This is a genomic window from Allobosea rubneri, assembly GCF_032464875.1.
GTDB classification, from domain to species: Bacteria; Pseudomonadota; Alphaproteobacteria; order Rhizobiales; family Beijerinckiaceae; genus Allobosea; species Allobosea rubneri.
The window spans coordinates 1-54637 of record NZ_JAWDID010000013.1 but is presented as its reverse complement, the minus strand read 5'-3'; the positions used below and the strand labels follow the sequence as shown (position 1 = coordinate 54637).

At 68.1% G+C, this 54637-nt stretch carries 58 protein-coding genes (1 of these 58 cut by a window edge); 34 read left to right on the top strand and 24 right to left on the bottom strand.

The annotated features are described in order from the left end of the window. Together RKE40_RS11070 and RKE40_RS11065 are read right to left on the bottom strand one after the other, a co-directional pair. Positions 1–1549, bottom strand: partial view of an efflux RND transporter permease subunit gene (locus tag RKE40_RS11070; protein ID WP_316018299.1) — the 5' portion only. The gene continues 1535 nt to the left of window position 1, outside the view; 1549 of the gene's 3084 nt are visible here — the first part of the coding sequence; the start codon lies at positions 1547–1549; its stop codon lies off the left edge, out of view. Further along, positions 1546–2658 (bottom strand): efflux RND transporter periplasmic adaptor subunit, encoded by a 1113-nt coding sequence (locus RKE40_RS11065; protein ID WP_316018298.1) that lies wholly within the window; start codon positions 2656–2658, stop codon positions 1546–1548. Before RKE40_RS11065 ends, RKE40_RS11070 begins: the two co-directional genes overlap by 4 nt. Positions 2659–2793: 135 nt before the next feature. Here RKE40_RS11065 and RKE40_RS11060 point away from each other — a divergent pair, with 135 nt between their 5' ends. The 5 genes from RKE40_RS11060 to phnE (RKE40_RS11040) all read left to right on the top strand — a co-directional run bounded on the left by RKE40_RS11060 (position 2794) and on the right by phnE (RKE40_RS11040) (position 7180). Then, positions 2794–3408 carry a TetR/AcrR family transcriptional regulator gene (locus RKE40_RS11060; protein ID WP_316018297.1) on the top strand — a complete coding sequence of 205 codons (615 nt, stop codon included), beginning with the start codon at positions 2794–2796 and terminating at the stop codon, positions 3406–3408. Between the two features lie 79 nt (positions 3409–3487). Continuing rightward, positions 3488–4306: a phosphonate ABC transporter ATP-binding protein gene (phnC, locus tag RKE40_RS11055; RefSeq protein ID WP_316018296.1), complete on the top strand. Its 819-nt coding sequence runs from the start codon at positions 3488–3490 to the stop codon at positions 4304–4306. Positions 4307–4368: 62 nt separating this feature from the next. Beyond that, entirely contained in the window at positions 4369–5283 is a 915-nt protein-coding gene (gene phnD / locus RKE40_RS11050; RefSeq protein ID WP_316018295.1) for a phosphonate ABC transporter substrate-binding protein, read from the top strand. 164 nt (positions 5284–5447) lie between these two features. After that, positions 5448–6329, top strand: a complete 882-nt coding sequence (gene phnE, locus RKE40_RS11045; RefSeq protein WP_316018294.1) for a phosphonate ABC transporter, permease protein PhnE — start codon at positions 5448–5450, stop codon at positions 6327–6329. Further along, positions 6326–7180: a phosphonate ABC transporter, permease protein PhnE gene (gene phnE, locus RKE40_RS11040; RefSeq protein ID WP_316018293.1), complete on the top strand. Its 855-nt coding sequence runs from the start codon at positions 6326–6328 to the stop codon at positions 7178–7180. The genes phnE (RKE40_RS11045) and phnE (RKE40_RS11040) overlap by 4 nt, the downstream gene beginning before the upstream one ends. A 127-nt stretch (positions 7181–7307) precedes the next feature. On the opposite strand, the gene phnF is transcribed toward phnE (RKE40_RS11040), so the two are convergent. After that, complete coding sequence (gene phnF, locus RKE40_RS11035) at positions 7308–8057, bottom strand: phosphonate metabolism transcriptional regulator PhnF (protein WP_316018292.1); 750 nt, start codon at positions 8055–8057, stop codon at positions 7308–7310. Positions 8058–8174: 117 nt separating this feature from the next. Here phnF and phnG point away from each other — a divergent pair, with 117 nt between their 5' ends. From phnG to RKE40_RS10995, 8 genes are read left to right on the top strand one after another with little or no spacing between them, the layout of a single operon-like run. Continuing rightward, the gene (gene phnG / locus RKE40_RS11030; RefSeq protein WP_390893316.1) at positions 8175–8585 is read left to right on the top strand and encodes a phosphonate C-P lyase system protein PhnG; all 411 of its coding nucleotides are present in this window, start codon (positions 8175–8177) and stop codon (positions 8583–8585) included. Next, positions 8585–9190 (top strand): phosphonate C-P lyase system protein PhnH, encoded by a 606-nt coding sequence (gene phnH, locus RKE40_RS11025; protein ID WP_316018290.1) that lies wholly within the window; start codon positions 8585–8587, stop codon positions 9188–9190. Before phnG ends, phnH begins: the two co-directional genes overlap by 1 nt. A gap of 22 nt (positions 9191–9212) precedes the next feature. Then, positions 9213–10343 carry a carbon-phosphorus lyase complex subunit gene (locus tag RKE40_RS11020; protein WP_316018289.1) on the top strand — a complete coding sequence of 377 codons (1131 nt, stop codon included), beginning with the start codon at positions 9213–9215 and terminating at the stop codon, positions 10341–10343. Beyond that, positions 10340–11266 (top strand): alpha-D-ribose 1-methylphosphonate 5-phosphate C-P-lyase PhnJ, encoded by a 927-nt coding sequence (locus tag RKE40_RS11015; protein WP_316018288.1) that lies wholly within the window; start codon positions 10340–10342, stop codon positions 11264–11266. The genes RKE40_RS11020 and RKE40_RS11015 overlap by 4 nt, the downstream gene beginning before the upstream one ends. Further along, entirely contained in the window at positions 11263–12069 is an 807-nt protein-coding gene (gene phnK, locus RKE40_RS11010; protein WP_316018287.1) for a phosphonate C-P lyase system protein PhnK, read from the top strand. Before RKE40_RS11015 ends, phnK begins: the two co-directional genes overlap by 4 nt. 46 nt (positions 12070–12115) lie before the next feature. After that, positions 12116–12814 carry a phosphonate C-P lyase system protein PhnL gene (phnL, locus tag RKE40_RS11005; RefSeq protein ID WP_316018286.1) on the top strand — a complete coding sequence of 233 codons (699 nt, stop codon included), beginning with the start codon at positions 12116–12118 and terminating at the stop codon, positions 12812–12814. Continuing rightward, positions 12814–13953: an alpha-D-ribose 1-methylphosphonate 5-triphosphate diphosphatase gene (locus RKE40_RS11000; protein ID WP_316018285.1), complete on the top strand. Its 1140-nt coding sequence runs from the start codon at positions 12814–12816 to the stop codon at positions 13951–13953. The genes phnL and RKE40_RS11000 overlap by 1 nt, the downstream gene beginning before the upstream one ends. Further along, positions 13950–14651 carry a DUF1045 domain-containing protein gene (locus tag RKE40_RS10995; protein WP_316018284.1) on the top strand — a complete coding sequence of 234 codons (702 nt, stop codon included), beginning with the start codon at positions 13950–13952 and terminating at the stop codon, positions 14649–14651. Before RKE40_RS11000 ends, RKE40_RS10995 begins: the two co-directional genes overlap by 4 nt. An 18-nt stretch (positions 14652–14669) precedes the next feature. Here RKE40_RS10995 and phnN read toward each other — a convergent pair whose 3' ends face one another. Next, positions 14670–15269: a phosphonate metabolism protein/1,5-bisphosphokinase (PRPP-forming) PhnN gene (phnN, locus tag RKE40_RS10990; protein WP_316018283.1), complete on the bottom strand. Its 600-nt coding sequence runs from the start codon at positions 15267–15269 to the stop codon at positions 14670–14672. Between phnN and RKE40_RS10985 the strand changes: the two genes are divergently transcribed. After that, positions 15268–15888, top strand: a complete 621-nt coding sequence (locus RKE40_RS10985; RefSeq protein ID WP_316018282.1) for an LbetaH domain-containing protein — start codon at positions 15268–15270, stop codon at positions 15886–15888. The two genes, phnN and RKE40_RS10985, sit on opposite strands and share 2 nt — an antisense overlap. A gap of 59 nt (positions 15889–15947) precedes the next feature. On the opposite strand, the gene ppa is transcribed toward RKE40_RS10985, so the two are convergent. Then, positions 15948–16490, bottom strand: coding sequence for an inorganic diphosphatase (ppa, locus tag RKE40_RS10980; protein ID WP_316018281.1), 543 nt, complete (start codon positions 16488–16490; stop codon positions 15948–15950). A 177-nt stretch (positions 16491–16667) separates the two neighbouring features. Between ppa and RKE40_RS10975 the strand changes: the two genes are divergently transcribed. Continuing rightward, positions 16668–17390, top strand: coding sequence for a fused DSP-PTPase phosphatase/NAD kinase-like protein (locus RKE40_RS10975; RefSeq protein WP_316018280.1), 723 nt, complete (start codon positions 16668–16670; stop codon positions 17388–17390). A gap of 28 nt (positions 17391–17418) precedes the next feature. Here RKE40_RS10975 and RKE40_RS10970 read toward each other — a convergent pair whose 3' ends face one another. The 3 genes from RKE40_RS10970 to hmuQ form a co-directional block, all read right to left on the bottom strand. Beyond that, positions 17419–18765 carry a hypothetical protein gene (locus RKE40_RS10970; protein ID WP_316018279.1) on the bottom strand — a complete coding sequence of 449 codons (1347 nt, stop codon included), beginning with the start codon at positions 18763–18765 and terminating at the stop codon, positions 17419–17421. Between the two features lie 422 nt (positions 18766–19187). Further along, positions 19188–19673 (bottom strand): heme utilization cystosolic carrier protein HutX, encoded by a 486-nt coding sequence (gene hutX / locus RKE40_RS10965; protein ID WP_316018351.1) that lies wholly within the window; start codon positions 19671–19673, stop codon positions 19188–19190. Positions 19674–19743: 70 nt separating this feature from the next. Then, positions 19744–20091: a heme-degrading protein HmuQ gene (gene hmuQ, locus RKE40_RS10960; protein WP_316018278.1), complete on the bottom strand. Its 348-nt coding sequence runs from the start codon at positions 20089–20091 to the stop codon at positions 19744–19746. A gap of 241 nt (positions 20092–20332) precedes the next feature. Here hmuQ and RKE40_RS10955 point away from each other — a divergent pair, with 241 nt between their 5' ends. From RKE40_RS10955 to serA, 4 genes are all read left to right on the top strand, one after another. Next, positions 20333–21328, top strand: coding sequence for a heme/hemin ABC transporter substrate-binding protein (locus RKE40_RS10955; protein ID WP_316018277.1), 996 nt, complete (start codon positions 20333–20335; stop codon positions 21326–21328). 8 nt (positions 21329–21336) lie between these two features. Further along, positions 21337–22443 carry a FecCD family ABC transporter permease gene (locus RKE40_RS10950; protein ID WP_316018276.1) on the top strand — a complete coding sequence of 369 codons (1107 nt, stop codon included), beginning with the start codon at positions 21337–21339 and terminating at the stop codon, positions 22441–22443. A gap of 17 nt (positions 22444–22460) precedes the next feature. Beyond that, positions 22461–23300, top strand: coding sequence for a heme ABC transporter ATP-binding protein (locus RKE40_RS10945; protein ID WP_316018275.1), 840 nt, complete (start codon positions 22461–22463; stop codon positions 23298–23300). A 75-nt stretch (positions 23301–23375) separates the two neighbouring features. Next, a complete protein-coding gene (gene serA / locus RKE40_RS10940) occupies positions 23376–24632 on the top strand; it encodes a phosphoglycerate dehydrogenase (protein ID WP_316018274.1) in 1257 nt (418 codons plus the stop codon). An 11-nt stretch (positions 24633–24643) separates the two neighbouring features. Here serA and RKE40_RS10935 read toward each other — a convergent pair whose 3' ends face one another. Further along, positions 24644–24973 (bottom strand): DMT family transporter, encoded by a 330-nt coding sequence (locus RKE40_RS10935; protein ID WP_316018273.1) that lies wholly within the window; start codon positions 24971–24973, stop codon positions 24644–24646. Then, positions 24970–25644 carry an FMN-dependent NADH-azoreductase gene (locus tag RKE40_RS10930; RefSeq protein WP_316018272.1) on the bottom strand — a complete coding sequence of 225 codons (675 nt, stop codon included), beginning with the start codon at positions 25642–25644 and terminating at the stop codon, positions 24970–24972. Before RKE40_RS10930 ends, RKE40_RS10935 begins: the two co-directional genes overlap by 4 nt. A gap of 111 nt (positions 25645–25755) precedes the next feature. On the opposite strand from RKE40_RS10930, the gene RKE40_RS10925 reads away from it, so the two are divergent. Continuing rightward, the gene (locus tag RKE40_RS10925; protein WP_316018271.1) at positions 25756–26646 is read left to right on the top strand and encodes a LysR family transcriptional regulator; all 891 of its coding nucleotides are present in this window, start codon (positions 25756–25758) and stop codon (positions 26644–26646) included. On the opposite strand, the gene RKE40_RS10920 is transcribed toward RKE40_RS10925, so the two are convergent. Further along, positions 26643–27614, bottom strand: coding sequence for a KpsF/GutQ family sugar-phosphate isomerase (locus tag RKE40_RS10920; protein ID WP_316018270.1), 972 nt, complete (start codon positions 27612–27614; stop codon positions 26643–26645). The genes RKE40_RS10925 and RKE40_RS10920 overlap by 4 nt on opposite strands. A 146-nt stretch (positions 27615–27760) precedes the next feature. On the opposite strand from RKE40_RS10920, the gene RKE40_RS10915 reads away from it, so the two are divergent. Then, complete coding sequence (locus RKE40_RS10915) at positions 27761–29317, top strand: outer membrane beta-barrel protein (RefSeq protein WP_316018269.1); 1557 nt, start codon at positions 27761–27763, stop codon at positions 29315–29317. 127 nt (positions 29318–29444) lie between these two features. On the opposite strand, the gene RKE40_RS10910 is transcribed toward RKE40_RS10915, so the two are convergent. Then, the gene (locus tag RKE40_RS10910; RefSeq protein ID WP_316018268.1) at positions 29445–30323 is read right to left on the bottom strand and encodes a UTP--glucose-1-phosphate uridylyltransferase; all 879 of its coding nucleotides are present in this window, start codon (positions 30321–30323) and stop codon (positions 29445–29447) included. A gap of 328 nt (positions 30324–30651) precedes the next feature. Here RKE40_RS10910 and galE point away from each other — a divergent pair, with 328 nt between their 5' ends. From galE to RKE40_RS10895, 3 genes are all read left to right on the top strand, one after another. After that, complete coding sequence (gene galE, locus RKE40_RS10905) at positions 30652–31641, top strand: UDP-glucose 4-epimerase GalE (RefSeq protein WP_316018267.1); 990 nt, start codon at positions 30652–30654, stop codon at positions 31639–31641. 93 nt (positions 31642–31734) lie between these two features. Beyond that, positions 31735–32973 carry a lytic murein transglycosylase gene (locus tag RKE40_RS10900; RefSeq protein WP_316018266.1) on the top strand — a complete coding sequence of 413 codons (1239 nt, stop codon included), beginning with the start codon at positions 31735–31737 and terminating at the stop codon, positions 32971–32973. A 65-nt stretch (positions 32974–33038) separates the two neighbouring features. Beyond that, on the top strand, positions 33039–34250 hold the full coding sequence (locus RKE40_RS10895; RefSeq protein ID WP_316018265.1) for an SGNH/GDSL hydrolase family protein: 1212 nt from the start codon (positions 33039–33041) through the stop codon (positions 34248–34250). An 18-nt stretch (positions 34251–34268) separates the two neighbouring features. On the opposite strand, the gene RKE40_RS10890 is transcribed toward RKE40_RS10895, so the two are convergent. From RKE40_RS10890 to RKE40_RS10850, 9 genes are all read right to left on the bottom strand, one after another. Then, entirely contained in the window at positions 34269–35423 is a 1155-nt protein-coding gene (locus RKE40_RS10890; protein ID WP_316018264.1) for a winged helix-turn-helix domain-containing protein, read from the bottom strand. Positions 35424–35507: 84 nt separating this feature from the next. Further along, positions 35508–35777: a hypothetical protein gene (locus RKE40_RS10885; RefSeq protein ID WP_316018263.1), complete on the bottom strand. Its 270-nt coding sequence runs from the start codon at positions 35775–35777 to the stop codon at positions 35508–35510. 5 nt (positions 35778–35782) lie between these two features. Then, positions 35783–36790, bottom strand: coding sequence for a WD40 repeat domain-containing protein (locus tag RKE40_RS10880; RefSeq protein WP_316018262.1), 1008 nt, complete (start codon positions 36788–36790; stop codon positions 35783–35785). Between the two features lie 141 nt (positions 36791–36931). After that, complete coding sequence (locus RKE40_RS10875) at positions 36932–37894, bottom strand: CobW family GTP-binding protein (RefSeq protein WP_316018261.1); 963 nt, start codon at positions 37892–37894, stop codon at positions 36932–36934. 182 nt (positions 37895–38076) lie between these two features. After that, a complete protein-coding gene (locus RKE40_RS10870; protein WP_316018260.1) occupies positions 38077–39027 on the bottom strand; it encodes a metal ABC transporter substrate-binding protein in 951 nt (316 codons plus the stop codon). 36 nt (positions 39028–39063) lie between these two features. Next, positions 39064–39939: a metal ABC transporter permease gene (locus RKE40_RS10865; protein WP_316018259.1), complete on the bottom strand. Its 876-nt coding sequence runs from the start codon at positions 39937–39939 to the stop codon at positions 39064–39066. 154 nt (positions 39940–40093) lie between these two features. Further along, positions 40094–40819 (bottom strand): zinc ABC transporter ATP-binding protein AztA, encoded by a 726-nt coding sequence (gene aztA / locus RKE40_RS10860; protein ID WP_316018258.1) that lies wholly within the window; start codon positions 40817–40819, stop codon positions 40094–40096. Positions 40820–40833: 14 nt separating this feature from the next. Then, entirely contained in the window at positions 40834–40977 is a 144-nt protein-coding gene (locus tag RKE40_RS10855; RefSeq protein WP_316018257.1) for a hypothetical protein, read from the bottom strand. A 74-nt stretch (positions 40978–41051) separates the two neighbouring features. Next, positions 41052–41753 carry a DUF2161 domain-containing phosphodiesterase gene (locus RKE40_RS10850; protein WP_316018256.1) on the bottom strand — a complete coding sequence of 234 codons (702 nt, stop codon included), beginning with the start codon at positions 41751–41753 and terminating at the stop codon, positions 41052–41054. A 112-nt stretch (positions 41754–41865) separates the two neighbouring features. Between RKE40_RS10850 and RKE40_RS10845 the strand changes: the two genes are divergently transcribed. Then, positions 41866–42129, top strand: coding sequence for a hypothetical protein (locus tag RKE40_RS10845; protein WP_316018255.1), 264 nt, complete (start codon positions 41866–41868; stop codon positions 42127–42129). 11 nt (positions 42130–42140) lie between these two features. Here the strand turns inward: RKE40_RS10845 and RKE40_RS10840 are convergent, their stop codons facing one another. Then, positions 42141–43763, bottom strand: a complete 1623-nt coding sequence (locus RKE40_RS10840; RefSeq protein WP_316018254.1) for an OpgD/OpgG family glucan biosynthesis protein — start codon at positions 43761–43763, stop codon at positions 42141–42143. A 236-nt stretch (positions 43764–43999) separates the two neighbouring features. Between RKE40_RS10840 and RKE40_RS10835 the strand changes: the two genes are divergently transcribed. The 3 genes from RKE40_RS10835 (at position 44000) to RKE40_RS10825 (ending at position 47748) form a co-directional block, all read left to right on the top strand. Next, positions 44000–44968, top strand: a complete 969-nt coding sequence (locus tag RKE40_RS10835) for a TAXI family TRAP transporter solute-binding subunit (RefSeq protein WP_316018253.1) — start codon at positions 44000–44002, stop codon at positions 44966–44968. Positions 44969–45079: 111 nt separating this feature from the next. Continuing rightward, positions 45080–47389 (top strand): TRAP transporter permease, encoded by a 2310-nt coding sequence (locus RKE40_RS10830; RefSeq protein WP_316018252.1) that lies wholly within the window; start codon positions 45080–45082, stop codon positions 47387–47389. Further along, positions 47386–47748: a DUF1850 domain-containing protein gene (locus tag RKE40_RS10825; protein WP_316018251.1), complete on the top strand. Its 363-nt coding sequence runs from the start codon at positions 47386–47388 to the stop codon at positions 47746–47748. The genes RKE40_RS10830 and RKE40_RS10825 overlap by 4 nt, the downstream gene beginning before the upstream one ends. A 4-nt stretch (positions 47749–47752) precedes the next feature. On the opposite strand, the gene RKE40_RS10820 is transcribed toward RKE40_RS10825, so the two are convergent. Further along, a complete protein-coding gene (locus RKE40_RS10820; RefSeq protein WP_316018250.1) occupies positions 47753–47992 on the bottom strand; it encodes a hypothetical protein in 240 nt (79 codons plus the stop codon). 113 nt (positions 47993–48105) lie between these two features. On the opposite strand from RKE40_RS10820, the gene RKE40_RS10815 reads away from it, so the two are divergent. The 6 genes from RKE40_RS10815 to RKE40_RS10790 all read left to right on the top strand — a co-directional run bounded on the left by RKE40_RS10815 (position 48106) and on the right by RKE40_RS10790 (position 53661). After that, positions 48106–49695, top strand: a complete 1590-nt coding sequence (locus RKE40_RS10815) for a gamma-glutamyltransferase family protein (RefSeq protein WP_316018249.1) — start codon at positions 48106–48108, stop codon at positions 49693–49695. A gap of 6 nt (positions 49696–49701) precedes the next feature. After that, positions 49702–50898, top strand: a complete 1197-nt coding sequence (locus tag RKE40_RS10810; protein WP_316018248.1) for an amidase — start codon at positions 49702–49704, stop codon at positions 50896–50898. 30 nt (positions 50899–50928) lie between these two features. After that, complete coding sequence (nthA, locus tag RKE40_RS10805; protein WP_316018247.1) at positions 50929–51567, top strand: nitrile hydratase subunit alpha; 639 nt, start codon at positions 50929–50931, stop codon at positions 51565–51567. Continuing rightward, entirely contained in the window at positions 51564–52223 is a 660-nt protein-coding gene (gene nthB / locus RKE40_RS10800; RefSeq protein WP_316018246.1) for a nitrile hydratase subunit beta, read from the top strand. Before nthA ends, nthB begins: the two co-directional genes overlap by 4 nt. Continuing rightward, positions 52210–52593: a nitrile hydratase accessory protein gene (locus tag RKE40_RS10795; protein WP_316018245.1), complete on the top strand. Its 384-nt coding sequence runs from the start codon at positions 52210–52212 to the stop codon at positions 52591–52593. Before nthB ends, RKE40_RS10795 begins: the two co-directional genes overlap by 14 nt. A 108-nt stretch (positions 52594–52701) precedes the next feature. Then, complete coding sequence (locus RKE40_RS10790) at positions 52702–53661, top strand: DUF6454 family protein (protein WP_316018244.1); 960 nt, start codon at positions 52702–52704, stop codon at positions 53659–53661. Positions 53662–53783: 122 nt separating this feature from the next. On the opposite strand, the gene RKE40_RS10785 is transcribed toward RKE40_RS10790, so the two are convergent. After that, positions 53784–54637, bottom strand: an 854-nt coding sequence (locus tag RKE40_RS10785; RefSeq protein WP_316018243.1) for a nickel/cobalt transporter, incomplete at its 5' end; no start/stop codon positions are given.

Here is a 54637-nt window from a genome sequence, read left to right as displayed (position 1 = left end):
GCGAGCGGCGATAACCGCTGGAGAGTGCCTCGAAGAAGCGTTCGAGCGCGTTGTAGAGGAAATTGTGCTTGTGCTCGTGGCGCAGGAGCTTGGCGCACATCATCGGCGTCAGCGTCAGCGCGACGAAGCCGGAGACGAGCACGGCGCCGGCGAGCGTCAGCGCGAACTCGATGAAGAGCTTGCCGGTGCGGCCGGTGGAGAAGGCCATCGGCGCATAGACCGCGACCAGCGTCAGCGTCATCGCGACAACCGCGAAAGCGATCTCGTTGATGCCCTTGATCGCCGCCTTGGTCGGCTCCATGCCCTCCTCGATATGGCGGTGGATGTTCTCCAGCACCACGATCGCGTCGTCGACCACCAGGCCGATGGCGAGCACCATCGACAGCAAGGTCAGCGTGTTCACCGTGAAGCCGAGCGCGTACATCAGCGCGAAGGCGCCGATCAGCGAGACCGGGATCGTGACGAGCGGGATCAGCGTCGCGCGCAGCGAGCGCAGGAACAGGAAGATGATCAGCACGACGAGCACGACCGCCTCGGCGATCGTGGTGTAGACCGCCTTGATCGAGCGATCGATGAAGATCGAGGTGTCGTAGGAGGTCGCGATCGACATCCCGTCCGGCAGGTCCTCGATGATGCCGGGCAGCGCCTGCTGGACGCCGGATGAGACGTCGAGCGGATTGGCGACCGCCTGCTTGACGATGCCGATCGTCACCGAGGGGCTGCCCTTGAACCAGGCCGCGTTGCGTTCTTCACGGGCGCCGAGCTCGACGCGCGCGACGTCGCGCAGGCGGACCGGGAAACCGTTCGCATCCTTGACGGTGATCTGCTGGAACTGCTCGGGCGTGTTCAGGCTGGTCTGCGAGAGCACCGTGAATTCGCGGTCGTTGCTCTCGATCCGGCCCGACGGGATCTCGACGTTCTGCGCCCGCAGCGCCGCCTCGACCTCCTGCACGGTGATGGCATAGGCCGCCATGCGGGCGCGATCGAGCCAGATCCGCATGGCGTATTGGCGCTGGCCGAGAATGCGGACCTCGGCGACGCCGGTGATGTTCTGGACGCGGTCGGCGATGAAGCGGTCGGCGAAATCGGTCAGCTCCAGCGGCGAATGGCGCGTGCTGGTCAGCGACAGGTACATCACCGGCTGGGCATCGGCCTCGACCTTGGCGATGATCGGCTCGTCGATCTCGTCGGGCAGGCGCCCGCGCACGCGGCTGACGCGGTCGCGGACATCGGAGGCGGCGACGTCCGGGTCGACATCCGGGCGGAAACGCACCGAGATCTGGCTGCGCTCCTGGCGGCTGGTCGAGGTAATGGTCTCGATGCCCTCGATGCCGGCGATCGAGTTCTCGAGGATCTGCGTGACCTGCGTCTCGATGATCTCGGCGCTGGCGCCGCGATAGGTCGTCTGCACAGAGACGATCGGCTCGTCGATGTTCGGATATTCGCGCACCGTCAGGCGCGTATAGGAGACGAAGCCGATCAGGACGACGAGCAGGCTGAGGACGGTCGAGAGAACCGGCCTGCGGACAAAGAGCTCGAACAGGCTCATTGCACGCTGCCCGGAGCGGTGCCGGGCAGCGCGCTCGTCTGAACGCTCGCCTTCTGCTTGATCGAGACCGTCGAGCCCTCGCGCAGGCGCATCTGCCCGGCGGTGACGATCTGCATGCCGGGCTTGAGCCCGCTGACGATCTCGACCTTGCCCGGCAGGCGCTTGCCGAGCTCGACCGGGACGCGCTTGGCCTTCCCGTTCTCGATGATGAAGACGATCTTGCCGATGCCGTCCGGCACCACCGCAGTCTCCGGCACCACCAGGGCGTTCTCGCGCCGGTTGACGACGATGGTCAGGCGCGCGAACAGGCCGGGCCGCAGCACGAGATCGGCATTGGGAACCTTGGCGCGCAGCTTGACCGCGCGGCCATTGATGTCGACCACCGGATCGATCGCGAAGATCTGGCCGGAAAACGGCCGGTCGGGCACGGCGTCGACCTTGAGCTGCACCGGCTGGCCGACCTTGAGCTGGGTCAGGAAGATCTCCGGCACGCGGAAATCGACCTTGATCGGGTCGATATTGGTGAGGGCGACCAGCGGCTTGCCGACCGAGATGTAGTCGCCGACGCCGACCGAGCGCAGCCCGACCACGCCGGTGAACGGCGCCTTGATCGTCGCCTGGGCGAGCTTCGACTGGACCAACTGGACGCGCGCCTCCTGCGAGGCGAGCTGCGCCGTCGCCTGCTCCAGCGCCACTTGCGTGCCCGCGCCGCGCGAGACCAGCGAGCGGTTGCGGTCATGGGTGTCGCGGGCGAGCGAGAGATCGGCCTGGGCCTGCTTCAGCTCGGCATCGAGGATGGCGGTATCGAGCTTGACCAGCTCCTGTCCTTCCTGGACGCGCTCGCCCTCCCGGAAGCCGAGCGAAATGACGCGGCCGGCGATCTCCGAGGCGATGATGATGGATTCGTCGGCGGCAAGCGTGCCGAGCGCCTCGACCTCTTCGTTCACGGTCATGCTCTCGACCGCGCCGACCTCGACGGGAACGCCCGGATTCGGCGAGGTCGCGGCGGCCTGTGCCGGCTGGCCTACGGCCCGGAAGTGTTTCTGGTAGCCGTAATAGCCGCCGCCAGCCAGCCCGGCGATCAGGACGAGAAGGAAGAAACGCTTCATGAGGCTGGACGCTCCGGTGCCGCGTGCTTAACTTAGACTGGACGGTCTAGTTTGATAAGGTCTCAAATAGGCGGAAGAATGTCGGATATGTCGATTGAGGGCCCTATACTCCCCGCAACGACGGAAGCAAGGTCGATGCCGGCTGAGAAATCACGGCCGGATAAACACGACGCGATCACCCGGGCCGCCTCGGAGATGTTCCTGGCCGAGGGCTTCGACCGCACCAGCCTCGACCAGATCGCCCAGCGCGCCGGCGTCTCCAAGCAGACCATCTACAGCCACTTCGCCGACAAGGAAGCGCTGTTCAAGGCGATCTGCGCCGAACTGACTGAAAAACTGACGATTCCGCTGCGCCAGCAGCCGAAACAGAAGGCCGATCTGCGCAGTATCCTGATCCGCTTCGGCGAGGACGCGCTGGCGATGATGCTGCATCCGGCCTCGCTCGACCTGCACCGCCTGATCGTCAGCGCCTCCGCGCGCTTCCCGGAGCTCGGCCGGGCGGCCTATGAAGCCGGCGCCAGCCGGATGATCGAGGAGCTCGGCACCCTCATCGCCGAGCGTTCACGATCCGGTGATGGCGTCGCAAAGCCCGTAGATGAAGAGCGCGCCCGCATCCTGGCCGAGCAGTTTCTCGGCATGATCCGCGGCCTTCATCAGGCGCGCGGCCTGCTCGGCATCGATCCGGCCCCGGCGGCGGCGCTGAAGGCCTATGTCGCCGATTGCGCCGATCTCCTGCTGCGCGGCGCCTGATCCGGTCCACAGCCAGCGTCACGGCACTGTCATCTGGCATCGATACCGGTCCCCTCGCTGAATGCGAGGAGAAGCGACGATGCTGCGCATCGAAGGCCTGACGAAGCGTTTCGGTGGCAAGGCCGCCGTCGATAACGTCGACCTTTCGATTCCGAAGGGCGAGATGGTCGGTGTCATCGGCCGCTCCGGCGCCGGCAAGTCGACCCTGCTGCGCATGCTCAACCGGCTCTCGGACCCGAGCGACGGACGCATCCTCAGCGGCGAGCGCGACGTCACCTCCCTGCGCGGCGCGGCGCTGCGCGCCTGGCGGCGCGACACTGCGATGATCTTCCAGCAGTTCAATCTGGTCGGCCGCCTCGACGTGCTCACCAACGTGCTGCTCGGCCGCCTCAACCATCGCTCGGCGGCGCTGACCCTGGTCAAGAGCTTCTCGCAGGACGACAAGATCCGCGCCATCGCCGCGCTCGAGCGGCTCGACATGGGCCATCTGCTCGCCCAGCGCGCCGAGACCCTCTCCGGCGGCCAGCAGCAGCGCGTCGCGATCGCCCGTGCTCTGGTCCAGGAGCCGCAGATCATCCTCGCCGACGAGCCGATCGCCTCGCTCGACCCGCGCAACTGCCAGATCGTCATGGATGCGCTGTTCCGCATCAACCGCGAGGACGGCATCACCGTCATCTCCAACCTGCACCATCTCGATATCGCGGCGAAGTACTGCGACCGGCTGATCGGCATGGCCGCCGGCAAGGTCGTGTTCGACGGCCCGCCCCACGCTTTGACCAGCGAGATCGCGGCCGAACTCTACGGAATCGAAGCCAAGGACGCCGGCGCCGAGGCGCTCGATGCGCTCGACGCCATCGCCACCTCCGAGGCGAAGCGCGCCCGACAGAACGTCGCCTGAGCGGATCGTCCGCGGGCAACGCCTACCCCGACCACCAGATAGTCCCTCTAAGGAGCACTCCCATGCTGACCCGTCGTCATACCCTGACGCTTGCCGCCGGCCTCGCCGCGACGCTGGCGACCCCGGCCTTCGCCCAGGACTGGAAGGCGAAGTATCCCGAGCTCGTCTTCGCGATCATCCCGGCCGAGAACGCTTCGGGCGTGACCGAGCGCTACACCCCCTTCGTCAATTATCTCTCGAAGGAACTCGGCACCAAGGTGACGCTGCGCATCGCCAACGACTACGCCGCGATCATCGAGGGCCAGCGCGCCGGCAACATCCACATCGCCTCCTACGGCCCGTCTTCCTTCGCCCGCGCCCGTATGACCGGCGCCAAGGTCGACGCTTTCGCCATCGAGACCAATCTCGACGGCACCAAGGGCTATCATTCGGTCTTCTACGTGAAGAAGGACTCGCCCTATCAGAAGGTCGAGGACCTCAAGGGCAAGAATCTCGGCCTCGTCGATCCGAACTCGACCTCCGGCAACAACGTTCCGCGCTTCGCGCTGAACGGCATGAAGATCGAGCCCGAGACCTTCTTCGGCAAGGTCGTCTATACCGGCAGCCACGAGAACGCGATCATCGCCCTGCAGCAGGGCACGGTCGACATCGTCGCCAACTGGTGGAACGACGAGCAGGAGTCGAACCTGCAGCGCATGGTCCGCAAGAACATGGCCAAGGCCGACGATTTCCGGATCATCTTCAAGTCCGAGCAGATCGTGAACTCGCCGCTGGCTTATCTCAGCGACCTGCCGGAAGAGCTCAAGGCCAAGATCCGCGACGCCGTGCTGAACATCACCACCAAGGACAAGGCCGCCTTCGACAAGATCTATGAAGGCAAGCAGGGCCCGCTCGTCGCCGTCGACAACAAGGCCTACGACCCGATCATCGAGCTGAACAAGTTCGTCGACGAGCTGCGCAAGAAGAAGTCTTCGTAAGCGTTCTCATCCGCTACCCGTCATGGTCGGGCTTGTCCCGACCATCCACGTCTTCGCTTCACTGATCGCGTGCGGTGTCCAAGACGTGGATGCTCGCCACAAGGGCGAGCATGACGGCCGCGGCGCGCACTCGCCGCACCTCCTTCGGCGACGGACTCAGTTCAATGACACTCGCGATCGACACCAACGCCCCCGCCATCGCCGCTCATGCTGAGCTCTATCGGCGCGAAATGGCGGCCAAGCGCCTGCAGACCCTGCTGGGCCTCGCGATCTTCGCCGTCTGCGTCGTGCTCGCCGGCATCGGCGCCGAAGTCGATCTGAAGAAATTCTCCGAGAACGCCTGGCGTTTCCCGAAATACATCCTCGAGACCATGCCGACGCTGCGGCTCGCGACCTTCGGGGCCGATCTCAAGGAATGGTACTGGGGTATCAATGGCTGGCTGAAGCTGCTCTGGCAGACCGTGGTCATCGCCTATGTCGGCACCGTGCTCGGCGCCGTCGGCGGCTTCCTGCTCTGCTTCGCCGCCGCCAGCAATCTCGGCCGCTCGACCGGGCTGCGCTGGGTCACGCGCCGCTTCCTCGAATTCTGCCGCACCGTGCCGGAGATCGTCTTCGCGCTGATCTTCGTCATCGCCTTCGGCCTCGGCCCGCTGCCGGGCGTCCTCGCCATCGCCATCCACACCATGGGCGCGATGGGCAAGCTCTTCTCCGAAGTCGTCGAGAACATCGACATGAAGCCGGTCGACGGCCTCACCGCCACGGGTGCCAGCTGGTGGCAGACCGTGCGTTTCGCCGTCGTGCCGCAGGTGCTGTCGAACTTCGCGAGCTACACGCTGCTGCGCTTCGAGATCAATGTCCGCGGCGCCTCGATCATGGGCTTCGTCGGCGCCGGCGGCATCGGCCAGGACCTGATCGAGGCGATCCGCAAATTCTACTTCACCGATGTCAGCGCCATCCTGTTGCTGATCATCGTCACGGTCATGCTGATCGACTACGGCACCGAGCGTCTGCGCCACGCTTTGCTGAGCCTGGAGCATCGCTCATGAGCCTCGCCCTCTCGGCCGCCGACCGTGCCGCGCTCGTCGCCCGCCACAAGACCGCGATCGACGGCTCGCTCAGGACCAGGATCATCACGCTCGCCGTCATCGGCGGACTCGTCGGGCTCTTCGTCTACGGCCTGACCACGCTCGAGACCTCGTTTGCGCGGATCTTCGCCGGCTTCGCCAATCTCGGCACCTTCGTGGTGCTGATGCTGCCGCCCGATCCCGGCTCGGCCGCTCGTGCCATCATCTTCGTGAAGGCGCTGTTCGAGACCATCGCCATTGCCTTCCTCGGCACCATCCTGGCGGCGATCCTCGCCTTCCCGCTCGGCTTCCTCGCCGCCAAGAACGTCGTCGCCAACCGCATCGTGCACTTCTTCGCCCGGCGCTCGATGGATACGGTGCGCGGCGTCGACGCGCTGATCTGGGCTCTGATCTGGGTGAATGTCGTCGGCCTCGGCCCCTTCGCCGGCATGCTCGCCATCATGACCAGCGATCTCGGCGCCTTCGGCAAGCTGTTCTCGGAGGCGATCGAGGCCGCCGACCGCAAGCCGGTCGACGGCGTCGCCTCGGTCGGCGGCGGCAAGTTGCACGAAATCCGCTTCGGCCTGATCCCGCAGGTGCTGCCGGTGATCGCCAGCCAGGTGCTGTACTATATCGAGTCGAACACCCGCTCCTCGACCATCATCGGCATCGTCGGCGCGGGTGGCATCGGCCTCTACCTCGCCGAGACGATCCGCACGCTCGAATGGCAGCAGGTCTCCTTCCTGATCCTGCTCATCCTCGCGGCGGTGACGACGATCGACTTTATCTCCGGCAAGCTGCGTTTCGCCATCATCGGCAAGCGGGCGGTGTAACGCTCTCGCCGTCATGGTCGGGCTTGTCCCGACCATCCACGACTTTGCTTCACTGATCGAACACGGCGTTCAGGACGTGGATGCTCGCCACAAGGGCGAGCATGACGCGACGGCCAACCTGTGCCGTTCACTCCCCGAAGGGCTCGACCACCATTTCCATCCGCTCGCCGGCGAAGGCGCTGTTGACGATGTGGATCGGCGTCAGGTCCGGCAGCGCATCGAGTGCATGCGTCTGCAGCACCGCCTCGCCCGGCGCGAGCTGCAGCAGGGTCGCCTCGCGCTCGGTGGCGAGCCGCGCCGCCAGCCTTGTCGAGCGCCGGACATAATCGGGGATGCCGCACGCCTTGAAGGCGGCGGTGATCGAGGCTCCCGCCTCCGTCAGGATCGCGTCGAAGCCCGGGAAGCGCTCGACGCTGAGATAGTGGATGCCGGTGCCGACCGGCGTCCCCCCGGCCCGGCTCAAGGTCTCGATCGCCCAGAGCGGCGTGCCTTCGGGCAACCCCAGCATCGCACAATGCTGCGCCTCGCCGCTGACGATCTGCGTCGACAGCACCGAACTCGACACGGCGATGCCCGCGGCGCCGAAATTGGTGCGCATGCTGACCCGGCGGCCGAGCCGGTAGGGAAAGCGCGGCGCCGTCACCTGAGTGCCGCGGCCGCGTGACACCGTGACGAGCCCGCACTCGGCGAGATGGCGAAAGGCCTGCCGCACGGTGTGGCGGTGCACGCCATACTGCTCGGCGAGCGCGACCGAGGCCGGCAGCGTATCGCCCGGCCGGTACTCGCCCTGCTCGATCGACGCCGCCAGCGCATCGGCGATCCGCCGCCAGGCCGTGCCGGCCTCGCCGGTCGCAGTCTCGGGAGCCGTGTCCGTCATGAAAATTTCATCTGAAATGTATAGACCTTTCGCGGGTTCAGATCCATGATAGTCTAGACATTAGAGATTGGCGAGAGGCAGCACCGGATGACTCAAACCGCAACACGGCAGCGATGGATGGCCGTGCTGGCCCGCGCCTCTCATCGCGAGATCGAGGCGCTTCTGGCACAGGCCGGCCCCCTACCGGCTTATGAGATTCTCAAGGCGCCCGAGACCGGCACCGTCATGGTCGAGGGCCGCGCCGGCGGCGCCGGGCGGCGCTTCAATCTCGGCGAGGCGACGGTGACGCGCTGCGTCATCCGCCTCGGCAACGGGGCGATGGGCTTCTCCTATGCGCTCGGCCGCGATGCCGGCAAGGCACGGCTGGCGGCGATCACCGACGCGCTGCTCCAGGACGAAACCGAGACCGGCCCGCTGCGGCAGGGCGTGGGCGCGCTCGCCGACAAGCAGCAGGCGGCTCGCGAGCTCGCCTCGCGCAAGGCGGCCGCCACCAAGGTCGATTTCTTCACGCTGGTCAGGGGCGGCTGATGGCAACGAACGAAACCCTGCTCGGCGCCGGCTTCTCCGACCCGGTCTTCCAGTCGCAAGGAGCCTTCCGGGCCCTGCTGGCGGCGCTCTCCGAGCCCGGCCAGGTCCGTGAGCTCGCCATCGCGGTCGAGCCGCCGGCCGGGCTCGCACGCGCCACCGCGCTCGCTCTCTTGACCCTCGCCGACTACGAGACGCCGATCTGGCTACCCGCCTCACTGCGCGACGGGCCTGCCGGCGCCTGGCTGCGCTTCCATTGCGGCGCCGCCCTCGTCGAGTATCCCGCCCGCGCCGCCTTTGCCGTGATCGACGGCGCAGCGCTCGAGCCCAAGCTTGCCGCCTTCAACCCGGGCGACGATCAGTTTCCCGACCGCTCGACCACCGTGATCGTGCAATGCGCCGCGCTCGCCGGCGGAGAAGCGGTGACCCTCGAAGGCCCAGGCATCGCAGGAACCTGCGAGATCGCTCCGTCCGGCCTGCGCCCCGGCTTCTGGGGCGAGGTCGCCGCCAATGCTGAGCTCTATCCGTGCGGCGTCGATCTCATCCTGAGCCATGGCGCCGAGCTGATCGGCCTGCCGCGCTCGACCCAAATCCTGGAGACCCGCTGATGACCCGCCGGGAGCTTTACTGATGTATGTCGCGGTCAAGGGCGGGGAAGCCGCCATTCTCGCCACGCATGATCTCGTCGCCGAGGCCCGCCGCGGCGACGAGAGCGTTCCCGAGCTCGCAGTCGCCCAGATCCGCGAGCAGATGGGTCTCGCCTGCGGTCGCGTGATGAACGAGGGCTCGCTCTACGATCCCGATCTCGCCGCGTTGGCGCTGAAGCAGGCGCAGGGCGATGCGATCGAGGCTGCCTTCCTGATGCGCGCCTACCGCACGACGCTGCCGCGCTTCGGCTCCTCCGAGCCGCTCGACACCGCCAGGATGGCGATCCGCCGCCGCGTCTCGGCGACCTACAAGGATCTGCCCGGCGGTCAGGTGCTCGGCCCGACCTATGACTACACTCACCGGCTCTTCGATTTCGCCCTGATGGACGAGGCGGCTCCAGGAGAGGTGCAGACCCGTCCGGCGGCGCAGCCGCTCGACGCCGCGATGCCCCGCGTGCCCGACATCCTCGGCGCCGAGGGGCTGATGGAAGAGGAAGCGCCTCCGGAAGGCGATCCGCGTCCCTTCGATCTCACCCGCGAGCCCGTTTCTTTCCCGGCCGAGCGCGATGTCCGCCTGCAGGCGATGGCGCGCGGCGATGAGGGCTTTCTGCTCGGCCTCGGCTATTCCGTGCAGCGCGGCTTCGGCAACAGCCATCCCTTCGTCGGCGAGGTCCGGGTCGGCGAGGTCGCGGTCGAATATGTGCCGGAGGAGCTCGGCTTCGCCGTCGATCTCGGCGACGTCACCTTGACCGAATGCCAGATGGTCAACCAGTTCGCCGGCTCCAAGGACGTGCCGCCGCAATTCACCCGCGGCTACGGGCTCTCCTTCGGCCATAGCGAGCGCAAGGCGATGTCGATGTCGCTGGTCGACCGGGCGCTGAAGGCGCGTGATTTCGGCGAGGCCACGACCTATCCGGCGCAGCAGGACGAATTCGTCCTCTACCACTCCGACAATGTCGAGGCGGCCGGCTTCGTCGAGCACCTGAAGCTGCCGCACTATGTCGATTTCCAGGGCGAGCTCGAACTGATCCGCCGCATTCGCAAAGAGCGGCAGGAACGCCAGGACAAGCTCGCCGATCAGCCGAGCGAAGCGCTGCCGGAGGCCGCGGAATGACCGTGCACCAGAAACTCAGCGGCGATACCAAGCCGGCTTACAACTACGCGTATCTCGACGAGCAGACCAAGCGGATGATTCGCCGCGCCCTGCTCAAGGCGGTGGCGATCCCCGGCTACCAGGTGCCATTCGGCTCGCGCGAGATGCCCCTCGCCCGCGGCTGGGGCACCGGCGGCATCCAGGTCACCGCCGCGATCATCGGTCCAGATGACAAGCTGAAGGTCATCGACCAGGGCGCCGACGACACCACCAACGCCGTCTCGATCCGCCGCTTCTTCGAGCGCACCGCCGACGCGCGCACCACCGAGGCGACCGATGAGGCGACGATCATTCAGACCCGCCACCGCATCCCCGAGGCACCGCTGAAGGCCGGCCAGATCATGGTCTATCAGGTGCCGCAGCCCGAGCCGCTGCGGAAGCTCGAGCCGCATGAGGCCGAGACACGCAAGATGCACGCCTGGGCCGAATACGGGCTGATGCAGGTCAAGCTCTACGAGAACATCGCCCGCTTCGGCGAGGTGACGACGACCTATGACTACCCGGTCATGGTCAATGGCCGCTATGTGATGGCGCCGTCGCCGATCCCGAAATTCGACAATCCGAAGATGCAGATGTCCCCGGCGCTGCAGCTCTTCGGCGCCGGGCGCGAAAAGCGCATCTATGCGGTGCCGCCGCATACCAGCGTGCGCAGCCTCGATTTCGAGGATCATCCCTTCCGCATCCAGAGCTGGGAGCAGCCTTGCGGGCTCTGCGGCGCCGCCGATTCCTATCTCGACGAGGTGGTGATCGACGACCAGGGCGGGCGCATGTTCGTCTGCTCCGACAGCCATTATTGTGAGACGCGCCGGGCGGAAGGCCATCGCGGCGCGATGCTCGCCGACGCCTCGGCGCTGCATCTGGTCGAGGACGAGGCCAAGTCATGAACATGCAGGTCAACCCGCAGGAACTCGCGCTCGATCCGCAGCCGCTGCTCTCGGTCGCCGGCGTATCCCGCTTCTATGGCGAGCGCATCGGCTGCGCCGATGTCTCCTTCGACCTCTGGCCGGGCGAGGTGCTGGGCATCGTCGGCGAGTCCGGCTCGGGCAAGTCGACCCTGCTGCGCTGCCTTGCCGGCATCGACAAGCCCGATGCGGGCGAGGTGCTCTTTCGCGGCGGCGCCGAGCCGCTCGACATCTACTCGGTCGCCGAGCAGGAGCGGCGCCGGCTGATGCGTACCGCCTGGGGCATCGTCCACCAGAACCCGCGCGACGGCCTGCGCATGGACGTCTCGGCCGGCGGCAATGTCGGCGAGCGGCTGATGGACAATGGCGCCCGCCATTACGGCAGGATTCGCGAGACCGCGCTCGACTGGCTGCAGCGCGTCGAGATCGCCGCCGGCCGCATCGACGACCGGCCGCGCCAGTTCTCCGGCGGCATGCAGCAGCGCCTGCAGATCGCCCGCGTTCTGGTCTCCGAGCCCCGGCTCGTCTTCATGGACGAGCCGACCGGCGGCCTCGACGTCTCCGTCCAGGCGCGACTGCTCGACCTGCTGCGCGTGCTGGTGCGCGATCTCGGCCTCGCCGCGATCATCGTCACCCATGATCTCGCAGTCGCGCGCCTGCTCACCGACCGCCTGATGGTGATGAAGGATGGCCGCGTCGTCGAGCAGGGCCTGACCGACCAGGTCCTCGACGATCCCCACCACGCCTATACGCAGCTTCTGACATCCGCGGTGCTGACCGTATGAGCGCCGTCACATCCGCGTCACCGCGCCGGCACAAGGCATTGATCCCATGACCACGATGATCCAGGTCGAAAACGTCGCCAAGGAATTCACCCTGCACAATCAGGGTGGAGTGCGCCTGCCGGTCTTCGACAACGTCAATTTCTCGGTCGCGGCCGGCGAGGCGCTGGTCCTGGCCGGTGCCTCCGGCGCCGGCAAATCCAGCCTGCTGCGCATCCTCTACGGTAATTACCGGCCGACCTCCGGCACCATCGCCGTCACCCATGCCGGCCGGCCGATCGACATCGTCACCGCCGTGCCGCGCACCGTGCTCGACATCCGCCGCCGCACGCTCGGCTTCGTCTCGCAGTTCCTGCGGGTGATCCCGCGTGTCTCGGCGCTCGACATCGTCCGCGACCCGCTGCTCGCCCGCGGCGCCACGCCCGAGGAGGCCAGCGAGCGCGCCAAAGCCATGCTGGCGCGGCTCAACCTGCCGCAGCGCCTCTGGGATCTCGCACCCGCGACCTTCTCCGGCGGCGAGCAGCAGCGCGTCAACATCGCCCGCTCCTTCGTCGATCCCTCGCCGATCATGCTGATCGACGAGCCGACCGCCTCGCTCGACGCCGGCAACCGCAATGTCGTGGTGCAGCTGATCGCCGAAGCCCGCGCGCAGGGTTCCGCCATCGTCGGTATCTTCCACGACGAAGCCGTGCGAGAGGCTGTCGCGACCCGCTATCTCGACATCACCGATTTCAGGAAGGCCGCCTGATGACCACCATCCTCACCAATGCCAGGCTGATCCTCGAGGACGAGATCGTCGACGGCACCATCGCCTTCGACGCCAGCGGCATCCTCTCCGTCGACCAGGGCCGCTCCTCGCTGCCGGCGGCGATCGACGTCCAGGGCGACTATGTCGCGCCCGGCCTCGTCGAGATGCACACCGACAACATGGAAAAGCACTTCATGCCGCGCCCGAAGGTCTTCTGGCCGAACGGGCTCGCGGCGGCGCTGGTCCATGACGCCCAGATGGCGGCGGCGGGCGTCACCACGGTCTACGACGCGATCTGCGCCGGCACGCCCTTCTCGGCCAAGGATTATCGCAAGGACATCTTCGCCGACGTCATGGATGCGCTGCGGCTCGGCACTGCCGAGGGGGTCTTCCGCATCGACCACCGCATCCATATGCGCTGCGAGCTGACCAGCCCCGACCTGCTGCGCGACATCGAGCCCTATCAGGACGACGGCCTCGTCCAGCTCGTCTCGCTGATGGACCACACGCCGGGCCAGCGGCAATGGCGCAACCTGGAAGATCTGCGCACCTATGCGCTGGGCACCGGCAAGACCCAGGCCGAGTTCGAGGAGGATGTCGTCGTCCGCCAGCGCGAAGGCGGGGCGAATGTCGCGCGCAACTGGAGCGCCGTAGTCGAGATGTTCCGCTCCCGCGGCATTCCGATCGCCACCCATGACGACACCACGCTCGACCATGTCGAGGCCGGCATCGCCTCGGGCGCCGTGATCTCGGAATTCCCGACCACGATCGAGGCGGCGGAGGCCGCCAAGCGGCACGGCCTCGCCACCATCGCCGGTGCGCCGAACGTCGTGCGCGGCGGCTCGCATTCCGGCGGCGTCTCGGTTTCGGAACTGGCCGAGAAGGGCCTGCTCGACGGGCTCTCCTCCGATTATGTCCCCGCCAGCCTGCTCCAGGCCGTGCTCAAGCTCCATGCCGCCCATGGCATCGCCCTGCCGGAAGCGATGGGCATGGTGACCTGGAAGGTCGCCGACATTCTCGGGCTCAAGGATCGCGGCCACCTCAAGCCCGGCCTGCGCGCCGACCTGCTGCGCTTCCGGACGCTCGGCGCGACGCCGGTGCTCAATGCCGTCTGGTCAAAGGGCGAGCGCGCGTTTTGACCGCAACCCCGCCGCGCTACGCCATCTACTTCGCGCCCTCCGCCGACAGCGCCCTCTGGCGCTTCGGCAGCGGGGCGCTGGGCTATGACGCCATCACCGGCGGCGACCTGCCTCATGCGGTCCCACCGGGCTGCGAGGGGCTGGACTGGGCGGCGCTCACCGCCGAGCCGCGCCGCTATGGCTTCCACGCGACGCTGAAGGCCCCGTTCGAGCTCTCGGACGGCCGCAGCGAAGGGGCGTTGCGCGCCTTCGCCCGCAATTATGTCGCCGGCCGCGCGCCGGTCGAGCTCGCCGGGCTCGCCGTCAACGCGCTCGGCCATTTCGTCGCCCTGACCCCGGCCGAGCCGAGCGAGGCGCTGCAGCACTTCGCCTTCGATGTCGTCCAGGCCTTCGAGCCGTTCCGGGCCCCGCTCTCGGAAGCCGATCTGGCGCGGCGGCTGCAGAGCCCACTGACCCCGGCGCACCGGGCCTATCTCGAGGCCTTCGGCTACCCCTATGTCGGCGATGCCTTCCGCTTCCACATGACGCTGACCGGCGCCCTGCCGCAGGATCTCATTTCACCCGTCAAGACTGCGCTCAGCTCTGCGCATGCGCAGGCGGTTCCGCCCGGCGAAGTTGTGCTCGACCGGATCGCGATCTTCAAGCAGGCGGACCGCGCCAGCCGCTTCACCCTGCTCGACTCCCTGCCTTTCGGCTGAAGCACGAGGCGCGGCGTGTCAGGCGGGGCCGGCCAAGGCGCGCAGCAGGCCCAACAGCTCGCTCGCGCCTTCGGCGATGCTCCGGTCGTTGACGATCCGCCGCAAGGCGGCGCGCTCCGTCACCAGTCGCGCCTCACGGGAAAGCCGCTTCGCGATATCGGCCTCGCTCTCGCGCCCGCGCGCCGCGAGCCGCTTCGCCAGAATGGCCGCCGGCGCGGTGATCTCGACCACGACCACACGCTCCGCCAGCGCCTCCGCCGCGCCGATCGCGCCGCGCGAGATATTGGCGATCACCACCTCCCCGCCGGCGATGCCGGCGAGCTCGCGCGCCGGGATGCCGTAATGCAGGCCATGGGCGGCCCAGCTCAGAGCGAGCTCGCCGCGCGCCCGGGCGGCCACGAAACCGGCCTCGTCGCAGCTGTCATGGTCCTCTGCTCCAGCCAGCGCCGGGCGGGTGATCAGGCGGCGCGCGAAGCGGAAGCGCCGATCATCGGCGAGCGCGCCGCGGGCGCCTTCCATCAGCGCATCCTTGCCCGCACCGGACGGGCCGACGACCAGCACCAGCGCGCCCGTCAAGACCGGCGTCGCAATCATCGCTTCAGCAGAGGAATTCGTCATGGCAGGCAAGAAACTCGGGCTTGAACCGGTGATCGACCCCACCGCCAGGGTGCGGCAGGCGGTGCTCGGCCGCTATACCGAGATCGGCGCCCGCACCGCCTTCGCCGAGTCCAGCCTCGGCGACTACTCCTATGTCGTGAACGACGCGGATGTCATTTACACGACGATCGGCAAGTTCTGCTCGATCGCCGCCCATACCCGCATCAACCCGGGCAACCATCCGATGCAGCGGGCGAGCCAGTCGCATTTCAGCTATCGCTCATCGGCCTATTTCGACGATGCGGACGACGATGCCGACTTCTTCGCCTGGCGCCGCTCGACCCCGGTCACGATCGGCCACGATGTCTGGATCGGCCATGGCGCCATCATCCTGCCCGGCCGCAGCATCGGCACGGGAGCGGTGGTCGCCGGCGGCGCAATCGTCACCAAGGACGTGCCGGATTACACCATCGTCGCGGGCAACCCCGCCCGCATCATCCGCCGGCGTTTCCCGGAGACGGTCGCTGAGCGGCTGAAGGCGCTCGGCTGGTGGGACTGGGAGCACGCGCGCCTGCGCGCCGCGCTCTCCGATTTCCGGACGCTCAGCGTCGAGGGCTTCCTGGAGACATACGAGGGCTGACGGCAAGCGCGCGTCATGCTCGGGCGTGTCCTGAGCATGACGCGGCAAAGCCGCAGTCTTCAGCCCTTCGCCTTGGCCTTCTTCGCGCGCTCGATCGCTTCGAGGATCAGTTCCTTCGCCTTGGCGGCGTCGCCCCAGCCGGTGAACTTCACCCACTTGCCGGGTTCGAGATCCTTGTAGTGCTCGAAGAAGTGCTGGATCTGGTCGAGCGTGATCTTCGGCAGGTCCGTGTAGTTGTGGACGTTTTCGTAGCGCTTGGTGAGCTTCGGCACCGGCACGGCGATGATCTTCTCGTCACCGCCGCCCTCGTCCTCCATCATCATCACGCCGATCGGACGGACCGCGATATAGGAGCCCGGAACCAGCGGACGCGTATTGGCGACGAGCACGTCGCAGGGGTCGCCATCCTCCGAGAGCGTATGAGGGATGAAGCCGTAATTCCCGGGATAACGCATCGGGGTGTAGAGGAAGCGATCGACGAAGAGCGTGCCGGCCTCCTTGTCCATCTCGTACTTGATCGGTTCGCCGCCGATCGCGACCTCGATCACGACATTGACTTCGTCGGGGGGATTCTTGCCGATGGAGATGGCGTCGAGGCGCATGAACTTGACCTGTCTATGGACGATACTGGCGCGCCTTATGCCGGCTTGCGCGGCAAAGGCCAAGTCCGACCTTCTGCCCGCCTTGCAAGCCGGGCTGCCAGTTCGCATCTCCCTGCCAGATTTGCGCGCCGCCTCCAGCACTGGTATCGGGCCGGCCATGGACGAAAGTAGGACGAGATGCTGAACCGCTTGCGGCGGGACGAGGACCGCTATGCCAGGCGCATGGCCCGGATCGCGCGCTGGGACCGCCCGCTCGGCGGCCGGCTCGACCGCGCGCGCGCCTGGGCCAACATGCTGCTGGTCGATCACGGCATCTTCCGGCTCGCCTATCTCAATGCCCATCGCGTCACGCCGCGGCTCTGGCGGGCGGCGCAGCCGGCTCCGGGCGACATCGCCTGGTTCGCCCGTCAGGGCGTGCGCGCCATCGTCAATCTGCGCGGCGGGCGCGAGCACGGCTCATGGCAGCTCCAGCGCGAGGCCTGCGAGCGCCACGGCATCGCCCTGATCGACTTCGTGCTGCGCTCGCGCGGCGCGCCCGATCGCGAGACCATCCTGTCGGCGCCGCAGTTCTTCCGAGAGCTCGCCCTGCCGGCGCTGGTGCACTGCAAGTCTGGCGCCGACCGCGCCGGATTCTTTGCGGCGCTCTATCTGCTGGTCCACGAGCAGCGGCCGCTTAAGGAAGCGATGGCCGCGCTCTCCTTCCGCTACGGCCATTTCCGCTTCGCCAAGACCGGCATCCTCGACGCCTTCTTCGAGGCCTATGAGCGCGAGGGCGAGGCCAAGGGCATCGCCTTCCTCGACTGGGTCGCCAACCACTACGATCCCGAGCGTCTGGAGCGCGAGTTCAAGCCGGGCTTCCTGTCCTCGCTGCTCGCCGACCGCCTGATCCGACGCGAATAAGGCCGACAGCGGGTCCGCCGCGAAAAGCTCAGATGCGCGACCCCCGCGGCAAGGTTCCAGGCGTGCTACCGCCACCGAAGCCTGTCCAGGCCAGGCAGGCATGCGCGCTCATGCGCAGCAGCGACATCGCGCCGACCGCGCAGAGCAGCGCTGGCGACAGCGCGCCAAACCAGGCGATGACGGCGACGATCGCGACCGTAGCGACAGCATTGGTGATCATCGCGTGATGCGGGTCGCGCGACAGCGTGCCGATCTCGTTCAGCGGCGAGACCAGGGCGATGCCGGCATAGAACAGCGTCAGGACCGCCAGCACGGCTCCGATGCCATGCCATTGCGTCTCCTCGAGCCAGGGATCGAGGATCAGCGCGAAGCCCGCCACGCCGGCGAACAGCACGAATGCGACGAATACGAGCCCAGCGGTGAGGATGCGGGCCCAGCGGCGACGCGCCGGCCCTTGCCGGCTGCGCATGCTGCTCATCACCAGTGGCTGGGTGACCGCGCCGAACATCTGCGTCGGCATGTCGAGAAGGCGCATGGCGAGGGCGACATGCGCGGCGAAGATCGGATCGGAAGCGAAGGTCAGCGCGAAGAGCGGTGCAACCGAGAAGCCGAAGGAAAGCAGCACGGAAGGCAGCAGCAGCCGCGGCGCCGCGCTCCATTGCCGGGCCGAGCGCCGCAGCTCCCAGCGCGACCATTCGGCGCGGAAGGCGAGCTGCTGGAAGGCGAAGCGGCGACGCCAGCCGAGATAGCAGGCAGCAACGGCATGGCCGATCGCATCGGCGGCGAACAGCGCCAGCGAGGACGGACCGAAAGGCAGGATCAGTCCGAGCATCGCACCGGGCTGGACCACCGCCTGGACCAGCCCGGAATTACCGATCGCCCGAAAATCGCCCTCGGCGGTGGCTTCCGCGGTAGCCAGACGAATTGCCGCACGGCCGGCGAGAGACAGAACGAAGAGCGCAGCATACCCCGCCATGACGAGGCCAAGCATTGAGGCGGCAAAGGCTGCGAGCGCCGCCAGCCCCAGGAAACCGGCTCCCGCCACGAGCGACAGCCGGAAGGCGCGCCCGAGCCGGTCCGGGTCGCTATTATGGAAGAACACCGCCTCGAAGCGCAGCAGCGCTGCGATCGCCAGGAAATTGGCGAGCGCCGAATAGATCGCGAACTCGGTGAAGATCTCCGGCGGGCAGAGCAGGGCGGCGATCAGCAACCCCCAGACCGACACGAAGCGGGCCTGGATATAGCGCAGCGCCAGCAACAGTCCCGCGGCGCCGCCGCCACCTGGCCGAAGGGAGTGGAGAGCGTTCTGCGCCAGCTCGGGCCGCGCGGCCGAAGCCGGCGCCAGGGCTCTCTCGAAAGTTGCAGGCGCAGCCATGCCGACGGCCTCACTCGGGATACTCAGGGGGTGGTTTCCCGCCACTTTCCCGATGCTGGCGGCAGCCTTTCGAAAGCGGAACGAGGCTCGGCGTGCCGATCTCCTCATCCCGTGCCGCAACTTCGACAGTGCGCTCACGTAGTTAACAGATCCTTGACGGAACTCCGCGAGTTCCGACTGCGGCCCTTCGTTTCAGGGCAGGGCGTGGCGACAAGATGGCGGCAGCTTTCCCTTGGTCGCCCTGGCGACCATAGGGAACGCCGACACCCGCGGGGTTCGCGCGCGCCCATTTCGGGCCGAAGCGGGCTTGCAGCGCCATGTTGGCGCCGCAAAGCAGATGCCATCGGCCTGCCCCCGGGCGGAGGCATCTGCACTGTCGAGCGGAATCGTGTAGCCCGCTCAACTCCGCTCCTGGCAGCCGGTCAGACGAAGTCGCGCTGCAGGGCCTCGAACTTCGCGACCTGATCGGTGAGCAGTTCGCGCTTCTCGTCGCGCCGGACGAAGACCTTGAACATCGCCTCGCCGGCGCCGTTGAAAAACTGCACCGAGCAGGAACGGCGGCCATGGAACTGCCGGTCGACCAAAGCGATGGTCTGGCAATTGCCGGCCTTGATATGCCCGCCGATCGGGCTGTCGCCATGGATGTTGTAATAGCCGTGGCCGAAGGAGCCGACCGGCAGCGAGCCCTCGCATTCGAGCACGATGTCGGGCGTGTGCACGATGAAGAGCACGGTGCCCCAGCTCGAGAGCTCCAGCCAGAGCGCCTCGAAGCGCTCCGCCGGGATGAAGCGGCGCTGGTTGTCCGGCGCCGCCTCGAGCACGGCGAGCGTCGACACGCCGACCTCGCGGGCGATCGCCTCGATGACCCCGTCCGGCTTGGCGGCGAGCGCCTGCCTGACGCGTTCCATGGGCTCCGTGACCGGCGGTTCCTGGCCTGCCGGAGCAAGCGCCTGCGAGATCGGCATGTCCACCCTCCCCTTATTCGGCCGCCTGGAGCGGCAGATGCGGGTTGTGCTCGGTCAGCACCGTCTCGAAGCCCTCGAACTCGGGATGGCCGAGGAAGACCGGCTTCGGCCGCGCCTGGCCGGCCTTGCTGTGCGACTCGCGGAACTGCTCGGATTTGGTCCAGGCGGTGAAGTCCTCCTTCGAGGCCCAGGTCGTGTGCGAGGAGTAGAGCGTGTGATCCTCCTTCTCCGGCCCCTTGAGCAGGTGGAAGGCGATGAAGCCCTTCATCTCGTCGAGCCGGGTCTTGCGCGACGACCAGATGGTCTCGAACGTCGCCTCCTCCCCCTTGATGACCTTGAAGCGGTTCATGGCGATGAACATGGGATTTCCTCGATAGGCTGACGGAGAAAGACAAGCGGGCGGCGCAGACGCGCGGAACCGCGCCGAGCCGGCGACCGCACTTGACCCCTCTTAGTAAAACTGAATATCACCGTCAACAACGGCTCAGTAATCATAGTTTTTAATGATTATAAAGAGAGCCTATACTTTGGAATCACTGTAAGCAGTCGGCGCCACCCGGAGTCTGGAGGCATCGCGCTGCGGCACCCGACGAGACCGAGCCATGCAATACATGCCATCGCCCGCGACCGCCCCCCTTGCCGGCATCAAGGCCAAGCGCCTCGGCCGGGAACTCGCGGCCGCCATCGGCTTGACCTTTCTCGCAGCTTCCGGCCCCGGCAGCAGCGAGGCCTGGTCGAGCCGGATGGCGCAGACCGCCTTCGGCTTCGTTGCCAGCGCCCAGGCACAGACCACCCAGCGCATCGTCGCGGTCGGCGGCGTCGTTACCGAAGTGCTCTATGCGCTCGGACTGCAGGACAGCATCGTCGGTGTCGACACCACCAGCCTGTGGCCGCCGGAGGCGCTGAAAGAGAAGAAGAATGTCGGCTATGTCCGGGCGCTCTCGGCCGAGGGCGTGCTCTCGCTGAAGCCGTCCCTGGTGATCGCGGTCGAAGGCGCCGGCCCGCCCGACGCGATGGCGCTCGTGCGCGAGGCCGGCCTGTCCATGGCGCCGGTTCCCGAGGCGTTGACGCCCGAGGCGGTGGTCTCGAAGATCGAGATCATCGGCAAGGCCGCCGGCGCCGCCGAGCCGGCGCGGCAGCTCGCCGCCGGCGTCAAGGCCCGCTTCGCCGAACTCGACAAGCTGCGCGCCGGCCTGCCGGGCAAGAAGCGCGTACTCTTCGTGCTCTCGCTGCAGAACGGTCGCACCATGGTCGGCGGCCGCAACAGCACCGCCGACGCCATCATCGCGCTCGCCGGCGGCGTCAACGCCGCCGAGGCGGTCGAGGGCTTCAAGCCCATGACCGACGAAGCGATCATCACCGCCGCCCCGGATTATGTGCTGATGATGCGTCACAGCGCTGCTCCCTCCCAGACGCCCGAGGAGCTCTTCGCCTTGCCGGCCTTCTCGCAGACGCCGGCCGCCAAGACGAAGGGTCTGATCCGCATGGACGGGCTCTACCTTCTCGGCTTCGGTCCGCGGACCCCGGATGCCGCCCGCGACCTGATGGCCGCGCTTTATCCGGAGGCCAAGATCGCCCAGCTTCCCGGGGCGAAATGACCCTCGCCATGAAGCCAGCCACGGTGCCCGGCGCGACCGCGCTGGCGAGGCTGACCGCCAGCCGCCGGCAGCGCAACCTCGTCGCCGGCGGCGTCCTGCTCGGGTTGTGCCTGCTGCTGATGCTGCTCTCGCTCGGCGCCGGCGCCTTCGCCATCGCGCCCGGGCGTGTCGCCGAGATCCTGCTGGCGCGCCTCGGCAGCGGACCGGCCGAGTTGCTCGACAGCCGCGAGGCGCTGGTCGTGCTCAACATCCGCATGCCGCGCTTGCTGCTCGGCGCGCTGGTCGGCGCGGCGCTCGCCATTTCCGGCGCCCTGATGCAGGGCCTGTTCCGCAACCCGCTCGCCGATCCAGGGCTGGTGGGCGTCTCGGCCGGCGCCGGCCTCGCAGCCGCCGCGACGATCGTGCTCGGCGACCGGCTGCTGGCGAGCATGGGTATGGGCATCAAATTGCCCTTCGCCGCATTGCCCTTCGGTGCCTTCTTCGGTGGGTTGATCTCGACGCTGGCGCTCTACCTGATTGCGACGCGCGAGGGGCGGACTTCGGTCGCCACCATGCTGCTGGCCGGCGTCGCGCTCGGAGCGCTCGCCGGCTCGCTCACCGGGCTGCTCGCTTACATTTCGGACGACCGGCAGTTGCGCGACCTCACCTTCTGGTCGATGGGCAGCCTCGGCGGGGCGAGCTGGAGCAAGCTTTCCGTCGTCGCGCCGATCGTGCTGCCGCTCCTGGTGGCCGTGCCCTTCCTCGCGCGCGGCCTCAACGCGCTGATGCTCGGGGAAGCCGAGGCCTTCCATCTCGGCATCCCCGTGCAGCGGATCAAGGCGATGGCCGTGGTGCTCGTCGCCCTCTCCGTCGGTGCGAGCGTCGCCGCCGCCGGCGTGATCGGCTTCGTCGGCATCGTCGTGCCGCACCTGATCCGCCTGCTGATCGGCCCGGATCATCGCCTGCTGCTGCCGCTTTCGGCCATCGGCGGCGCGACGCTCCTCGTCGGCGCCGACATCGTCGCGCGTCTGATCGTCGTCCCGGCCGAACTGCCGATCGGCATCGTCACCGCCTTCATCGGCGCGCCCTTCTTCCTCTGGCTGCTGCTGCGCCGCGGCCGGATCGCCGAAAGCTGAGAGGGAGGAGCGCAATCATGACCACGATCCTCGAAGCCCGGGATCTGCATTTCCGCGTTCGCGGCACCGCTTTGGTGCGCGATGCCTCGCTGCAGCTCGACGCTGGCACGACCTCGATCATCGTCGGCCCGAACGGGGCCGGAAAATCGACCCTGCTCAAGCTCCTGACCGGCGAGCTGACCCCGGCTCAGGGTAACGTCCGGCTCGACGGCGCCCCGCTCGCCGGCGCGCCCGCCTGGAAGCTCGCCTGCCAGCGTGCGGTGATGTCGCAGAACCAGCGGCTCGCCTTCCCGTTCAGCGTCTACGAAGTCGCCAGACTCGGCCTGGAGGGCGTCGGCCGCGCCCAGTCGCGCAGCCGCAGCGAGCAGATCATCGCCGAGGCGCTCGAGACCGCCGGCGTGCTCGGCCTCGCTAGCCGCGAGTACCAGACGCTCTCCGGCGGCGAGCAGCAGCGCGTGCAGTTCGCCAGGGCGCTCTGCCAGCTCGAGGCCGGCCGCTCGGTCGCCGAGCGGCAGATCCTCTTCCTCGACGAGCCGATCGCCAGCCTCGATCTCTGCCACCAGCTCGCTCTGCTCGATGCCGCCCGCGCCATAGCGACGCAAGGGGCGGCGGTGCTGATCGTCCTGCACGACCTCAACCTCGCCGTGACCTATGCCGACAAGCTGCTGGTGATGCATGAAGGCGCGATCGTCGCCCAGGGCGCGCCGGCCGCAATTCTCGACGATGCCCTGCTGCGCGGCGTCTTCCGCGTCGATCTCGCCTTCAGCCGGCTGCCGCCGACCGGATTGCCCTTCCTGCTGCCGCAGCAGCATCTGCGCGCGACGACCGGCCCGGCCTTGCGCGCCGCGGGCGCCTGATATCCGCAAGAAAGCGTTGGTCCGGCGTCGCTGCGGGTCTATAGCCAAGCGCTCCCCCCGCTTTGCGACCGTGCCATGACCGAACAGATCGACCGTCTTTCCTTCCCGAAGGATCGCATCCGCGTCCTGCTGCTGGAAGGCATCAACGATTCCGCCGTCGCGATCCTGCAGAACGCCGGCTACACCAACCTGACCCGGCTGCCGAAGGCACTCGACGAGGCCCAGCTCGTCGAGGCGATCGCCAAGACGCATATCCTCGGCATCCGCTCGCGCACCCAGCTCACCGGCACGGCGCTGGCGGCCGCGCAGCGGCTCTTCGCCGTCGGCTGCTTCTCGGTCGGCACCAACCAGGTCGATCTCGACGCCGCGCGGCTGCGCGGCATCCCGGTCTTCAACGCGCCCTTCTCGAACACCCGCAGCGTCGCCGAGCTGACCATCGGCGAGATCGTCATGCTGCTGCGCCGGATTCCCGACCGCTCGCGCTCGGCCCATCAGGGTGGCTGGGACAAGTCGGCCAACGGCGCCTTCGAGGTCCGCGGCAAGACGCTCGGCATCGTCGGCTACGGCAATATCGGCAGCCAGCTCTCCAACATCGCCGAGGCGATGGGCATGCGGGTGATCTACTACGATCACACCGACCGTCTGCGCCATGGCAACACCGAGCCGGTCGAGAGCCTCGCCGCACTGCTTTCCGGCAGCGATATCGTCTCGCTGCACGTGCCGGAGACGCCGGCCACCCATGGCATGATCGGCAAGGCCGAGATCGCCCTGATGAAGCAGGGCGCCTATCTCATCAACAATTCGCGCGGCACGGTCGTCGATCTCGAGGCGCTCGCCGAGGCCCTGAAGAGCGGGCATCTCGGCGGCGCCGCGGTCGACGTCTTCCCGAAGGAGCCGGCCTCCAACAACGACCGCTTCGTCACCCCGCTCCAGGGCCTGCCCAACGTCATCCTGACCCCGCATATCGGCGGCTCGACCGAGGAGGCGCAGGAGCGCATCGGCGCCGAGGTGGCGCGCAAGCTCGTCGACTATTCCGATGTCGGCTCGACCGTCGGCGCGGTGAACTTCCCGCAGGTCCAGTTGCCGGCGCGGCCGGCGGGCACGCGCTTCATCCAGGTCCAGCGCAACGCGCCGGGCATGCTGCGCCGTCTCAACGACGTCTTCGCCAGCCGCAACATCAACATCGCCGCCCAGAACTTCCAGACTGATGGCGAGATCGGCTATGTCGTGATGGAGGCCGAGCCGGTCGGCGAGGTCGCGCGCGAGATCATCGAGGAGATCCGCACCCTCGACGGCACGATCCGCGCCCGCCTGCTCTACGAGCGCGGCTGAGCGCAGGCGGTTCAGCCGGCCTGCAGCTTCAGCCCGACGATCCCGGCGAGGACGAGCGCGATCCAGAACAGCCGCGCCGCCGTCGCCGGCTCACCGAAGATCAGGATGCCGACGGCGACCGAGCCGGCGGCGCCGATCCCCGTCCAGACCGCATAGGCGGTTCCGAGCGGCAGCACTTCGAGCGCCTTGATCAGCAGGGCGACGAAGACGACCAGCAGGACGACCGAGGCCAGCGCCCAGGGCGTATCGCGAAAGCCATCGGCCTTCTTCATGGAGAACGCCCAGGCGACGTCGACGACGCCGGATGCGATCAGGGCGAACCAGGCCCAGCCGGCGGTCATGACGCCCTCGCAGCGCTGGCCTGCGCCTGCGGCAGCGCCGCGGCGAAGCTCTCGGCAAGCTGGCTCAGCCTGGCACGGGCCTTGTCGCGGGCGGCCGCGATCGCCGGCTCCGGCCCGATCGTCGGCCCCTGCCCGACCACTGCGATCTCGCCGAGCCCGATGAAGCGCAGCGCCGCCTGAAGATAGGGCGTCGCCAGATCGGGCCGCCCCCAGCTCGGGCCGTCGCTGTAGTCGCCCGCGCTGGCGATGATCGCGAGCGTCGGGCGCGGCCGCAGCAGCGGCGTATAGCCCTTCGCGGGATCGAAGCGGAACGCCAGTCCCGGCTGCGTCACCAGATCCAGCCAGTGCTTGAGCTTGTAGGGAATCCCGAAATTCCACATCGGCGTCGCGATCACCACGAGATCGGCGGCGTCGAGCCGGGCGACCATCGCCTCGATGGTGCGCCACGCCGCGGCTTCGCGCGGAGCCAGCACTCGCCCGGCCAGGCGGGCATATTTCGCCGCCAGCGCCGCCCCGTCGAACTCCGGCAGCGGCTCGCGCCAGAGATCGAGCGTATCGACCTCCAGCTCCGGCACCAGCTCGTGCAGACGGGTCAGGAAAGCCGCAGCGGCCGCGCGCGAGGCGGAATCGCCCTGGCGCGGCGAGGCTTGAACGAGCAGCAGTCTCGGCATGTGTTCGGCTCCGATGGGTTGCGCCCAGGCGGCGCATCACGACCGAAATGCCTCGCGCTGCCGCGAACCGAAATGCTTGCGTTGCGATCAGAATTCGCATGAATGCGAAGCATGCTGAACCATGACGATCTCGCTCTGGTCCTCGCCATCGCCCGCGCCGGCCGCATGAAGCCGGCAGCCGAGGCGCTGCAAGCCCATCCCGCCACGGTCTATCGCCGCCTGGAAGCGCTGGAACACCGGCTCGGCGGCAAGCTCTTCGAGCGGATCGACGGCCGCCAGGCACCGACCGCCCTGGCCGAGGAGATCGTCGCCGAGGCGGAGGCGATCGCGGAACGGCTCGACGCGCTCAACCGCGCGGTCAGCGGCCGCGACGCGCGGCTCGGCGGGCCCCTCACCGTGACCACGACCGATACGCTGCAGGCCCTGGTGATGCCGGTCGCCGCCGCCTTCGGCCGTCTGCACCCAAGACTGGAGCTGCGGCTCGATGTGTCCAGCGCCATGGCCGACATGCGGCGGAACGAGGCCGACATCGCGATCCGCCCGACACGCGCGCCGCCGGACACCCTGATCGGTACGAAGCTCGGCAGCTTCGACTATGCGGTCTACACGCGAGGATCGGAACCGCATCCGGCGAGCCTCGCCGCGCTCATCGCCGCAGGCGGCTGGATCGGCCTGTCGGGCGAGATCGCCCAGACGCCGGCAGCGCGCTGGCTCGATGCGCATGTCCCGCCGCCGGCGCGCATCGCCTCGGTCAATCTGATGCTCGGCGCCGCGCTCGCGGCACGGTCAGGGGCCTATGCGCTGTTGCCGGCCTATCTCGGCGATGATCCGCTCTTCGGACTTGCGCGGGTGAGCCCGCCGGTGCCGGAGCTGCGTTCGCAGGTCTGGCTGCTGACCCATCCGGACCTGCGCTACGCCGCCAAGGTCAGGGCCTTCATGGCCTTCGCCGGCAAGGCGCTGCGTCAGGCCCTGCGAGAAGACCGGCCCCGCGACGAACCTTAGGCGACGCCGAGATTGAGCAGGTCGTGCACATGCACGAGGCCGACAGGGCGCTCGTCCGCATCCGCGACGATCAGCGCCGTCACCCGCATCCGGTTGACCATTTCCAGCGCCTCGGCCGCCAGCGCGTCCGGCGCGATCCGGCGCGGGTTCGCCGTCATCACGTCGCGCGCCAGCCGGCCGCCCCAGCCACTGCCGAGCTTGCGGCGCAGATCGCCGTCGGTGACGATTCCGGCGAGCTTGCCCTCTGGGTCGATGACGATGGCACAGCCAAAGCTCTTGGCCGAAATCATCTCGACCACATCGGCCATCGCCGCCGTCGCGCCGACGATCGGCAGGCGCTCGCCCTGATGCATGATGCTGGCGACGGTCTTGAGCTGCGCGCCGAGCTTGCCGCCGGGGTGGTAGACGTAGAAGTCCTGGCGCGAGAAGCCGCGCGCCTCGAGCAGCGCGACGGCGAGCGCATCGCCGAGCGCCATCTGCATCGTCGTCGAGGTCGTCGGCGCAAGCCCGTTCGGACAGGCTTCCTCGGCCTTGGGCAGGACGAGCGCGATATCGGCCTCACGCCCAAGCGCGCTGTCGGCATTGGCGGTGATCGCGATCAGCCCGACCCGGAAGCGGCGCGTATAGGCGACGATCGCCGAGAGCTCGGCCGCCTCCCCGGACCAGGACAGCGCGACGACCACGTCCTCGGGCTGGACCATGCCGAGATCGCCATGACTGGCCTCGGCCGGGTGGACGAAATGCGCGGGCGTCCCTGTCGAGGCGAGCGTCGCCGCGATCTTGCGCCCGACATGGCCGGACTTGCCCATGCCGGTGATCACGACCCGGCCGGACGCGGCCCGGATCATCTCGACGGCGGCGGCGAAGGGCGCGGCAAGCCCGTTGCCGATGGCGGCATGGAGCGCATCGAGCCCGGCGCGCTCGGTGGCGATGGTGCGGAGGGCGGAAGCGCTGATGGTCGCGGTCATGGCGGGCGTCTAGCACGATGAGCAGCCGGCTGGCCACCATCACGCCCGCGTTGACGGGCCATTAACCCTCTTCGTTCTAACTCCGTTAACCATGCGCGCCATCCCGGTGCGCAGCGTCCTGTTTATGCCGGAGCCTCGGCCTGCCCGTGACCCGTTTCGCCAAGATCTGCTGGCTGGCCGGCGTCGCGAGCTGTTGCGGCGTGGCCGGGTTGCTGGCCTGGCCGCGGGACGGCCTCGCGCAGACGCTGGACGAACCGGCCCCGCGGGCACGATCCTCGGGCCTGCGCACCGGCACGCCGCAATATGTTGCCCAGCAGCGCGCTCCGGAGAATGCCGAAACCGGCTCCGCCACGCCCGAGGCGATCAGCGATCCTGCCGCACTCGTCCAGAGCCAGCAAAGCGCCATCTCGCAGCGCCAGCCGGCGCGCGCAGCCCGGCCGGTCCAGTCCCCGGCCCTGCGCGGCGTGACCCAGCGCCAGTTCCGCGCGCCGCAGCCCGTCGTAACCGGGCTGCCGCCGGTGCCGGCCGCCCCGCCGCCTCCGCCGCGCCGCCGCGCCCCGGAGGAGGACCCCTACGCGCCGCTCGGCTTGCGCTTCGGCGCCGTCACCTTGCGCCCCGCGATCGGCGAGTCGATCGGCTATGACACCAACCCCTCGCGCGTCTCCGGCCCGAGCAAGGGCTCGGCCTTCAGCCGCACCGAGGGCGAGCTCGGCATCCAGTCCGACTGGAACGTGCACGAGCTGACCGGTTCGCTGCGCGGCGGCTACAGCCACTATTTCCGCGACGACAACGCCTCGCGCCCGGACGCTCAGGGCAACATGTCGCTGCGCCTCGATGCGACGCGCGACACCCGCATCCTGCTCGAATCCCGGCTGGTGCTGGACACGCAGCGCCCCGGCTCGCCCGATCTCACCGCCGCGGTGAAGGGCCGGCCGATCACCTGGGCCTATGGCGCCTCCGCCGGCGTCACCCACGACATCAACCGCCTGCAGCTCACCCTGCGCGGCTCCATCGACCGCCAGGACTACGAGAATGCCGAGCTTACCAACGGCCGCACGCTCAGCCAGGCCGACCGCAACCAGACGCAGTACAGCCTGAGGCTGCGCGCCGCCTATGAGGTGACGCCGGGCTTCAGGCCCTTCGTCCAGACCGAAATCGACACGCGGCAATACGACGAGAAGGTCGATTCGAACGGCTATATGCGCTCCTCGGACGGCTATACCGCCCGCCTCGGCTCGACCTTCGAGATCAGCCGCATGCTCACCGGCGAAGTCTCGGTCGGCTATCAGGACCGCAAATACCAAGACCCGCGCCTGAAGAATCTGCGCGGCATGGTCGGCGACGCCGCGATCCTGTGGACTCCGACCCCGCTGACCACGGTGACCCTGCGCGGCACCGCCGAACTCGGCGACACCACCATCGCCGGCTCGAGCGGCACCACGGCACGGCGCGTCAGCCTTGAAGTGGCGCATGCGCTCAGGCGCAACCTCACCGTCACCGGCTTCACCACCTTCCAGCGCACCGACTATGAAGGGCAGGGCCTGCGCGAGGACCTTTCGACCATTGGCGCACGGCTCGACTACAAGCTGACCCGCACCTTCTCGGTCCGCGCCAGCTTCACCCATGAGCGCCTGAACTCGACCCAGCCGGGCTCGGACTACACCGCCAATGTCTCGCTGGTCGGCCTCAGGATGCAGTTCTGACGCAGTATCACTCCCGGGCGAAGCGAAGCGCATACCCGCGATTCTCAGGCCGATAGAGGCTCTCTAGAACGAGACCGTCCTGCAAGAGATGCTCGGGTCAAGCCCGAGCATGACGCTGAACTTGGCGCTACCGCCCCAGCAGCCGGCCGATCTCTTCGCGCAATTGCGGGCCGAGATCGCCGCGATCCAGCGCATAGGCGAGGTTGGCGGCAAGGAAGCCGATCTTCGAGCCGGTGTCGTAGATGTCGCCGTCGAAGCGCACCGCGAAGAACTTCTCGCGCTCGGCCAGGGCGATCATCGAATCGGTCAGCTGGATCTCGCCGCCGGCGCCCTTCTCCTGCTTGGCGAGCAGGTCGAAGATCGTCGGCTGCAGGATGTAGCGGCCGGTGATGTGCAGGTTCGACGGCGCCGTGCCCTTGGGCGGCTTCTCGACCATGCCGGTGATCTGCGAGACCTTGGCCTTGGCGTCGAGAACGCCGACGATGCCGTATTGATGGGTCTGGTCCTCCGGCACCGGCGCGACCGCGATATGGTTGCCGCCATGCTCGGCATGGGCCTCGATCATCTCGGCGAGGCAGCCCTTGCCGCGGGTATGGTGCAGCATGTCGGGCAGGAGCAGCGCGAAGGGCTCGTCGCCGATGATGTCGCGGGCGCACCAGACGGCATGGCCGAGGCCGAGCGGGCCCTGCTGGCGGGTGAAGCTCGCCGCACCGGCCGCCGGCAGATCCTGCTTCAGTGCTTCGAGCTCCTTCACCTTGCCGCGCTTGGCGAGCGTGTCGTCAAGCTCGTAGGCCATGTCGAAATGGTCCTCGATCACGCCCTTGTTGCGGCCGGTGACGAAGACGAAATGCTCGATGCCCGCCGCGCGCGCCTCGTCGACCACATGCTGGACGACCGGACGGTCGACGATGGTCAGCATCTCCTTCGGGATCGCCTTGGTGGCGGGGAGGAAACGCGTGCCCAGCCCTGCGACCGGAAACACCGCCTTGCGGATCTTCTTGCTCATGCGCATCCATCTCGCGCGCCAGGCAGCGCGCGCCTGCTAGATTCGGAGGGCTTCGGGGAAGCCGGCTTCGCCCCGTTCAATGCCGGCTCCTGGAGGCTGTCGTCCAATTCTGGCGAAAAGACGGGCCGCCTCCAAAAGATCGATACCAGTCGCGCCTTGCCGGAACGTCAATATCTTCGCACTTAAATCGCCGGCAAGCCGTCGCCGGATCGTCGCTTTTACGGGCTCTCTTGCCAGCGATTCGCCCCGCTCGTGCCGATGACGCGGGTGGGCTGGCCCGGGCGCACGCAATCGCGTTTTATGCTGCCGGTATGACAAGGAGACGATGATGGCAATTCTGGTTTCGGGCGGCGCCGGCTATATCGGCAGCCATATGGTGCTGGAGCTGCTCGACCGCGGCGAGAAGGTCGTGGTGCTCGACGATCTCTCGACCGGTTTCTGGTGGGCGGTGCCGCCGGAGGCGGTTTTCGTCAAAGGCGACATGGGTGACCAGGCGCTGGTCGAGCGCACCATTGCCGAGCACGGCATCACCGAGATCGCCCATTTCGCTGCCAGGATCGTCGTGCCCGATTCGGTCTCCGACCCGCTCGGCTACTACCTCAACAACACCGTGAAGACGCGGGCCCTGCTGGAGAGCGCCGTGCGCGCCGGCGTCAGGCACGTGATCTTCTCCTCGACCGCCGCCGTCTATGGCGAGCCGCCGGTCTCGCCGGTGCCCGAGGAGATCGTGCTGAACCCGATCAACCCCTATGGCCGCTCCAAGCTGATGAGCGAATGGATGCTCGCCGACACCGCCAAGGCCCATGGCCTCAGCTATGTCGCCCTGCGCTATTTCAACGTCGCCGGCGCCGATCCCAGGGGCCGCTCCGGCCAGTCCTCGGCCGGCGCCACCCATCTGATCAAGGTCGCGAGCCAGGCGGCGCTCGGCCAGCGCGCGGGGCTCGAGATCTTCGGAACCGACTATCCGACGCCGGACGGCACCTGCGTGCGCGACTATATCCACGTCACCGACCTCGCCCGCGCCCATCTTTCGGCGCTCGACCATCTGCGCGCCGGCGGCGACAGCCTGACGCTGAACTGCGGCTATGGTCGCGGCTATTCGGTGAAGCAGGTGGTCGAGGTGGTGAAGAAGGTCTCGGGCGTCGACTTCCCGGTCAAGCTCTCGCCGCGCCGCGCCGGCGACCCGGCCTCGCTGATCGCCGGGGCGGACCGGATCCGCAACGAGCTCGGCTGGCGGCCGGAGCATGACGATCTCGAGGAGATCGTGACCCAGGCGCTGGCCTGGGAGGAGAGCCTGCGCAAGCGCAATGCGAGCTGACGCCCGGGATTTTCCGCGGCCTTAACCTATGGTTAACCTCGTTCAGGCGCTGTGTCGGGAAAGACCGTCCAGCGACCGTGCCAGGGAACCGACATGCGCCGCCTTTCCGCCTTCGCCATCGCAGCCCTGCTCGGCCTCGGGCCTGCCCTCGCGCAGACCACGGGGTCGATCAATCCGGCCCGCGCGCAGGCTCCAAAGCCGGCGCCGCGGCCGGCGGCGAATGCCGGCTTCGACAGCTTCCTGAAGACCCTCTGGCCGCTGGCGCAGACCCGCGGCATCTCGCGAAAGACCTTCGACATCGCCTTCCAGGGCGTGGTGCCCGATCCCTCGATCATCGCCCTGACCCGCAAGCAGTCGGAATTCGTCGCGCCGATCTGGGGCTATCTCAACAGCGCCGTCGGCGGCGCCCGGATCTCGCGCGGCCGCGAAATGCTCGCCGCCCATGCCGGCGTGCTGGCCCAGGCCGAATCCCGCTATGGCGTGCCCAAGGAGATCATCCTCGGCATCTGGGGGATGGAGACCAATTACGGCTCGTTCAAGGGCGACAAGGACGTCATCCGCTCGCTCGCGACGCTCGCCAACATCCGCTATCGCGGCGACTTCTTCCGCGACGAGCTGCTCACCGCGCTGGAGCTGATCGAGAAGGGCTACGCCGGGCGTGACGAGCTGCGCGGCTCCTGGGCCGGCGCCATGGGCCACACCCAGTTCATGCCGTCGAGCTATATGAAATACGCCGTCGACCAGACCGGAGACGGCCATGCCGACATCTGGACCTCGACCAGCGACGCCATCGCCTCGACCGCGAACTACCTGAAGAGCTTCGGCTGGGTGCCCGGCCTGCCCTGGGGCATCGAGGTCGTGGTGCCCGAGGGCTTCGACCACAATCTCTACCGCGCCAGCTTCTCGAGCTTCCGCTCGGCCGGCCTGCGCCGCGCCGATGGCGGTTCGCTGCCGTCCTCGGGCGAGGCAAGGCTGTTCTATCCAGCGGGGCATACCGGCCCGGCCCTGCTGCTGACGGCGAACTTCGACGTCATCAAGAAGTACAACTCCTCCGACGCCTATGCCCTCGCCGTCGGCCATCTCGGCGACCGGATAGCCGGCCGTCCGGCCCTGCAGGGCGAATGGCCGGTCAAGGCGCCGCGCCTCGACAAGAACGGCGTCACGGACCTCCAGCGCCGGCTGAAGAGCCTCGGGCTCTATTCGCACGATGCCGATGGCCGCATCGGCACCGGGACCCGCGACGCCGTGCGCCAGTACCAGCAGCGCGCCGGCCTGCTCGCCGATGGCTGGCCGACGCCGGCGCTGCTGGCCCGGATGAAGGCCGCGCGCTGACTTTCGCCGCGGTTTCTGCTATGGGAAAGGGGTGGTCGGACTGACCGACGCCGGGTAGCCGAGCGATGCGTCTACGCTCCTTCGCCGTGATCCTCGCGGCCTCCGCGCTCCTGCTGCTCACCGGCGGCCCCTCGACCTTCGCCCAGGGCGAACCCCAGCGCCGCAGCCTTTTCAACCTGTTCTGGCAGATGCCGGAGCGACCCGCGGTCCAACCGCGGCAGCGTACCCGGCCGGCGCCGCAGCAGACCCGGCGCCGGCCGCCCCAGATGGTCCGCGATGATCCGGTCATCCCCAAGGTCGACGTCAACCACCACGTCCTCGTCGTCGGCGACACGCTCGCCGACCAGATCGCGATCGGCCTTGCCGACAGCCTGAACGACCGGGCCGATGTCGCCGTGCAGCGCAAGGCCAAGGCCGATAGCGGTCTGGTCCGCACCGATTTCTACGACTGGCCGAAGGCGGTGGTGGAGCTGCTCGCCGCCGACCCCAAGATCATGGTCGGCGTCATCTCGCTGGGCCCCAACGATCGCCAGGCGATCCGCGAGGGCGACGTCACCCATGAGCCGCTGAGCGAGCGTTGGCTGCAGATCTACCGCTCCCGCGTCGAGACGATAACGGCGGCCTTCGCGGCAAGGCGGGTGCCGCTGATCTGGGCCGGCGCGCCGCCGATGCAGAATACCCGGCTCTCGACCGATCTCACCGTGCTGAACGACGTCTTCCGCAAGAGCGTCGAGGCCTCCGGCGGGCAGTTCGTCGATCTCTGGACCCCCTATCTCGACGCCGAGAACCGCTACAGCGCGATGGGTCCGGACGTGGACGGCCAGACCACCAGGCTGCGCCTCGGCGACGGCGTGCACTTCACCAAGGCCGGCGCCCGCAAGGCCGCCCATTTCGTCGACGTCCTGATCCGCCGCATCCTCGACCATACGCCGAGCGAGAACGTCATCGCCCTGCCCTCCGATCCCGGGACCGCCGGACCGGTACCACCGGAGCAGCAGCCGGGCGCCATCGAGCGCCTGATCGACCGCATGGTCAGCGGCCGGACGGACGATCTCGCGCTTGTCCCGGTCATCCCCGTGCGGCCGCTCGCGGGTCCGATCCTGCCCCTGACCGGCGCTCCGCCGGCGGTCGGTGAATCCGCGCTGCTGGCCTCGATCCAGGATGCCCGCGGCCGCGGGGATACTGCGACCCAGCTCGACCGGATTTTCGGAGATGGTGTCGCGCCGGAGCCGAAGCCGGGCCGCGCCGATGATTTCCGCTGGCCGAGGCCGAACTGACCCGCGCCCTGCGGGGCTTCAGCCGAGCTGGAAAAGCTCGAACCGCTCCATCTCCGCATCGACCCGCCGACGCAGCTCCGCCGAGGGCGCCGGCTCGAGCCAGGTCCATTGCTGAATCAGCAGCTTGCGCGCCGCCCTGTCGGCCTTGAGGTCGGCGACGGCGACGATCCGGTCTCCCACCAGCACCGGCAGGCCGAAATAGCCGAAGGCGCGCTTCTCCTTCGGCAGATAGGCCTCGAAAAGGTGGTCGTAGCCGAAGAACAGCTTCAGCCGCTTGCGCTGGATGATCAGCGGATCGAACGGCGACAGGATGTGGACGAGCTCCTCGCCCGCCGGCGCCGCCGGCTCCAGAACCTCCGGCGCGGCCCAATGCGGCGAGGTCGAGGCCCCCTCGATCGTGACCTCGACCAATTGCCTGCGCTTCACCCTGGCGGCGATCAGCTCGGCCACGGCCTTCTTGCTGGGCGCGTCGAGATGGCAGATCGAATCGAGGCTGACGACGCCCTGCGCGCGCAGGGCCCGGTCGAGCTTGTAGGCGACGACCTGCCGCTCGGAGGCCGGCGTCGGCCGCTTCTCCCAGCCGAAATGCCGGTCCATCAGCTCATAGGTTTTGAGCATGCCGGAACGGGCCGAGATGACGAGTTCGCCATCGTAGAAGGCCCGCTCCAGCAGGCCCTTCGAGGGCTTCTTGCTGGCCCAGAGATGCGTCTTCTCGACCAGGACGTCGGTGTCGATGTCGCGGATGGTGAGCGCGCCCTCCTTGCGGATGCGCGCGAGCAGCTTGCGGGCTTCCTCGCTTCCGCCGACCGAGGACCAGCGTTTCGGCTCCGCCCTGTGTGCCTTCATCGCCGGCAGGAAATAGCGGATATCCGCAGCCGGCACATAGGACAGCGCATGCGTCCAGTACTCGAACACCGCCTTGTCGGCCGACTGCGCCTGCACGAGGTCGGCCCGGCGATAGTCCGGAATCCGGCTGTAGAGGATGTGGTGATGGCAGCGCTCGACCACGTTGATCGTGTCGATCTGGACATAGCCGAGATGCGCGACTGCGGCCTCCGTCGCCGCAGGACCGGCACCGAAGGGCTCGGGCCTGTCGAGGCGCTGGGCCCTGAGCCAGATACTGCGGGCCTGGGCCTTGCCCAGTTCGGGGATCTTGCGGGATCGCGTCGCCATTTGCCACAGGCTAGCGAGGCAGCGCGCGAAGGTTAAGGCGCCGCCAAAGGCACTCCTGACAGGCCATGGCGGCGGCGATGCGGGTTAGGGCGCCAGCGCCTGCGTCAATGCCTCCGGCGTCAGCTCCGCCAGGGCGCTCTGAACCTTGAAAGCCTTCGTCTTCTCGCCGGGATTCATCACCAGGATCACCGTCTCCGTCCCCGGGCAGGCCGGATCGGCGCAGAGGATCTCGTTGACGGCGATCACCGCATTCTCCGGCAGGGCGAGCAGCGCGCGCACCTGTCGCTTCACTTCGGCCGCGGCATCTGTGCCGCCGGCCTCGCGCTTGCCCCTGCCGAACAGGCCGAAGCGCATCGCGCTCAGCCCGGCAGGGTCAGGACGCCGGCCGCCCCGTCCTCGGCGCCGAAGGCGAGCCGTTTGCCGGCCTTGTCCCAGGCGAAGGCGGTGATGCCGCTGCCGCGCTGCGCCGCGCGGACCAGCAGCTCCGAGCCGTCGACCAGACGGATCATCAGGATGCAGCCATCGTCATAGCCGACCGCGAGCACCAGCGCCTTCGGATGGAAGGCGACGCGGGTGACCTTGGCATGACGGGCGCCGCATTCGCGCGGCGCCTTGCCGGTCGGCCCCTCGCCCTGGAAGGGCCAGACGATCGCGGCATCCGCCCCGCTCGAGGCGAGCCAGAGCCCGTCATGCGACCAGGACAGCGAGCGCGGCTTCGCCGGATAGCCGGTCATGCGCATATGCGTCGGCTTGTCGCCGAGCCGCCAGCCATGCAGGGCGTTCTCCTGCATCGAGGTGACGACGAAGCGCCCGTCCGGCGACCAGGTGACGTCGAGATGCGAGCCCTTCCATTCCAGGAATTCCGGCTTCGCCTCGGTGTTCGGATACCAGAGCGACACCCCGTTCATCTGGGCGATGGCGAGCCGGTAGCCCTTCGGCGCGAAAACCACGCCTTGCGGCGTCGAGGCGACGTCGAGCGACTTGACCTTGCCCTTGTCGTCGCGGGCATGGACCGAGCGGCCCACATTCCAGGCGATGCTGCCGGAGCTCGACAGCGTCACCGTGTCGACCCAGCGCCGCTTCGGATCGGCAGCGATCTCCGTCGGTTCGCCTTCGGAAGCCGTCGCGACCACGCGGCCGTCGTCACCGCCGCTGATCAGGCGCTCTGCATCCGAGCAGGCGCTGAGGATGCCGCCGCGATGCGCGGCGACGCTATCGGCCGCGCCGTCGCGCCAACGCAGCACCCGCCCATCGGCGAGCGCCAGCGCCAGGGTCTGCTTCAGCCAAGCGACGGCGACGACATGCTCGCCGGCTTCGACGGGAACGACATGCTCGCGCAGCGAGACGGGTTTGCTGATGGTGTCCATGGTCGCGGTCTAGCAAAATCTCGGGCGAGAGGAACCACTATCGGCGTCGACGCCCCCCGCGGCACGGTCATCCCGGATGACCACAGTTCGCTCCGGGATCCATCGGAGGGGCATCTACAATGGATCCCGGCGCTACGCCGCTCAGGCCGCGCAGGCCAGAAAACCCTCGCGCAGGGCCTTCTCGTCGAGATCGCGGCCGATGAAGACCAGCCGCGACTGCCGAGCCTCGCCTTCCTTCCAGTCGCGCTGCAGGTCGCCGTCCAGGATCATGTGCACGCCCTGGAAGACGAAGCGCCGCGGCTCGCCCTTGAAGGCGAGGATGCCCTTGGAGCGCAGGATGTTCGGCCCCTGCGCCTGGCTGAGATCGTTGATCCACGGCATGAACTTGTCGGGGTCGACATCGCCGGGAATCGTGAAGGACATGGAGCGGACGTCGTCCGCATGGTGGTGGTGATGCCCCGCTTCGAGGAAGTCGGGCTCGATGTCGAGGATGCGGTCGAGATCGAACGCGTTGCGGTCGAGCAGGTTCTCGATCGGCAGTTCGCAGCGCGTCGTCTTGTGCAGCTTGGCATAGGGGTTGATCGCGCGGATCGCGCTCTCGACCTCGGCCAGCTCCGCCTCGGTGACGAGGTCGGTCTTGTTGAGGATGATCACGTCGGCGAAGGCGATCTGGTTCTTCGCCTCCGGTGCGTCCTTGAGCCGGTCCTTCAGCCACTTGGCGTCGGTCACGGTCACCACCGCATCGAGCTTGGTGGCGTCGCCGACATCCTGGTCGACGAAGAAGGTCTGGGCGACCGGCGCGGGGTCGGCGAGACCAGTGGTCTCGACGATGATCGCGTCGAACTTGCCTTTGCGCTTCATCAGCCCGTCGAGGATGCGGATCAGGTCGCCGCGCACCGTGCAGCAGATGCAGCCATTGTTCATCTCGAACACTTCCTCGTCGGCGCCGACGACGAGGTCGCCATCGATGCCGGCCTCGCCGAACTCGTTGACGATCACGGCGAACTTCTTGCCGTGATCCTCGGTGAGGATGCGGTTGAGGAGCGTGGTCTTGCCGGCGCCGAGATAGCCGGTGAGCACCGTGACGGGAATCTTTTCGGACATGGGTCGATCCTGATTCTTTGGCCGGCGGGCAAGCACCCGGCTTCGGCTTCCATCCTCGGCCCTCATCCTGAGGAGCGAGCAGAGCTCGCGTCTCGAAGGATGCTTCCAGCGCACTAGGATCATCCTTTGAGACGCTGCTGGCGCGGCTTCTCGGGATGAGGGCTGGAGGTCAGGGCCGGCGATTAGGCCGGGCCGGCGGCGAGCGCCTTTTCGATCTGGCTTATATTGTGTTTCATCATCGCGATGTAAGTCCCGGCCGGGCCATCGCTACCCGAGAGCGCGTCCGAATAGAGCCGCCCGCCGATCCTGGCGCCGCTTTCGCGGGCGATCTGCTCGGCGAGACGCGGATTGCTGATGTTTTCGAGGAACACCGCCGGCACTTTCTGCGCCTTCACCTGCCGGATGATCCGCGCGACATCGCGGGCAGACGCCTCCGCTTCGGTCGAGACGCCCTGAGGCGCGACGAAGGCGATGCCATAGGCCTTGGAAAAATAGGCGAAGGCGTCATGCGAGGTGATCGCCTTGCGTCGGTCGGCCGGAATCCGGGCCACGACCGCGCGAATCTCGGCCTCGAGCTCATCGAGCTTCGCCAGATAGGCCGCGGCATTCGCCTCGTAGAGTGCCTTGCCAGCCGGATCGGCGGCGCTCAGCGCCTTCTGGATGTTGGCGACGTAGACCTTGGCGTTCGCGACGCTCTGCCAGGCATGCGGATCCTCGCCGCCATGGCTGTGGCCGTGGCCGTGCCCGTCATCCTGCATCTTCAGGGGCGTGATTCCGTCCGTCGCCGTCGCCAGCGTCGCCTTGGTTCCCGACGATTTCAGCAGCCGGGTCAGCCAGCCTTCGAATTTCAGCCCGTTGACCACAACGAGGCTGGCCGCAGCCATCGCCTTCGCATCGGCCGGGCTCGGCGAGTAGACATGGGCGTCGCCATCCGGCCCGACCAGCGTGGTCAGCGCGACGCGCTCGCCGCCAACCGCGCGGACGAAGTCGGCGAGGATCGAGAAGCTGGCGACGACCGCGAGCTTGCCCTCCACGGGCCTGTCCTGAGCCGATTTCTCCTGGGCGAGGACCGGCAACGACAGGCCGGCCCCGGCGACGAGGCCCGAGAGGAGGAGAAGACGGCGGTTCAACATGACGGCTCTCGCGCTATATGAAACACTATAACATTACTAGCGCTGGAGATGGGCCCGAGGCAAGAGCCGCCGCGCCAGCCCGTCCTGCGAGCCGAACAGCAGCGAGCCGAGATAGAGCGTCCCGGCGGCGAGAATGACCGCCGGTCCTGCCGGGAGATTGCTGCCGGCGGCGTAGGAAGCCACCAGCCCGGCATAACCGGAGAGGATGCCGAGGCCGGTGGCGGTGAGGATCAGCCGGGTGATGTCGGCGGTCCAGAACCGCGCAGCGGCCGCCGGCAGCATCATCAGCCCGACCGCGAGCAAGGTGCCGAGTGCGTGGAAGCCGGCGACGAGGTTGAGCACGACGAGGCCGAGGAAAGTCAGGTGGACGAAGCCGCCCGAACGACTGACCGAGCGCAGGAAGCCGGGATCGACGCATTCCATCACCAGCGGCCGGTAGACCAGCGCCAGGGTCGCGAGCGTGATGCTGGCGACGGAGGCGAGCAGCAGCAGCACCTCGTCGTCGAGCGCCAGCACATTGCCGAACAACACATGGAAGAGATCGACCGCCGAGCCGCGCAGCGAGACCAGGGTGACGCCGAGCGCCAGCGAGATCAGGTAGAACGCCGCGAGCGAGGCATCCTCCTTCAGCACGGTCAGGCGCGCCACGGCGCCCGCCGCGAGTGCGACCGCAAAGCCCGCCGCGAGCCCGCCCAGCGTCATCGCCGGCAGCGAGAAGCCGGCGACGAGATAGCCGAGCGCAGCGCCCGGCAGGATCGCATGGGCCATGGCGTCGCCGGTCAGGCTCATCCGCCGCAGCATCAGGAAGACGCCGACCGGCGCCCCCGAAAGCGAAAGCGCAACGATGCCGATCAGCGCCCGGCGCATGAAGTCGAACTCGGCGAAGGGGCCGATCAGGAGGTCGTAGAGCATCGCGTTCAGTTCAAATGCGCCGTTGTCCCGGGCGTAGCGAAGCGAAGACCCGGGACCCATTCCGGAACGTTTCAGGAATGGATCCCGGGTCTCCCTGCGGTCACCCGGGATGACCCGGTCAGAGTGTCTCGATCAAGAAGGAGATGCCGAAAGCCTACGCCGCGCAGGCCGGCGCATGGCTGTCGAAGGCCTCGACCATGTGGCGGGCCTTGAGCAGGTTGCCCGAGGTCAGGACCTCACCGGTCTGCCCCCAGGCGACGGTCTCGCGCGCCAGCAGCAGGGTCTGCGGGAAGGCGCGCTTCACCGTCTCGATATCATGCAGCACGGCGACGACCGTGCGCTTCTCGCCATGCCAGCGCTGCACCAGCTCCAGCAGATCGGCGGTGGTGCGGGCATCGATCGCGGTGAAAGGCTCGTCGAGCAGGATCAGGTCGGCATCCTGCAGCAGGAGGCGCGCGAACAAGGCGCGCTGCATCTGCCCGCCCGACAAGGTGCCGATGCTGCGGCGCTCGAAGCCGGTCAGGCCGACGGCCGCGATCGCCGCCTCGATCCGGGCCCGCTGGCCAAGACCGATGCGGCCGAAAATGCCGGCGCTGGTCCACAGCCCCATGGCGACGAGATCATAGACATGGATCGGGAAGGAGCGGTCGAGTTCGGCCGATTGCGGCAGATAGGCGAGGCGCTGGCCCTTCTGCAGCGCGATCGCGCCACCGAGCGGCGAGAGCGCCCCGGCGATGCCCTTGAGCAGGGTCGACTTGCCGGCGCCGTTGGGGCCGACGATCGCGGTCAGGCTGCCCCGCGCGATCTCGCCCGAGACATGATGCACGGCCGGATGCCGGTCATAGCCGAGCGTCAGATCGGTGAGGCGGATGGCGGGCATGACGGCGTTACTCTTCACGCGATGACTGCGAGCGTCGCCGCCCAGAGCACCACGATCGCAGCGAGCGCCAGGCCGAGCCGGCCCGCCGCCGACAGCCGCAGAAGCGACCAGCCGGGACTCTCCGAAACAGGATGGCGATGGGAATGCGCGTGGGCCATAAGGAATGATATAATGTTACGTCAGATCGATGGCAAGCGCGCCGAGGGCCGGCCCGCAACTCATGGACAGGATCTCACGCGAGCGCCTCGGCGGGTTCGCGCTCCGGTTCCGTAGCCCTAACGACCGACGGCGCCAGCCACGCCGCGACCGCGCTGCGCCCTGTCGGCGTCAGCGCATAAAGGCCGCGCTCCGAGCGCTCGAACCAGCCATAGACGTTCCGGTGCAGGATCTTCTGCGCATCGGGGCAGGACGGCTTGAGGTCGCGCGGCCGGCGCGGCGCCTCCGTCATCGCCGCGGCGCAGGCCAGCGCCTGCTGGCGATAGGCGGTCATGATCGGCTTGCGCGTGCTGCCGCCGGCGGCAGGATCGCCCTGGCGGCGCCTGTGTTCGTCGACCAGCCGGGAGCGCCGGCGCGGGTCCTTGCGGGGCGTCGGCGCCACCGGAGAGACCAGCACCTCGACCTCGCCCATCCGGCCGACACCGAGCAGGCCGAAGCCGAGGCGCCGGCAGAGATTGCGATAGCGGGGATCGCTCTCGCGCCCCTTGCCCCTGGCGGAGAGTTGCGCGGCGAGCCAGATCTCGTCGCCGGCGCTCATCCGGTCGACGCCCTGCAGGACGAGTTCGAGATTGAAGCTGAGCTTGAGTTCGCCGATCACGACGACCGGTGGATCCTCGCCATGCAGCGCGACGAGGTCGCAATTGCCGACCTCGCCCTTCACGCAATAGCCCAGCTCTTCCAGGAAGCGTTTGACCGGGAGGTAGAGAGACGTTTCCATGCAGCCTCCTGACCAGCGGATGATCCGATATGCCGCGCGATTGGTTTCCGAGAGGAAAACGCCAACGCGGATCACCGGGCCGAAGTCCTTGCAACCGAACCGGAGTGGGTCAGTGAATACCGAACGGGTGAGCTTCAGGACGACACGCGACGGCGTCGCGACCGAAATCGCGGCGGACGCCATCGAGATCGCCCTGCCCGGCGGGTTGAGCTTCCGGATCCTGGCCTTTGCTGGCCGCAAGGGCTCCGCGACCCTGCACATGCCGGCGGACGATCCACAGGCACCAAGCTTCGACGTGTTCTGCGTCGAACCCGGCGCTGCCAACACCGTGTTCGTCTCCGTCGAGCGGATCCAGAAGCGCCAGCTAGAAGGCTAGCCGGCGACGGTTCAGCCCGGCAGGTACTGATACAGCCAGGTCTCGGTCAGCACCTTGTCGCCGCCGCGCAGGAAGCAGCGCATCTCGACCGGATCGGTCCCCTCCACCGTCAGGTCGAACTGGGCCCGCCAATGACCGGGGACGTCGTTCGGCACCGCCTCGGCAAAGATGTAGGAGAAGCTGCCGCGTGAGCTGGAGAGCACGACCTCCGGCTTGACCCCGAACGGGATCGACTCGAGCGCCGGGCCCTTGAACTCGACCATGAACTTGCGCACGCCCTTCGGCCTCACCGTGCCGGGCTGGCCACCATTGCCCATCCGCGTCGCGACGACGCGGCCGAGCGGCGAGGGGAAGGGCTCGTCGGCGAGCCAGTGCAGGCGGTACTGGAAGCTGTAGGCGTTGCCCGCCTTCGCGGGTGCCTGCGGCACCCACATCGCAACGATGTTGTCGTGGATCTCATCGTCGGTCGGGATCTCGATCAGCTGCACCGAGCCCTTGCCCCAGTTGCCGATGGTCTCGATCCAGAGGCTCGGCCGACGCTCGTAGAACACGCCATCCATGTAATGGCCGAACTCGCGGTCGCGCTGCATCAGCCCGAAGCCACGCGGATTCTCGTCGACGAAGGCCGAGGCGATCGTCCGCGACGGGTTGTTGAGCGGGCGCCAGGCCCGCTCGCCGCTGCCGGTCCACAGGGCGAGCCCGTCGGAATCATGCACTTCCGGCCGCCAGTCGACCGCGGTCGCCTTGGCCTTCTCGGAATACCAGTACATCGAGGTCAGCGGCGCGATGCCGAGGCGCTCGACATCCCGGCGCAGGTGCAGCTCCTGCTCGATCTCCATCACCACGCCCTTGCCGCGATGCATGCGGAAGCGGAACGCGCCGGCGACGCTCGGCCCTGAGAGCAGCGCATAGACCACGACCTGTTCTGCGGCGGCCGCAGGCGTCTCAAGCCAGATATGAGTGAAGTCCGGGAACTCCTCCGCCCTGCCGGCGACAGCCGGGTCGATGGCGAGGCCGCGCGCCGACAGCCCGTACTGGTAGAGTTCGCCGATGGCGCGGAAATAGGAGGCGCCCAGAAAGGCGACCCAGTCGTTCTTCTGCCAGTCGAGCTTCTCGCCCTTGCGGCCGGGATGGCCTGAGCGGCTTTCCTGGAAACGGAAACCGGCAAAGCCTGCGCCCAGCGGCAATTGCTTCGCCGGGGAATCGGCCGGCATCTCGAAATAGCTCTCGTCATAGACGATCTCGCGCGCCTTGCCGTCTTCGAGGACATGCATGCGCACCGGCTTCTGGAAATAGCGGCCGAGGTGGAAGAAGGTCACCGGCCAGGGCGAGGGGCCGTTCGCCCAGAGCGCCAGTTCGGGCTTGAACCTGATCTTGCCATGGGCGTCGTAGTCGATCTTTTCCAGCACGTCGGGCTTGGGATTGGGCGGGGCCACATAGGGCTTGCCGGCGAGATCGCGGGCCCGCGCCTTCAGCCCCTCGAAGCTGAACGCCTCGGCGGCGGCGAGCTTCAGGCCCTGCTGCGCCAGAGCCTTGGGCGCAAAGCCGAGCGCTGCCAGCGCGGCCGTTCCAGCCGCCCCCGACAGGAGCAGGCGACGGTCGATCGAAGGCGGGTTCGGCTTCTGCGAAGGCATCGGGTAAGCGCTCCGTGGCGGCGGGAGAGGATGTGCAGATGGTGTGCCCCGGCTAGCCTGTCCAGCCGGTGAGGGCAATCTCCGGCTCATTCTGTCCGGAGCAGGGCGAAAATCGCGCCGCAAGCGGGCATTCCATCGCCTTAGCCCTTTGGCCCGGCTTCCCTTTCCGCCGCCAAGCGTCCTACAAATGCCGAAGCCCGGCTCGCAGAAGCGCGGGAACCAATTCGGGAGGAACCATGAAGACGCTCTTCAGCGGCCGTAGCCTGGCCGGTATCGCCACCGCTTTCGTCATCGCCGCCGCGCCGGGAGCCGCCCGCGCGCAGGAATTCATCAACGTGCTGACCGGCGGCACCTCCGGCGTCTACTACCCGCTCGGCGTCGCGCTCTCGAAGATCTATGGCGAGAAGGTCCCGAATGTCCGCCCGACCGTGCAGGCGACCAAGGCCTCCGTCGAAAACCTGCAGCTGCTCCAGCAGGGCAAGGGCGAGATCGCCTTCACCCTCGGCGATTCCCTCGATGCCGCCTGGAAGGGCGACGAGGAAGCCGGCTTCAAGGCGCCGCTGAAGAAGCTGCGCGGCATCACCGCGATCTATCCGAACTACATCCAGATCGTCGCCTCGAAGGATAGCGGCATCAAGACGCTCGCCGACCTCAAGGGCAAGCGCCTCTCGGTCGGCGCGCCGAAATCCGGTACCGAGCTCAATGCCCGCGCCATCCTCGCCGCCGCCGGCATGTCCTACAAGGACCTCGGCAAGGTCGAGTACCTGCCCTTCGCCGAATCCGTCGAGCTGATGAAGAACCGCCAGCTCGACGCGACGCTACAATCGGCCGGCCTCGGCGTCGCCTCGCTGCGCGATCTCGCGACCTCGGTCGAGATCACAGTGGTCGAGGTGCCGGCCGCCGTCGTCGACAAGGCCGGCCCGCCCTTCGTCAAGGTCGCGATCCCGGCCAACACCTATAACGGCCAGACCGCCGCAGTGCCGGCCGCCGCCGTGGTCAACTACCTCGCGACCCATGAAGGCATGAAGGAGGAGACGGTCTACCAGATGACCAAGGCCATCTTCGAGAACCTGCCGGATCTCGCCGCCGCCCATGCCGCCGCGCGCTCGATCAAGCTCGAGAACGCGCTCGACGGCATGCCGCTGCCGCTGCACCCCGGCGCAGCGCGCTATTTCAAGGAAAAGGGCCTGAAGGCCGGCTCCTGAGCCGCTGCGACGGCGACGAACCAGGCGAGGCCGGCATCCGGCCTCGCCTTTTTTGACGGAACGAACAGGCAAGATCGCGCCACGAGCGCGGCGGTGAGCGGGAAACAGCCGATGAGCACGCAGGACAGCAGGCCCCTGGCCGTACCGGATGTCGCCGGAAGCCCGCAGGCCGCCCCTTACGACCCCGAGCACGGCCTGCCGGCGACCTTCGGCGAAGGCTGGAAAGGCCGCCTGCTGTTCTGGATCGCCGTTGCCTTCTCCGCCTTTCAGATCGTCACCGCCTTCGGCATCCCGCTCGACTTCCGGATCGTTCCGGCGATCTCCTGGCTGACCCCGATCATGGCGATCCGGATCGCCTTCGTGCTCTGGCTCGGTTGGATCCTGCTCGGCGCCGCCCGCGGCCGCCCGAACATCGAGGCGATCCTCGCCTTCCTCGCCTTGTTTGGCGCCTTCGAGCTCGTCACGCTCTACACCGGCACCCTGCCGAACCAGGTGCTGCGCACGCTGCATGTCGGCTTCCTCTGCCTGACCGCCTGCGGCCTGCTCGCCAATGCCGACGAGACCTCTCCGCCCGCCCGAGCCTTCTGGTGGGCGGTCGGTGTGGTCGGCTTCGCGGTCGGGCTCTACCATTGGTGGAACTATAACGAGCTGGTGAACCGCGCCGGCGAGCTGACCCATGCCGACATGGTCGTCGGCATCGGCGCGCTCATCGTGCTCTTCCTCCTGGTCTGGCGGGCCATGGGCATCGCCCTGCCGCTCGTCGCCGGCACCTTCCTGGCCTATTGCCTGTTCGGCAACTACCTGCCCGCACCCTACGACCATCGCGGCTACAGCCTGGAGCAGGTGATCGAGCAGATGGCCTTCGGTACCGAGGGCCTCTACGCCACGCCGACCGCCGTCTCCGCCACCTTCATCTTCCTGTTCATCCTGTTCGGCGCCTTCATGGAGCGCGCCGGCGTCATCGACTTCTTCAACGACATCTCGATGGCCGTGTTCGGCGGCAAGCAGGGCGGCCCCGGCAAGGTCTGCGTCGCCTCCTCCGCCCTGATGGGCACTGTCTCGGGCTCCGGCGTCGCCAATGTCGTCGCCTCCGGGCAGTTCACCATCCCGCTGATGAAGCGCTCCGGCTTCAACGGCGCCTTCGCGGGCGGCGTCGAGGCGACCTCCTCGATGGGTGGCCAGATCATGCCGCCGGTGATGGGCGCCGTCGCCTTCATCATGGCCGAGACCATCGACGTGCCCTATGCCAAGATCGTCGAGGCCGCGATCATCCCGGCTCTGCTCTATTTCGCCGCCTGCTACTGGGCGGTGCATCTGGAAGCCGGCAAGCTCGGCCTGCACGGCCTGCCGAAATCCCAGCTGCCGAGCGCCCGCGCCGAGATCCGCAAGAACTGGTACCTGATTGCGCCCCTGATGGTGCTGGTCTACCTGCTCTTCGCCGGCTTCACCCCGCTCTTCGCCGGCGCGATCGGGCTTGCGCTGACGGTCGCGCTGATCCTCGCTCTCGCGATCTCAGCTGGGCTCACCACATCCGCCCTGCGCATCGTCTTCTGGGTCGGCTTCGCGCTGATCTCCGCGGCGTCGATGACGATCAGCATGGCGACCGTGCTGATGGTCGTGCTCGTCCTCGTGCTCTGGAACGTGCTGCGCGGCGGCTCGGGTCGCGCGGTCCTGGAATCCTGCGTCGCGGCGCTGGCCGACGGCGCCCGTCAGGCCCTTCCGGTCGGCCTCGCCTGCGCGCTGGTCGGCATCGTCATCGGCACCATGACCCTGACCGGCATCGGCACGATCTTCGGCTCCTGGCTGATCGGCATCGGCAAGCACTCGATGTTCCTGGCGCTGGTTCTGACCATGATCTTCAGCCTGATCCTCGGCATGGGCATCCCGACCATCCCGAACTACATCATCACCTCCTCGCTCGCCGCGCCGATCCTGCTGCAGCTCGACGTGCCGCTGATCGTCAGCCACATGTTCGTCTTCTATTTCGGCATCATGGCCGACCTGACACCGCCGGTCGCGCTCGCAGCCTTCGCTGCCGCGCCGATGGCCAAGGTCTCCGGCATGAAGATCGGCGTGCAGGCGGTGAAGATCGCGCTGCCAGGCTTCGTCGTGCCCTATATGGCGGTCTACGACCCGACGCTGATGCTGCAGCCGGTAGCCGGCCTCTCTGGCGCCGGCTACTGGCTCGCCGTCGCCTACATCGTGATCAAGGCGACGCTCGCCATGGTGCTCTGGGGCACGGCCTTCGTCGGCTATCTCGTGCGGCCGCTGACGCTCTGGGAGCGCGTGCTCGCCGCCCTGGCGGCCGGACTGCTCGTCGCGGCCGTCCCGATCACCGACGAGATTGGCTTTGCGCTGGCGGCTGCGATCATCGCCCAGCATGTCTGGCGCGCACGCATGGCAGGGCGGCAGGCGGCGTGATCTGCCTCGCCGCCGGGGCGCTGCTCATCCCGCTCGGCGCCGCCGAGATCACCCTCGCCTGGCGTCATTCGGTCGAGAAGACGCTTTGGGAAGAGCTCTGGCAGGAGAGCCCGGACGGGCTCGTCCTCGCCGAGGCGCGGGTTCAGGGCTCGGGCGCCGGCATGGACCCGCCGGAAGGGGCGAGGTTGGAAGGCGGCTTCTGGCGCTGGCGGCCAAAGCTGCCGGGGCTGCGAGAGGTCGTGATGCGGCGTTCCGGCGCCACGGCCGACTGGCGCGTCTGCGTCGCGAATTCCTGCCGTGCGATGGCGGAGCTGGTTCCGGCCGAGGCCGACCCGGTGGTGCTGAAGCCCTGCCCGTGAGGGCTCAGCTGCGGGTGGTGAGGCGCTCGACCTTCACCACGCGGCGCATGAAGACGAGCATCCCATAGGCGGCAAAGCCCGAAAACAGCACCATCAGCACATAGGCGACGACGTGGCCGAGCTCGAACATGCCGGCAAGCGCCCAGCCCGAAGCGAGGGCCACGCCGAAGAGCTCGACCCCGATCAGAATCGCCAACGAGATCACCAGGATCATGTTGCGCCAGTTGGTACGCCCTGCGGCCATGCTTCCATTCCTCGGACCCATGCGAAGACCGCCTAGCCTAGGCGGCGCCGGCATGCAACAAAATCGCGCCCGATCGGCAAATGGTCACCGCTACCCCGAATGAAAAGAGCCTGATGCCTGACTCTCCCGTCTTCGCCAGCGCGGCGGTCGCCGCTCCCCACCATCTCGCTTCGCAGGCTGGCAGGGCGATCCTTGCCGAAGGCGGCAACGCCATCGAGGCCATGGTCGCCATGGCGGCGACCATTTCGGTGGTCTACCCGCATATGAACGCCATCGGCGGCGACGGCTTCTGGCTGGTGCACGAGCCCGGTGGCAAGGTCCACGCCATCGAGGCCTGCGGCGGCGCCGGATCGCTCGCGACGATCGAGCGCTACCGCGAGAAGGGCTACGACATCTTGCCCTCCCGTGGCGCCGATGCGGCGATCACGGTCGCCGGCGCGATCGGCGGCTGGCAGGCGGCGCTCGCGCTCGCGCAGAGCCTCGGCGGCCGCCTCCCGCTGAAGGACCTTCTGGCCGACGCCATCCGCCATTGCACCGAGGGCTATGACATCTCGGCGTCCGAGCTTCGCACCTGGCCGCAGGAGGTCGATGCGGTGAAGGCCGCGCCGGGCTTCAGCGATTTCTTCTGGCCGGGTGGCGAGCGCCCCAAGGCTGGCGACCGGCGCAAGCCCCGGGCGCTCGGCGCGACCTTCGAGCAACTGGCCCATGCCGGGCTCGACGATTTCTACCGCGGCGATATCGGCCGCGAGCTCGCCGACGACCTCGAGCGCCTCGGCGCGCCGATCACTCGCGCCGATCTCGAGGCCTTCCGCGCACGCGCGGTCCAGCCGCTGTCGCTGAAACTGCCGGGGCTGACCGCCTACAACTTCCCGCCGCCGACACAAGGACTGGCGGCGCTCCTGATCCTCGGCATATTCGAGAAGCTCGGCGTCGCCCGGGCCGAAGGCTTCGACCATCATCACGGGCTGGTCGAGGCAGTGAAGCGCGCGCTGGCGCTGCGCGACCAGGTGATCACCGACCCCGCCTTCATGACCACCGATCCGGCGAGCCTGCTGAGCGAGGCGGTCCTTGCCCGCGAGGCGCAGAAGATCGACCGCAAGCGCGCCGCGAGCTGGCCGTTCCGGCCCGGCGAGGGCGACACCGTCTGGATGGGCGCGATCGACGGCTCCGGCCTCGCCGTCTCCTATATCCAGTCGATCTACTGGGAATACGGCTCGGGCTGCATCCTGCCGAGAACCGGCATCAACTGGCAGAATCGCGGCCTCGCCTTCTCGCTCGACGCCAAGGCGCTGAACCCGCTGACCCCGGGCCGCAAGCCCTTCCATACGCTCAACCCGCCGCTGGCGCGCTTCGACGACGGCCGGATCATGAGCTATGGCGCGATGGGCGGCGACGGCCAGCCGCAGTTCCAGGCCCAGATCCTGTCGCGCTACCGCTTCGGCCAGAGCGTCGCCGACGCCGTCGACGCGCCGCGCTGGCTCTTCGGCCGGACCTGGGGCGCCGGCTCGATCTCGCTCAAGCTGGAAAGCCGCTTCGACCCGATGCTGCTGGCGAGGCTGACCGCCGCCGGGCACCCGGTCGAGGAATACAGCGAGGCCTATTCCGACCAGTTCGGCCATGCCGGCATGCTGGTGAAGCACCAGAAGGGTCATGTCGAGGCCACGCATGACCCGCGTTCCGACGGTGATGCCAGAGGGATCTGACAGGCCATGATCGAGGACGATCCGTTCCGCTGCTTCGTTCCCTATCCGCCGGCGCCGGTGAAGCACGCCTCCTCCGGCCCGCTCGCGGGCCTGACCCTGGCGGTCAAGGACCTGTTCGACATCAAGGGCTACCCGACCGGAGCGGGCTCACCGACCGTGCTGGCGCAGTCCGGCGTCAAGACCCGCACGGCCCCGGTGGTGAAGGCGCTGCTCGATGCCGGCGCCCGCTTCGTCGGCAAGACCCATACCGACGAGCTCGCCTTCTCGCTCAACGGCAAGAACGCGCATTTCGGCTCCCCCGTGAATCCGGCAGCGCCGGAGCGGATCACCGGAGGCTCCTCCTCCGGCTCGATGGCGGCGGTCGCCGGGCGCCTCGCCGACATCGCGCTCGGCTCCGACACCGGCGGCTCGGTGCGCGCGCCGGCGAGCTATGGCGGGCTGTTCGGCATCCGCCCCAGCCATGGCCGCCTCTCGCTGAAGCGGACCTGGCCCCTGGCCGAGAGCTTCGATACCGCCGGCTTCTTCGCCCGTGACGGCGAGACCTTCGCCCGTGTCGCCAATGTCCTGTTCGGCAAGGACCGCACGACCCTTCCGGAACGGCCGCGGCTGCTGCTTGCCGACGACCTCTTCGCCCAGGCCGTACCGGAGGCCGAGCGCATCCTGCGCAATGCGGTCCAGCGCTTCGTGCCGCTGCTCGGCCAGCCCGAAAACGTCCGGGCCGTGCGCGACATGGACGCGCTCTACTGGGCCTTTCGCTGGCTCCAGGGCCGCGAGGCCTGGACGGCCGATGGGCCGATGATCGAGCGCTTCGCCCCACCGCTCGGCCCGGGCGTCGCCGAGCGCTTCGCCTTCGGCCGCTCGGTCAGCGACGCCGAGGTCGCGCGCGGCGACACCGTCCGCCGCAACTTCCGCGCCAAGCTCGCCAAGCTGCTCGGCCAGGACGGCGTGCTGCTGCTGCCGACCGTGCCGGACATCGCGCCTTTGGTCAGCGCCGGCGAGAGCGAGCTCGATGATTTCCGCAACCGGGCCCTGCGTCTGCTCTGCCTTGCCGGGCTTTCGGGTTTCCCGCAGATTTCGATTCCGGTCGCCTATCGCGACGATGCCCCGCTCGGGCTGTCGGTGATCGGGCCCAGGGGCTCGGACAAGTCCCTGGTCGTCTTCGCGGTGAGGATCGAGCGGGCTGCCAGGATCAGGTTGGCGTGACGATCAGACGGGCATGAGGAGGAGGCGGCGATGAGCGGCCATGACCACCATCATCACCACGATCATGACCACGAGCACGACAATCATTTCACGCCGATCGAGGCGCGGGTGAAGGCCTTGGAATCGCTGCTGGTCGAAAAGGGCTATGTCGACCCGGCGGCGCTCGACGCCATCGTCGAGACCTATGAGACCAAGGTCGGCCCGCGCAACGGCGCTCGCGTCGTCGCCAAGGCATGGAGCGACGCTGCCTATGCGCAGCGCCTGAAGCAGGACGGCACCGCCGCCGTGGCCGAACTCGGCTATGGCGGGCGCGGCGGCGAGCACATCGTCGCGGTGTTCAACACGCCGGAGGAGCACAACCTCATCGTCTGCACCCTGTGCTCCTGCTATCCTTGGCCGGTGCTCGGCCTGCCGCCGGTCTGGTACAAGTCGCCGCCCTACCGCGCCAAGGCGGTGATCGACCCGCGCGGCACCCTCGCCGATTTCGGCGTCACCCTGCCCGAGGGCCAGCGCATCCGGGTCTGGGATTCGACCGCCGAGACCCGCTTCATCGTCGTGCCGCAGCGCCCGGCAGGCACCGAGGGCTGGTCCGAGGACGAACTGGCGGAGATCGTCACGCGCGATTCGATGATCGGCGTCGGCCTGCTGCAGGCGGGAGCGCGGTCATGAACGGCGGGCAGGATCTCGGCGGCCAGATGGGCTTCGGCCCGGTTCTCCCCGAGCCGAACGAACCGATCTTCCACGCCGATTGGGAAGCGCGGATGCTGGCGCTCAACGTCGCCGCCGGCGCCATGGGACACTGGACGATCGACGAGATCCGCCATGCGCGCGAGGCGATCCCGCCGGCCGACTACCTGTCCCTCACCTATTACGAGATCTGGTACGAGGGCCTGCGCACCGTGCTGCAGCGGCACGGCTTCGCGACCCCTGCCGAACTCGACAGCGGCGCCTCCGGCGGCACCGGCACCACGCCGAAGCGGGTCCTGAAAGGGACCGATGTCCCCGCAGTGCTGCGCCGCGGCTTTCCTTATGAGCGCGAAGCGGCCGCCCCGGCGCGCTTCAAGGTCGGCGACAAGGTCCGCACCATCGTCATGCACCCACAGCACCATACTCGCCTGCCGCGCTATGCCCGCGGCAAGCAGGGCGTGATCGAGCGCGTCACCGGCTGCCATGTCTTCCCGGACACCGGCGCCCATGGCGCGCCCGAGACGGCGCAATGGCTCTATACGGTCGTCTTCACCGGCCCCGAGCTCTGGGGTCGCGATGCCGATCCCAATTCCAGCGTCAGCATCGAAGCCTGGGAAAGCTATCTTGAGCCGGCCTGAGCACGATCTCGCGGCGGCGCTCGCCGCCGATACGCCGATCCCGCGCGACGCCGAGGGGCCGATCTTCGCCGAGCCCTGGCAGGCGCAGGCCTTCGCTTTGGTCGTCGCCCTGCAGAATCGCGGCATCTTCACCGCCGATGAATGGGCGCAGGCGCTCGGCGCCGAGATTCGCGAGGCGCTCGCTGCCGGCGGCTGCCGCGATGGCTCCGATTACTACGAGCGCTGGTGCGAGGCGCTCGAGCATCTGCTGATCGAGAAGGGCCTGGCGAGCCATGAGGGCGTCGACGCCCGCAGCGCCGCCTGGGAGCGGGCCGCAGAGGCGACCCCGCACGGCAAGCCGATCCTGCTGGAGAACGACCCGCAACGCTGAGGCCGACGCCGTTCTTCACCGTCGCATCGCCGTATTGCCGGCCCGGCACGAGGCCGGAGCTTCGCAGAACCGCTTCGCGCGACGAAGCGAAAACGGGAGGGACGCAGCATGAAGACGGTTCTCGCCGGCCTGACCGCCCTGGCCGCGGCGGCCCTGTCCATTCCGGCCACGAGCCCTCCGGCCCATGCCGCCGACCCGGCCCTCAGCACGCTGATCCCGAAGCTGACCCGCGGCACGCAATGGACGCAAAAGGCGGCGGTCGAGCTGCAGTTCCCGACGCACCACCCCCAGGGCATGGTCAAGATCGGCGACGCCTTCTTCATCTCCTCGGTCGAGATCACGAAGCCGACCACCCGCTATCCCACCCCGCAGGACGGCTATGACCGCGATACCGGCGAAGGCACCGGCCATCTCTTCAAGGTCGATGCGCAGGGCAAGCTGCTCGCCAGCATCACCCTCGGCGAAGGCTCGATCTATCATCCCGGCGGCATCGACTTCGACGGCAAGGACATCTGGGTCCCCGTCGCCGAATACCGGCCGAACAGCCAGTCGATCGTCTACAGGGTCGACCCGGCGACACTGAAGGCGACCGAGGTCTTCCGCTTCAAGGACCATGTCGGCGGCATCGTCCACAACACCGACGACAAGTCGCTGCACGGCGTCAGCTGGGGCTCGCGCCGCTTCTACAAATGGCCTCTCGACGGCGAGGGCAGGGTAACCAATGCGGCGACGGCGCCCGAAGCGCTGCGCGTCGCCAATCCCGCGCTCTACATCGACTATCAGGACTGCCACTATATCGGCATGAGCCGGATGCTCTGCTCGGGCCTCAACGCCTACCGGACGACGAAGGACGGCCCGGTCTTCCGCCTCGGCGGGCTCGAGATCGTCGACCTCAAGGACAACAGGCCGGTCTATCAGGTGCCGGTCGAGCTCTGGTCGCCAACCTCAGGGCTGCCGATGACGCAGAACCCGTTCTGGGTCGAGCCCACGGCCGAAGGCGTGCGCGCCTATTTCATGCCGGACGACGACAAGTCGACCCTCTTCACCTTCGAGGCGGCGGTGAAGTAGGTCTGATTTCACGCCGCCTGTTTCGTCATGGTCGGGCTTGTCCCGGCCATCCCCGTCTTCCCTCGCCACGCGCAGCGTTCAAGGCGTGGATGCTCGCCACAAGGGCGAGCATGACGGTGTGATCAGCTCCCCTGCCCGGCCGCCCAGAGGCCGAAGAGCAGCGCGGCGCCGAGCACGGCGACAAAGGCCGCCGCCAGCACTTCGAGCCCGGCGATGATGCGCGCGCCCGCGAGCGAACCGCCGCCGGCGAGACGCAGCGCCGCGAACTTGAAGAACACCGCGAGCGCCGCCAGCGCCCCGGTGGTCAGCGCGGTGCCGAGCGCCATTGCGAAGGTCGCCGCGATGCCGGCCCAGAGCAGGCCTTGCGCATTGGCGAAGACGAGGATGATCAGCGCCCCCGCGCAAGGCCGCAGCCCGGCCGCCAGCACGACGCCCGCCATCTCGCGGAAGGAGCGCAGGCGTGAGATCTCGTCCGGCTCGGGCATGTGGACATGGTCGCAGGATGCCGCGTCATGCGCCGCGCCGCCGCCGAGCGCGACGAAGCTGCCGGCCTTGCGCCAGAGCACGTAGAGCCCCACCAGCGCGACCAGCGCGAAGCTGCCCTGCTCGATCACCGAGGTGGTCGCCGCCATGGTCTTCGCCGTCGCGTTCAGCGCGAGGGTGAGGGTCCCGACCAGCCCGATCGCGACCAGCGCCTGGACGAGCGCCGCCGCGAAGCTCAAGGCGAGGCCGCGCCGCAGGCTGCGATTATCGGCGACGATATAGCCCGAGATCACTGCCTTGCCGTGGCCGGGGCCGGCGGCATGGAAGACGCCATAGCCGAAGGCGAGGCCGAGCAGCGCCGGCAGGGCGGCCGGCGACTGCGCGATCGCCTTCAGCGTCGCGGTGAGCTCGCGATAGAAGCTCGACTGCCAGGCGAGGATGACCGCGCCGAGGCCCGAGGTCGCCGGCAGCGCCTCGCGCGGCAGCGCCGTAC

Coding starts and splice junctions, on each gene's coding strand:
- RKE40_RS11065 (WP_316018298.1), bottom strand. CDS start 2,658: ATGAAGCGTTTCTTCCTTCTCGTCCTGATCGCCGGGCTGGCTGGCGGC.
- RKE40_RS11060 (WP_316018297.1), top strand. CDS start 2,794: ATGCCGGCTGAGAAATCACGGCCGGATAAACACGACGCGATCACCCGG.
- phnC (WP_316018296.1), top strand. CDS start 3,488: ATGCTGCGCATCGAAGGCCTGACGAAGCGTTTCGGTGGCAAGGCCGCC.
- phnD (WP_316018295.1), top strand. CDS start 4,369: ATGCTGACCCGTCGTCATACCCTGACGCTTGCCGCCGGCCTCGCCGCG.
- phnE (WP_316018294.1), top strand. CDS start 5,448: ATGACACTCGCGATCGACACCAACGCCCCCGCCATCGCCGCTCATGCT.
- phnE (WP_316018293.1), top strand. CDS start 6,326: ATGAGCCTCGCCCTCTCGGCCGCCGACCGTGCCGCGCTCGTCGCCCGC.
- phnF (WP_316018292.1), bottom strand. CDS start 8,057: ATGACGGACACGGCTCCCGAGACTGCGACCGGCGAGGCCGGCACGGCC.
- phnG (WP_390893316.1), top strand. CDS start 8,175: ATGGCCGTGCTGGCCCGCGCCTCTCATCGCGAGATCGAGGCGCTTCTG.
- phnH (WP_316018290.1), top strand. CDS start 8,585: ATGGCAACGAACGAAACCCTGCTCGGCGCCGGCTTCTCCGACCCGGTC.
- RKE40_RS11020 (WP_316018289.1), top strand. CDS start 9,213: ATGTATGTCGCGGTCAAGGGCGGGGAAGCCGCCATTCTCGCCACGCAT.
- RKE40_RS11015 (WP_316018288.1), top strand. CDS start 10,340: ATGACCGTGCACCAGAAACTCAGCGGCGATACCAAGCCGGCTTACAAC.
- phnK (WP_316018287.1), top strand. CDS start 11,263: ATGAACATGCAGGTCAACCCGCAGGAACTCGCGCTCGATCCGCAGCCG.
- phnL (WP_316018286.1), top strand. CDS start 12,116: ATGACCACGATGATCCAGGTCGAAAACGTCGCCAAGGAATTCACCCTG.
- RKE40_RS11000 (WP_316018285.1), top strand. CDS start 12,814: ATGACCACCATCCTCACCAATGCCAGGCTGATCCTCGAGGACGAGATC.
- RKE40_RS10985 (WP_316018282.1), top strand. CDS start 15,268: ATGGCAGGCAAGAAACTCGGGCTTGAACCGGTGATCGACCCCACCGCC.
- phnN (WP_316018283.1), bottom strand. CDS start 15,269: ATGACGAATTCCTCTGCTGAAGCGATGATTGCGACGCCGGTCTTGACG.
- ppa (WP_316018281.1), bottom strand. CDS start 16,490: ATGCGCCTCGACGCCATCTCCATCGGCAAGAATCCCCCCGACGAAGTC.
- RKE40_RS10975 (WP_316018280.1), top strand. CDS start 16,668: ATGCTGAACCGCTTGCGGCGGGACGAGGACCGCTATGCCAGGCGCATG.
- RKE40_RS10970 (WP_316018279.1), bottom strand. CDS start 18,765: ATGGCTGCGCCTGCAACTTTCGAGAGAGCCCTGGCGCCGGCTTCGGCC.
- hutX (WP_316018351.1), bottom strand. CDS start 19,673: ATGGAACGCGTCAGGCAGGCGCTCGCCGCCAAGCCGGACGGGGTCATC.
- hmuQ (WP_316018278.1), bottom strand. CDS start 20,091: ATGTTCATCGCCATGAACCGCTTCAAGGTCATCAAGGGGGAGGAGGCG.
- RKE40_RS10955 (WP_316018277.1), top strand. CDS start 20,333: ATGCAATACATGCCATCGCCCGCGACCGCCCCCCTTGCCGGCATCAAG.
- RKE40_RS10950 (WP_316018276.1), top strand. CDS start 21,337: ATGAAGCCAGCCACGGTGCCCGGCGCGACCGCGCTGGCGAGGCTGACC.
- RKE40_RS10945 (WP_316018275.1), top strand. CDS start 22,461: ATGACCACGATCCTCGAAGCCCGGGATCTGCATTTCCGCGTTCGCGGC.
- serA (WP_316018274.1), top strand. CDS start 23,376: ATGACCGAACAGATCGACCGTCTTTCCTTCCCGAAGGATCGCATCCGC.
- RKE40_RS10935 (WP_316018273.1), bottom strand. CDS start 24,973: ATGACCGCCGGCTGGGCCTGGTTCGCCCTGATCGCATCCGGCGTCGTC.
- RKE40_RS10930 (WP_316018272.1), bottom strand. CDS start 25,644: ATGCCGAGACTGCTGCTCGTTCAAGCCTCGCCGCGCCAGGGCGATTCC.
- RKE40_RS10925 (WP_316018271.1), top strand. CDS start 25,756: ATGCTGAACCATGACGATCTCGCTCTGGTCCTCGCCATCGCCCGCGCC.
- RKE40_RS10920 (WP_316018270.1), bottom strand. CDS start 27,614: ATGACCGCGACCATCAGCGCTTCCGCCCTCCGCACCATCGCCACCGAG.
- RKE40_RS10910 (WP_316018268.1), bottom strand. CDS start 30,323: ATGAGCAAGAAGATCCGCAAGGCGGTGTTTCCGGTCGCAGGGCTGGGC.
- galE (WP_316018267.1), top strand. CDS start 30,652: ATGGCAATTCTGGTTTCGGGCGGCGCCGGCTATATCGGCAGCCATATG.
- RKE40_RS10900 (WP_316018266.1), top strand. CDS start 31,735: ATGCGCCGCCTTTCCGCCTTCGCCATCGCAGCCCTGCTCGGCCTCGGG.
- RKE40_RS10895 (WP_316018265.1), top strand. CDS start 33,039: ATGCGTCTACGCTCCTTCGCCGTGATCCTCGCGGCCTCCGCGCTCCTG.
- RKE40_RS10890 (WP_316018264.1), bottom strand. CDS start 35,423: ATGGCGACGCGATCCCGCAAGATCCCCGAACTGGGCAAGGCCCAGGCC.
- RKE40_RS10885 (WP_316018263.1), bottom strand. CDS start 35,777: ATGCGCTTCGGCCTGTTCGGCAGGGGCAAGCGCGAGGCCGGCGGCACA.
- RKE40_RS10880 (WP_316018262.1), bottom strand. CDS start 36,790: ATGGACACCATCAGCAAACCCGTCTCGCTGCGCGAGCATGTCGTTCCC.
- RKE40_RS10875 (WP_316018261.1), bottom strand. CDS start 37,894: ATGTCCGAAAAGATTCCCGTCACGGTGCTCACCGGCTATCTCGGCGCC.
- RKE40_RS10870 (WP_316018260.1), bottom strand. CDS start 39,027: ATGTTGAACCGCCGTCTTCTCCTCCTCTCGGGCCTCGTCGCCGGGGCC.
- RKE40_RS10865 (WP_316018259.1), bottom strand. CDS start 39,939: ATGCTCTACGACCTCCTGATCGGCCCCTTCGCCGAGTTCGACTTCATG.
- aztA (WP_316018258.1), bottom strand. CDS start 40,819: ATGCCCGCCATCCGCCTCACCGATCTGACGCTCGGCTATGACCGGCAT.
- RKE40_RS10855 (WP_316018257.1), bottom strand. CDS start 40,977: ATGGCCCACGCGCATTCCCATCGCCATCCTGTTTCGGAGAGTCCCGGC.
- RKE40_RS10850 (WP_316018256.1), bottom strand. CDS start 41,753: ATGGAAACGTCTCTCTACCTCCCGGTCAAACGCTTCCTGGAAGAGCTG.
- RKE40_RS10840 (WP_316018254.1), bottom strand. CDS start 43,763: ATGCCTTCGCAGAAGCCGAACCCGCCTTCGATCGACCGTCGCCTGCTC.
- RKE40_RS10835 (WP_316018253.1), top strand. CDS start 44,000: ATGAAGACGCTCTTCAGCGGCCGTAGCCTGGCCGGTATCGCCACCGCT.
- RKE40_RS10830 (WP_316018252.1), top strand. CDS start 45,080: ATGAGCACGCAGGACAGCAGGCCCCTGGCCGTACCGGATGTCGCCGGA.
- RKE40_RS10820 (WP_316018250.1), bottom strand. CDS start 47,992: ATGGCCGCAGGGCGTACCAACTGGCGCAACATGATCCTGGTGATCTCG.
- RKE40_RS10815 (WP_316018249.1), top strand. CDS start 48,106: ATGCCTGACTCTCCCGTCTTCGCCAGCGCGGCGGTCGCCGCTCCCCAC.
- RKE40_RS10810 (WP_316018248.1), top strand. CDS start 49,702: ATGATCGAGGACGATCCGTTCCGCTGCTTCGTTCCCTATCCGCCGGCG.
- nthA (WP_316018247.1), top strand. CDS start 50,929: ATGAGCGGCCATGACCACCATCATCACCACGATCATGACCACGAGCAC.
- nthB (WP_316018246.1), top strand. CDS start 51,564: ATGAACGGCGGGCAGGATCTCGGCGGCCAGATGGGCTTCGGCCCGGTT.
- RKE40_RS10790 (WP_316018244.1), top strand. CDS start 52,702: ATGAAGACGGTTCTCGCCGGCCTGACCGCCCTGGCCGCGGCGGCCCTG.